This window comes from Clostridium sp. AN503, assembly GCF_040719375.1.
Lineage (GTDB): Bacteria > Bacillota > Clostridia > Lachnospirales > Lachnospiraceae > Brotaphodocola.
In genome coordinates, this window is record NZ_JBFDTP010000002.1 from 2,823,388 (window position 1) to 2,881,058 (window position 57,671).

54 protein-coding genes and 2 pseudogenes (2 of these 56 only partly in view) are annotated in these 57,671 nt (G+C 51.3%); 6 read left to right on the forward strand and 50 right to left on the reverse strand.

Going from position 1 to position 57,671, the window contains the following annotated elements:
- The 3 genes in view from AB1I67_RS20380 to AB1I67_RS20390 are tightly spaced (at most 24 nt apart) and all read right to left on the reverse strand, a layout consistent with a single transcriptional unit that may run on beyond the window.
- On the reverse strand, window positions 1–121 hold the 5' portion of the coding sequence (locus AB1I67_RS20380; RefSeq protein WP_367032042.1) for a tripartite tricarboxylate transporter permease. Its footprint begins 1,394 nt before the window's first position; the window shows 121 of its 1,515 coding nt (coding positions 1–121); the start codon lies at window positions 119–121; its stop codon lies beyond the left edge, outside the window.
- Window positions 122–133: 12 nt separating this feature from the next.
- A complete protein-coding gene (locus AB1I67_RS20385; protein WP_367032043.1) occupies window positions 134–655 on the reverse strand; it encodes a tripartite tricarboxylate transporter TctB family protein in 522 nt (173 codons plus the stop codon).
- A gap of 24 nt (window positions 656–679) precedes the next feature.
- Window positions 680–1,798: a tripartite tricarboxylate transporter substrate binding protein gene (locus AB1I67_RS20390; protein WP_367032045.1), complete on the reverse strand. Its 1,119-nt coding sequence runs from the start codon at window positions 1,796–1,798 to the stop codon at window positions 680–682.
- A gap of 232 nt (window positions 1,799–2,030) precedes the next feature.
- Between AB1I67_RS20390 and AB1I67_RS20395 the strand changes: the two genes are divergently transcribed.
- Window positions 2,031–2,765 (forward strand): response regulator transcription factor, encoded by a 735-nt coding sequence (locus tag AB1I67_RS20395; protein WP_367032047.1) that lies wholly within the window; start codon window positions 2,031–2,033, stop codon window positions 2,763–2,765.
- Window positions 2,766–2,879: 114 nt separating this feature from the next.
- Here the strand turns inward: AB1I67_RS20395 and tkt are convergent.
- The 28 genes and pseudogenes from tkt to AB1I67_RS20535 form a co-directional block, all read right to left on the reverse strand.
- Window positions 2,880–4,857 (reverse strand): annotated as a pseudogene (gene tkt / locus AB1I67_RS20400) (transketolase).
- A gap of 95 nt (window positions 4,858–4,952) precedes the next feature.
- The gene (fsa, locus tag AB1I67_RS20405; RefSeq protein ID WP_367032050.1) at window positions 4,953–5,609 is read right to left on the reverse strand and encodes a fructose-6-phosphate aldolase; all 657 of its coding nucleotides are present in this window, start codon (window positions 5,607–5,609) and stop codon (window positions 4,953–4,955) included.
- A 60-nt stretch (window positions 5,610–5,669) separates the two neighbouring features.
- Window positions 5,670–6,401, reverse strand: a complete 732-nt coding sequence (locus tag AB1I67_RS20410) for an HAD family hydrolase (protein WP_367032052.1) — start codon at window positions 6,399–6,401, stop codon at window positions 5,670–5,672.
- A gap of 5 nt (window positions 6,402–6,406) precedes the next feature.
- Window positions 6,407–7,099: an L-ribulose-5-phosphate 4-epimerase gene (locus AB1I67_RS20415; RefSeq protein ID WP_367032054.1), complete on the reverse strand. Its 693-nt coding sequence runs from the start codon at window positions 7,097–7,099 to the stop codon at window positions 6,407–6,409.
- Window positions 7,100–7,135: 36 nt separating this feature from the next.
- On the reverse strand, window positions 7,136–8,185 hold the full coding sequence (locus tag AB1I67_RS20420) for a hypothetical protein (protein WP_367032056.1): 1,050 nt from the start codon (window positions 8,183–8,185) through the stop codon (window positions 7,136–7,138).
- A 54-nt stretch (window positions 8,186–8,239) separates the two neighbouring features.
- Window positions 8,240–9,085, reverse strand: coding sequence for an L-ribulose-5-phosphate 3-epimerase (locus tag AB1I67_RS20425; RefSeq protein ID WP_367032057.1), 846 nt, complete (start codon window positions 9,083–9,085; stop codon window positions 8,240–8,242).
- 98 nt (window positions 9,086–9,183) lie between these two features.
- Window positions 9,184–9,945 carry a DeoR/GlpR family DNA-binding transcription regulator gene (locus tag AB1I67_RS20430; RefSeq protein WP_367032060.1) on the reverse strand — a complete coding sequence of 254 codons (762 nt, stop codon included), beginning with the start codon at window positions 9,943–9,945 and terminating at the stop codon, window positions 9,184–9,186.
- 40 nt (window positions 9,946–9,985) lie between these two features.
- Window positions 9,986–10,288, reverse strand: a complete 303-nt coding sequence (locus tag AB1I67_RS20435; protein ID WP_367032061.1) for a PTS sugar transporter subunit IIB — start codon at window positions 10,286–10,288, stop codon at window positions 9,986–9,988.
- A 32-nt stretch (window positions 10,289–10,320) separates the two neighbouring features.
- Window positions 10,321–11,799, reverse strand: coding sequence for a PTS ascorbate transporter subunit IIC (locus AB1I67_RS20440; RefSeq protein WP_367032063.1), 1,479 nt, complete (start codon window positions 11,797–11,799; stop codon window positions 10,321–10,323).
- Window positions 11,800–11,852: 53 nt separating this feature from the next.
- Window positions 11,853–12,311: a PTS sugar transporter subunit IIA gene (locus tag AB1I67_RS20445; protein WP_367032066.1), complete on the reverse strand. Its 459-nt coding sequence runs from the start codon at window positions 12,309–12,311 to the stop codon at window positions 11,853–11,855.
- Window positions 12,312–12,366: 55 nt separating this feature from the next.
- Window positions 12,367–13,471, reverse strand: a pseudogene (ulaG, locus tag AB1I67_RS20450) (L-ascorbate 6-phosphate lactonase).
- A gap of 252 nt (window positions 13,472–13,723) precedes the next feature.
- A complete protein-coding gene (locus tag AB1I67_RS20455) occupies window positions 13,724–14,353 on the reverse strand; it encodes a CatA-like O-acetyltransferase (RefSeq protein ID WP_367032067.1) in 630 nt (209 codons plus the stop codon).
- Window positions 14,354–14,465: 112 nt separating this feature from the next.
- A complete protein-coding gene (locus tag AB1I67_RS20460) occupies window positions 14,466–15,629 on the reverse strand; it encodes a PD-(D/E)XK nuclease family transposase (RefSeq protein ID WP_367032069.1) in 1,164 nt (387 codons plus the stop codon).
- A gap of 257 nt (window positions 15,630–15,886) precedes the next feature.
- Window positions 15,887–17,272: an MATE family efflux transporter gene (locus tag AB1I67_RS20465; protein ID WP_367032071.1), complete on the reverse strand. Its 1,386-nt coding sequence runs from the start codon at window positions 17,270–17,272 to the stop codon at window positions 15,887–15,889.
- Window positions 17,273–17,379: 107 nt separating this feature from the next.
- The gene (locus AB1I67_RS20470) at window positions 17,380–18,153 is read right to left on the reverse strand and encodes a hypothetical protein (RefSeq protein ID WP_367032072.1); all 774 of its coding nucleotides are present in this window, start codon (window positions 18,151–18,153) and stop codon (window positions 17,380–17,382) included.
- 45 nt (window positions 18,154–18,198) lie between these two features.
- A complete protein-coding gene (locus tag AB1I67_RS20475) occupies window positions 18,199–18,975 on the reverse strand; it encodes a hypothetical protein (protein WP_367032074.1) in 777 nt (258 codons plus the stop codon).
- Window positions 18,976–19,020: 45 nt separating this feature from the next.
- A complete protein-coding gene (locus tag AB1I67_RS20480) occupies window positions 19,021–19,752 on the reverse strand; it encodes a hypothetical protein (protein ID WP_367032076.1) in 732 nt (243 codons plus the stop codon).
- Between the two features lie 76 nt (window positions 19,753–19,828).
- Window positions 19,829–21,256, reverse strand: coding sequence for a hypothetical protein (locus AB1I67_RS20485; protein ID WP_367032078.1), 1,428 nt, complete (start codon window positions 21,254–21,256; stop codon window positions 19,829–19,831).
- Between the two features lie 87 nt (window positions 21,257–21,343).
- A complete protein-coding gene (locus AB1I67_RS20490; RefSeq protein WP_367032080.1) occupies window positions 21,344–22,174 on the reverse strand; it encodes a carbohydrate ABC transporter permease in 831 nt (276 codons plus the stop codon).
- The gene (locus AB1I67_RS20495) at window positions 22,174–23,073 is read right to left on the reverse strand and encodes a sugar ABC transporter permease (protein ID WP_367032082.1); all 900 of its coding nucleotides are present in this window, start codon (window positions 23,071–23,073) and stop codon (window positions 22,174–22,176) included. The genes AB1I67_RS20490 and AB1I67_RS20495 overlap by 1 nt, the downstream gene beginning before the upstream one ends.
- Window positions 23,074–23,312: 239 nt before the next feature.
- Window positions 23,313–24,218, reverse strand: a complete 906-nt coding sequence (locus tag AB1I67_RS20500) for an AraC family transcriptional regulator (protein ID WP_367032084.1) — start codon at window positions 24,216–24,218, stop codon at window positions 23,313–23,315.
- Window positions 24,178–24,894 (reverse strand): response regulator, encoded by a 717-nt coding sequence (locus tag AB1I67_RS20505; protein ID WP_367032086.1) that lies wholly within the window; start codon window positions 24,892–24,894, stop codon window positions 24,178–24,180. Before AB1I67_RS20505 ends, AB1I67_RS20500 begins: the two co-directional genes overlap by 41 nt.
- On the reverse strand, window positions 24,891–26,801 hold the full coding sequence (locus tag AB1I67_RS20510; protein WP_367032088.1) for a histidine kinase: 1,911 nt from the start codon (window positions 26,799–26,801) through the stop codon (window positions 24,891–24,893). Before AB1I67_RS20510 ends, AB1I67_RS20505 begins: the two co-directional genes overlap by 4 nt.
- Complete coding sequence (locus AB1I67_RS20515; protein WP_367032090.1) at window positions 26,782–27,615, reverse strand: sugar phosphate isomerase/epimerase family protein; 834 nt, start codon at window positions 27,613–27,615, stop codon at window positions 26,782–26,784. Before AB1I67_RS20515 ends, AB1I67_RS20510 begins: the two co-directional genes overlap by 20 nt.
- Before the next feature lie 365 nt (window positions 27,616–27,980).
- Entirely contained in the window at window positions 27,981–28,934 is a 954-nt protein-coding gene (locus tag AB1I67_RS20520; protein ID WP_367032092.1) for an isocitrate lyase/PEP mutase family protein, read from the reverse strand.
- A 26-nt stretch (window positions 28,935–28,960) separates the two neighbouring features.
- Window positions 28,961–29,329, reverse strand: a complete 369-nt coding sequence (locus tag AB1I67_RS20525) for a cupin domain-containing protein (protein ID WP_367032094.1) — start codon at window positions 29,327–29,329, stop codon at window positions 28,961–28,963.
- On the reverse strand, window positions 29,326–30,306 hold the full coding sequence (locus AB1I67_RS20530; protein WP_367032096.1) for an isocitrate lyase/PEP mutase family protein: 981 nt from the start codon (window positions 30,304–30,306) through the stop codon (window positions 29,326–29,328). The genes AB1I67_RS20525 and AB1I67_RS20530 overlap by 4 nt, the downstream gene beginning before the upstream one ends.
- A 54-nt stretch (window positions 30,307–30,360) precedes the next feature.
- Window positions 30,361–31,674 carry a GntP family permease gene (locus AB1I67_RS20535; protein WP_367032098.1) on the reverse strand — a complete coding sequence of 438 codons (1,314 nt, stop codon included), beginning with the start codon at window positions 31,672–31,674 and terminating at the stop codon, window positions 30,361–30,363.
- A 429-nt stretch (window positions 31,675–32,103) separates the two neighbouring features.
- Here AB1I67_RS20535 and AB1I67_RS20540 point away from each other — a divergent pair, with 429 nt between their 5' ends.
- Entirely contained in the window at window positions 32,104–32,802 is a 699-nt protein-coding gene (locus AB1I67_RS20540; protein WP_367032100.1) for a GntR family transcriptional regulator, read from the forward strand.
- Window positions 32,803–32,882: 80 nt separating this feature from the next.
- Here the strand turns inward: AB1I67_RS20540 and AB1I67_RS20545 are convergent, their stop codons facing one another.
- From AB1I67_RS20545 to coaBC, 15 genes are all read right to left on the reverse strand, one after another.
- Window positions 32,883–33,755, reverse strand: a complete 873-nt coding sequence (locus tag AB1I67_RS20545; protein WP_367032102.1) for a YwqG family protein — start codon at window positions 33,753–33,755, stop codon at window positions 32,883–32,885.
- A gap of 50 nt (window positions 33,756–33,805) precedes the next feature.
- Window positions 33,806–34,579: a hypothetical protein gene (locus AB1I67_RS20550; protein ID WP_367032103.1), complete on the reverse strand. Its 774-nt coding sequence runs from the start codon at window positions 34,577–34,579 to the stop codon at window positions 33,806–33,808.
- A 341-nt stretch (window positions 34,580–34,920) separates the two neighbouring features.
- Window positions 34,921–36,792, reverse strand: a complete 1,872-nt coding sequence (locus AB1I67_RS20555; RefSeq protein ID WP_367032104.1) for an aryl-sulfate sulfotransferase — start codon at window positions 36,790–36,792, stop codon at window positions 34,921–34,923.
- A 37-nt stretch (window positions 36,793–36,829) separates the two neighbouring features.
- On the reverse strand, window positions 36,830–37,807 hold the full coding sequence (locus AB1I67_RS20560; protein WP_367032106.1) for a sugar-binding transcriptional regulator: 978 nt from the start codon (window positions 37,805–37,807) through the stop codon (window positions 36,830–36,832).
- 71 nt (window positions 37,808–37,878) lie between these two features.
- The gene (locus AB1I67_RS20565) at window positions 37,879–38,163 is read right to left on the reverse strand and encodes a PTS sugar transporter subunit IIB (RefSeq protein WP_367032108.1); all 285 of its coding nucleotides are present in this window, start codon (window positions 38,161–38,163) and stop codon (window positions 37,879–37,881) included.
- Window positions 38,163–39,605, reverse strand: a complete 1,443-nt coding sequence (locus AB1I67_RS20570) for a PTS ascorbate transporter subunit IIC (RefSeq protein ID WP_367032109.1) — start codon at window positions 39,603–39,605, stop codon at window positions 38,163–38,165. Before AB1I67_RS20570 ends, AB1I67_RS20565 begins: the two co-directional genes overlap by 1 nt.
- Before the next feature lie 558 nt (window positions 39,606–40,163).
- The gene (locus tag AB1I67_RS20575) at window positions 40,164–41,657 is read right to left on the reverse strand and encodes a sulfatase (RefSeq protein WP_367032110.1); all 1,494 of its coding nucleotides are present in this window, start codon (window positions 41,655–41,657) and stop codon (window positions 40,164–40,166) included.
- A 7-nt stretch (window positions 41,658–41,664) separates the two neighbouring features.
- The gene (locus AB1I67_RS20580) at window positions 41,665–41,976 is read right to left on the reverse strand and encodes a PTS sugar transporter subunit IIB (RefSeq protein WP_367032111.1); all 312 of its coding nucleotides are present in this window, start codon (window positions 41,974–41,976) and stop codon (window positions 41,665–41,667) included.
- 53 nt (window positions 41,977–42,029) lie between these two features.
- Complete coding sequence (locus tag AB1I67_RS20585) at window positions 42,030–43,331, reverse strand: PTS sugar transporter subunit IIC (RefSeq protein ID WP_367032112.1); 1,302 nt, start codon at window positions 43,329–43,331, stop codon at window positions 42,030–42,032.
- A gap of 237 nt (window positions 43,332–43,568) precedes the next feature.
- Complete coding sequence (locus AB1I67_RS20590) at window positions 43,569–44,327, reverse strand: DeoR/GlpR family DNA-binding transcription regulator (protein WP_367032113.1); 759 nt, start codon at window positions 44,325–44,327, stop codon at window positions 43,569–43,571.
- A gap of 109 nt (window positions 44,328–44,436) precedes the next feature.
- On the reverse strand, window positions 44,437–45,843 hold the full coding sequence (gene pepV, locus AB1I67_RS20595) for a dipeptidase PepV (protein ID WP_367032115.1): 1,407 nt from the start codon (window positions 45,841–45,843) through the stop codon (window positions 44,437–44,439).
- A gap of 75 nt (window positions 45,844–45,918) precedes the next feature.
- The gene (locus AB1I67_RS20600; protein WP_367032117.1) at window positions 45,919–46,365 is read right to left on the reverse strand and encodes a GatB/YqeY domain-containing protein; all 447 of its coding nucleotides are present in this window, start codon (window positions 46,363–46,365) and stop codon (window positions 45,919–45,921) included.
- 47 nt (window positions 46,366–46,412) lie between these two features.
- Window positions 46,413–48,005 carry a peptide chain release factor 3 gene (locus tag AB1I67_RS20605; protein WP_367032118.1) on the reverse strand — a complete coding sequence of 531 codons (1,593 nt, stop codon included), beginning with the start codon at window positions 48,003–48,005 and terminating at the stop codon, window positions 46,413–46,415.
- A gap of 60 nt (window positions 48,006–48,065) precedes the next feature.
- On the reverse strand, window positions 48,066–48,884 hold the full coding sequence (locus AB1I67_RS20610; protein ID WP_367032120.1) for an alpha/beta hydrolase: 819 nt from the start codon (window positions 48,882–48,884) through the stop codon (window positions 48,066–48,068).
- Window positions 48,881–50,089 (reverse strand): bifunctional phosphopantothenoylcysteine decarboxylase/phosphopantothenate--cysteine ligase CoaBC, encoded by a 1,209-nt coding sequence (gene coaBC / locus AB1I67_RS20615; protein ID WP_367032121.1) that lies wholly within the window; start codon window positions 50,087–50,089, stop codon window positions 48,881–48,883. Before coaBC ends, AB1I67_RS20610 begins: the two co-directional genes overlap by 4 nt.
- A 364-nt stretch (window positions 50,090–50,453) precedes the next feature.
- On the opposite strand from coaBC, the gene AB1I67_RS20620 reads away from it, so the two are divergent.
- The gene (locus AB1I67_RS20620) at window positions 50,454–51,230 is read left to right on the forward strand and encodes a type III pantothenate kinase (protein ID WP_367032122.1); all 777 of its coding nucleotides are present in this window, start codon (window positions 50,454–50,456) and stop codon (window positions 51,228–51,230) included.
- Window positions 51,231–51,309: 79 nt separating this feature from the next.
- On the opposite strand, the gene AB1I67_RS20625 is transcribed toward AB1I67_RS20620, so the two are convergent.
- From AB1I67_RS20625 to AB1I67_RS20640, 4 genes are all read right to left on the reverse strand, one after another.
- Window positions 51,310–52,161: a pyridoxamine kinase gene (locus tag AB1I67_RS20625; RefSeq protein WP_367032124.1), complete on the reverse strand. Its 852-nt coding sequence runs from the start codon at window positions 52,159–52,161 to the stop codon at window positions 51,310–51,312.
- Between the two features lie 132 nt (window positions 52,162–52,293).
- Window positions 52,294–53,436, reverse strand: a complete 1,143-nt coding sequence (locus tag AB1I67_RS20630; protein WP_367032125.1) for a PIN domain-containing protein — start codon at window positions 53,434–53,436, stop codon at window positions 52,294–52,296.
- Window positions 53,437–53,652: 216 nt separating this feature from the next.
- Complete coding sequence (locus AB1I67_RS20635; RefSeq protein WP_367032126.1) at window positions 53,653–54,678, reverse strand: dihydrodipicolinate reductase; 1,026 nt, start codon at window positions 54,676–54,678, stop codon at window positions 53,653–53,655.
- Between the two features lie 124 nt (window positions 54,679–54,802).
- Complete coding sequence (locus AB1I67_RS20640; protein WP_367032128.1) at window positions 54,803–55,642, reverse strand: MerR family transcriptional regulator; 840 nt, start codon at window positions 55,640–55,642, stop codon at window positions 54,803–54,805.
- Between the two features lie 214 nt (window positions 55,643–55,856).
- On the opposite strand from AB1I67_RS20640, the gene sigG reads away from it, so the two are divergent.
- The 3 genes from sigG to AB1I67_RS20655 all read left to right on the forward strand — a co-directional run.
- On the forward strand, window positions 55,857–56,633 hold the full coding sequence (gene sigG / locus AB1I67_RS20645; protein WP_367032129.1) for an RNA polymerase sporulation sigma factor SigG: 777 nt from the start codon (window positions 55,857–55,859) through the stop codon (window positions 56,631–56,633).
- 157 nt (window positions 56,634–56,790) lie between these two features.
- A complete protein-coding gene (locus AB1I67_RS20650) occupies window positions 56,791–57,408 on the forward strand; it encodes a DUF6088 family protein (protein ID WP_367032130.1) in 618 nt (205 codons plus the stop codon).
- Window positions 57,395–57,671, forward strand: partial view of a nucleotidyl transferase AbiEii/AbiGii toxin family protein gene (locus AB1I67_RS20655; protein ID WP_367032132.1) — the start only. 638 nt of this gene lie beyond the right edge of the window; the window shows 277 of its 915 coding nt (coding positions 1–277); the start codon lies at window positions 57,395–57,397; its stop codon lies beyond the right edge, outside the window. The genes AB1I67_RS20650 and AB1I67_RS20655 overlap by 14 nt, the downstream gene beginning before the upstream one ends.

Here is a 57,671-nt window from a genome sequence, read left to right on the forward strand (position 1 = left end):
TCGTCGCTGAAACGCCCGGCAGCGCGCCAAATAAGGTTCCCAAAAATACTGCAAAGATAATCAGCACGAACATCTGCGGCGCAAACACCACCGACAGACCGCTGGTCAACAGATCAAGCATACACTACCTCCTTTACATTGCCGGGACGAGAGACTCCACGAAAAGAGCAAAGTCCCTTAAGAAGGACACCTGGCCTCTCGGAAGCATAACGCCCAGCATCACGGCAAACCCGATGTACAAAATAATGGTGATCACAACCGAAGTCCCGATCAGGATCGGAAACTTCCTCTGCCCCAGCAGATACCCATAGGCGATCAGGAACAAAAGGCAGGTTGCCATAAATCCGACCGGTTCGTACATAAGAGCCATGACGACCACCAGGACCATGCCTACAAAAAGCTTGCTTTTTACAAGCCGCCCAATGGATGGAAAGAAGTCTGCAAATGCAGCAGCGATATCCTCTTTCCTGTTTTTCTTAAAATACTTAAATATATTCCAGCACAATGCCAGGATCAGCAGTGACAAAAGGGCCTGGGGCCATTGTTCGGCCCCCAGCTCATTTGCCGCTGACACAGGCATGGTCGCTCCCACATACCAGAAACAGAATGCGGAAAATCCAAGCAGAAGCAAATTGACGATCAATTCCAGTGCCATACGGTCTAACTCCTTCCTAATGTTTTACTGAATCAGGCCAGCTCCTTTTAAGTAATCCTCAAAGGTCACATACTCTTCATCGATCAAAGTCTGCATCTCAGCCGCATCCGCATAACCCGGGCGGTCCAGATAACCTGCGTTCTTCATGAAGTCCTGATAAGCCGCGCTGTCCCATGCGGTCTTGATCGCTGCTGCCATTGCGTTTACTGCTGCATCCGGAGTATCCTTGCGGCACAGAACGCCTCTCCAGGTTCCCACATAAGAATCAATGTTGTGCTCGCCGGTGCATTCAATATCCGGGAAGGAGGACATCCTTTCCTCAGACATGGAGATCAGCGGAACGATGTCGCCGGACTCGATCAGGCCCTTGATCTCGTCTGCGCCGGTGATGTTGATGTTGATATGGCCGCCAACCATTGCAGAGCTGAGCTCAGCGCCGCTGGAGTAGTTCACGATCTTCACGTACTTCTCAACTTCGGTGATATCACAGCCAAGGCCGCCTGCCAGGGTCTGCTTTAAGGAGACGGAATCCGCGCCGGTTGCCGTCAGCATTCCACAGGTCAGCTCCTGGGGATGTTCCTTCGCATAGGTTACAAATTCGTCAAAATTGGTATATTTGCCTTCCATTGCCTTCTTGGAAGAAGCAATGATGTTGATGGAGTGAACCAGCTTTGCCACCGGACGGAACTCTTCTCTGAAATCCACCGGCAGGATCTTCTGCAGATCCAGCATGATGTGGGACTGTGTTCCCAGCACGTAAGTATAACCGTCAGCCGGCTGCTTGTTGGTAAAGTCGATACCGTTGGCTCCGCCTGCGCCCTCTACGTTGACGATCTCAACCGGAACGCCCAGGACCTTTTCCAGCTCCGGCTGCAAAGGACGAAGTGTACCGTCCGCACCGCCGCCTACGCCCCACGGACAAACAAGAGTTACTTTTCTCTCCCATTTCCAATCTTCAGCGCCCGCTGCCTCTTCTGCTTTAGCCTCACCTTCCTTTGCCGCCTCTGTTTTTGCCGCTTCCTCTTTTGCCGCCGTTTCCTTCGGTGCGGCTGTGCTGCCTGAGCTACATCCAGTCACTGCCATTGCCAACATGGAAAATGCCATCGATACCGCCAAACCCTTTTTCAAACTCTTTCTCATCATAACCTTCCTCTCCTTCCAAAGCCTTTATGAACTTTGTACACTTTTTACTTGTATCTTTATATTACATTAGCAAACTTAACCACACGCATACCTTTTCTTAAATTTTTGTAAGATAAATGTAACTATATGGTAAAGAAGAGAAAGTGTGTTATAATCATGTTAAGATAAATTTACAGACAGCATTTTACAGATGACCAAATATCAGGCTGTCACGAAGAAAGGAGACGATCCCTTGAACCGTAATAAAATCCTTGTAGTAGACGACGATCCATCCGTACGCCGTATGATATGCCGTATCCTGGACAGTGAGGGATTGTCTGCCCAGGAAGCCTCCGGAGGCCTGGAGGCGATCCAGCTGGCGCAGTCACACCCCTATTCCCTGATCATCCTGGACCTGATCATGGACGATATGGATGGTTTTCAGGTGATCAACCACCTGCGGCTCCACGGGGTCCTGACCCCGCTTTTTGTCTTAAGCGGCAGGCAGGCTGAGGTTGACAAGGTTCTGGCTCTGGGAATCGGAGCCGACGACTACATCACAAAACCATTCAGCACCATGGTGCTGTGCGCAAAGGTAAAAGCCTGTCTCCGGAGGGAAAGCCTTTCGGGTCCGGTCAGCACAAACGAGATCCTGGCAGGCCCGTTCCGCTATATTGTAGATGAGATGCGGCTGTTCAAGGACAACATCGAGCTGTTCCTTTCCAGCAAAGAATGTCTGCTCATGAGGTATTTCCTGACCAACCAGAACAAGATCCTCACCAAGGAGCAGATCTATCGTCAGGTGTGGAATGATACCTTCGTCGATGACAATACGATCATGGTACATATAAGACGTCTCCGCATGAAGATCGAGGATGATCCCAACCATCCGGTGTTTTTAAAAAATGTCCGCGGGATCGGATATCAGTTTGTGGTCTGTCCTTCGGGGCAGGATCCCAATCCTTCCGGGGCGTCTGTGTTTCACTGAGCTTGATTCCAACCATCAAAAAGGGAAAGCCGTCACTGCACAATGACTGCTTTCCCTTTTTAACAGACTTTTTGATTCTGTAGATTCTGTATCACGTTCTATGCCAGAACATTCTTACAGCCCTTTCACAACCTCAGCCACATGCTTCGCCGTGAACCCGAACTTCTCAAACAAAGACTCAGCCGGCGCCGACGCGCCAAATCCCTGCATCGTCACATACGCCCCGTCCAGGCCCACATACTCGCCCCAGCCGAACCCGCTTAAGGCTTCCACCGCCACACGCTTCCTCACCGCCTTCGGCAGCACCTTCTCCCGGTACTCTGCATCCTGCTTGGCAAACACATCCATGCTCGGCATGCTCACCACACGCACGTCGATGCCTTCCTCCGCCAGAAGCTTCTTCGCATCCACCGCCAGGGACACCTCCGAGCCGCTTGCCATCAGGATCGCATCCGGCGTCTCCTTCGCACTGTCCTCCAGGATATAACCGCCCTTCAGCGCCTCCCTGCTGCTCCCCAAGCTGCGGCAGGTTCTGCCTTGTCAGTACCAGCGCCGTGGGCGCATCCTTCGCGGTCGCTGCATAATACCAGGCCGCAGCCGTCTCCGTCGCATCCGCCGGGCGGTACACGTGAAAGTCCGGCATCGCACGCAGCATCGCCAGCTGCTCGATCGGCTCATGGGTCGGCCCATCCTCCCCCACTCCGATACTGTCATGGGTGAACACATAAGTCACCGGCAGCTTCATCAGCGCTGCCAGACGCGCCATAGGCTTCGTGTAATCGCTGAACACGAAGAACGTGGACACAAACGGCCTCATCCCGTGCAGCGCCAGGCCGTTCCCTATCGCCGCCATCGCCAGCTCCCGCACGCCAAAGTGCAGGTTCCTTCCTGCGTAGTTATCTTTAGAGAAATCCCCCATATCGCTCATATAGGTCTTGGTGGACGGCGCCAGATCCGCGGCTCCGCCGATCAGCGCAGGAACCTCATTCTTTAAACGGTTCAGCATGATGCCGGACAGATTCCTGGTGGCCTGCGTTTTATCCTCGTATGCCCAGAACGCCTCGTCGTCATAAAGCTTTTCGCCGATCTGCTTATCATGGTAAGCGTCCCACTGCTCCTTAAGCTCCGGGTATGCCTTTGCATACTCTGCAAACAGGGCCTCCCATGCTTCCTGCGCCTTTGTTCCCTGAGCCGCCAGGCTCCGGTAATTCTCATACACATCCTCCGGCACGTAGAACGGCTCCATGCTCTCCCAGCCCAGGTTCTCCTTGAGCGCCGTCACATTCTCTGCTCCCAGGGGTTCCCCGTGGGCGCTGGCCCTGCCCTGTTTGGCGGGGCAGCCGTAGCCGATCTGGGTCTTCACGGTGATGAAGGACGGTCTTACCGTATCCGCTTTTGCTTCTTCGATCGCTTTTCCGATGGCCTCCGGGTCGTTGCCGTCCTCCACGGTGATGGTCTGGAAGCCGAAGGCCTCCATCCTCTTCTGCACATCCTCCGTAAAGGCGATATCCGTGCTCCCCTCGATGGAGATCCTGTTGGAATCATACAGCACGATCAGCTTGTGAAGGCCAAGGGTACCCGCCAGGGAGAATGCCTCCGAGGAGATCCCCTCCATCATGCAGCCGTCGCCGCCCAGCACGTAGGTATAATGGTCCACCACCGGATATTCCGGACGGTTGAACACGGCAGCCAGATGGGCCTCCGCCATAGCCATGCCCACGGCCATGCCCATGCCTGCGCCCAGCGGGCCTGTGGTGGCCTCAACCCCCACCGTATGCCCGTACTCCGGGTGACCCGGGGTCAGGGAGCCGGACTGGCGGAAGTTCTTTAGATCCTCCACGGTCAGACCGTAGCCGAACAGATGCAGCAGGGAATAGAGTAATGTAGAGCCATGACCGCCGGAAAGGATAAACCGGTCCCGGTCCTCCCATTCCGGGTCAGCCGGATTGTGGTTCATATGGTGCGCCCACAGCTCATAAGCCATGGCCGCCGCCCCCAGGGGCAGCCCCGGATGGCCGGAGTTTGCCTTCTGCACGGCGTCCGCCGCCAGGACGCGGATTGCGTTTACAGACTTTGTTTCAATATTATTCATCCTGTTTCTCCCTTTTGATACACGCATATTTCATGCACGTTTATTTCCAGTATCCTAATTCACCACATTATAGTAAACTCGTGATCCCACCAGAATTAATCGCCGAATACCTTCCTGTAGTCTGCCTGGAACTTGGCAATACCCTGATTAGTCAGCGGATGCTTTGTCATCTGCAGGATGACCGGATAAGGCACCGTCGCAATATCGGCGCCAGCTCTTGCACAGTCGATCACATGGATCGGGTTTCGCACGCTGGCAGCAATGATCTCCGTGGTGATATCGTCATACATCTGGAAGATATCCATGATCTCCTCGATCAGCTGGATGCCCGGCATGGAAATATCATCTAAACGGCCCAAAAACGGAGATACATAGGCAGCGCCCGCTCTTGCAGCCAGAAGCGCCTGTGCTGCGGAAAATACCAGGGTGACATTGGTCTTGATCCCCTCGGAGGACAACACCTTGGTCGCCTTTAAGCCCTCTGGTGTCATAGGGATCTTCACAACCATGTTGGGGTGGATCGCTGCGATCGCACGTCCCTCTGCGATCATGCCCTCCGCGTCCACTGTGGTTGCCTTCACCTCACCGCTGATCGGGCCGTCTACAATGCCTGCGATCTCTTTTATCACCTCATTGAAATCCCTGCCCTCTTTTGCGATCAGGGACGGGTTGGTGGTCACTCCACAGATCACTCCCATATCATTCGCTTTTCTAATATCCTCAACATTTGCCGTATCCAAAAAGAATTTCATGATGATTCCTCCTATATTTATGATCCGGGATCCTGGTCTCCGGACATTTTCCTGTTCTGTTTATTGTTCTGATCCTAAAAACCCCACGCCCCGGCAGCCCTCAAAGGATGGGATCACATGATAAATCCTTCCATCCGGCATCGCCGCCTCACAGCAGTCTGCCGCCGTCCTGCCGGTCTCCGGTGCGAACAAAAGCGCCTGCATTCCGCAGGTCAGAGCTGCCGCCACGTCTCCATTTAAGCTGTCGCCCACAAACAGGCACTCCTCCGGATCCATGCCGCTCTTTTCCCTGCACTGGGAAAAGAACTTCGCATCCGGCTTTTCCACGCCCGCCTCCTCGCTGCTCACCAGCCAGTCCACATAGGACGAGACGCCCAGCCGTTCAAGTTTTCTATACTGGATCTCCGCGGTCATGTTGGTCCCGACGCCGATCTGTATCCCCATCTGTTTAAGCGACTCCATCCATACCTTAAGTCCGGGAAACGGCCGCATCTCTTCCATCAGAGTGTCCCAATATATCCGGTGCATTTCCTGTACATGCGGAAACAGAGGGACGCCCCAAAGCTCCATCATGCACTGGTAACGGAGCAGCCGGTTGTGGATGGACGCACATCGGTATCCGATACGCTGACGCACCATCCTGCCCGCTACTGACAGAGACTGATAAAACCGTTCCTCGCTTATGCCAAGCTGCTCCCGGCAGTATTCCTGCACTGCTTTCGTGGACACCTGGTCACAGGCGTCATAATCATACATGGTGCCGTCAATATCAAATATGACTGTACGGATCACCCGACTCACCCTTTCTGTCCGTAATAAGCGTTTGCCCCGTGTTTTCTCAGATAATGCTTATCCTGCAGTTCCTGCGGAGCCGGCTGTACCTGCGGATTGATCATCTCGCACCGGGCCGCCATCTTGGCAACCTCCTCCAGCACAACCGCGTTGTGGACCGCCTCACCGGCATCCTTCCCCCAGGCAAACGGCCCATGGTTCTTGCACAGGCAGGCAGGTACCGCCATGTATTCCTTATCCTTAAAATGATCCACGATCAAAAGGCCGGTATTCTTCTCGTAAGCGCCGTCAATCTCTTCCTTTGTCAGGCAGCGCAGGCATGGGATCTCCCCATACATATAATCCGCGTGGGTAGTGCCGTAACAGGGAATCCCTCGCCCCGCCTGGGCCCAGCTTGTGGCCCACGGAGAATGGGTATGTACGATCCCCCCCATTTTCGGAAACGCCCGGTAAAGCTCCAGATGGGTGGCTGTATCAGACGACGGGTTCATCTCTCCTTCCACCTGATTGCCCTCAAGGTCCATCACCACCATATCCTCCGGCCGCAGCCTGTCATAATCCACGCCGCTGGGCTTGATGACAAACAATCCGCTCTCCCGGTCGATGGCGCTGACATTGCCCCAGGTAAAGGTCACCAGGCCGTATTTGGGAAGCTCCATATTCGCTTCATAGACTTTCTGTTTCAATGCCTCAAGCATATGTTTTCATCCTCCTTCTCATCACTCTCCCGCGTATTACAGCTCCACCGTATACATGGCAACCTCATCGGTCTCCCGGTTTGCAGAGATGATGATCTCTTTGCCGTTATGGCTGTATTTAAGCACGTTGGCCGGCCCGCAGTCTTCATCCAGCACACACACCTCGTAATCCGCTTTATCCGGGTTCCAGGTAAACATGAGCAGGTCCCGCTCCGCCTTCCTGTGCCCGATCACGACCGCAGGTCTCCCGCAGAGCATGCCTCCAAAGATCGCATGGGTGAATTCCGCAGGTTTTCCATAGTCATAGACCTTTTCAAACGCCCCGTCTTTTTTCTTGTAAATGCTGATATTATCCCCGTGGAACGGTGACAGCACAGCCAGTTCCTTCTCGCCGTCCCCATCCATATCCACCAGCACCGCATCGCTGGCCGCCGTGTCCAGCAGTGTTTTGATCTCCCAGCCTTCTTCCGGCGCCTTTGGCGGAATGAACTGGAACACACCACAGTCCGCAGAGATAACCGCGGTCTGCAGGCCTTCGTCCTCCACGCGGTAATACCCGTGGTTCTTTAACATATTGTCTTTGATGACCGTAAGCTCCAACTGATGTCCATCATCAAACCCGCTTAAGTCCTCAGGCAGGACCGCCGCATATACCTTGCCCGGCATGGACCAGTCCTCCTTAAACTCATGGCCTGATTTTAACGCGCAGGCGATCAGATAGCGGACTCCGTTCCGCTCCAGGATATCGAAGCGGTGCACATGAGGCAGATCCACCAGGGTGCGCACCTCCCAGCCGTCTTTCCCTTTCGGGGTGACGATCACGATCTTCGCCTCCTTGGAATCATTAGGCGAATAGAACTTATGGGTTGCAAGGAACTGTCCGTCCGTCCCCGGCACCTGCACCATGGTCATGACGCCGCCCGGCTCGCTCCACACCGTATCCTCCTCATTGCCGTCTAAATCAAACAGGATGCAGCGGTCCACCTTCTCCGCCGCCACCAGGAAATGGTCCTTTCCTGCATAGTGCAGAGGCGCCAGCGAATAACATTTTGTAAGATTGGAAATTACCTTTTTATCGATTTTCATGTTCCTGTCTCTCTTTCTTTTACTTCTTGACAAAAGCCTGCTGCCATACAGTGGTCATCCCTGCGACTTTAGGATCTCCGCCATCCGGCGGTTGGCATCCAGCAGATCTTCCTTCCATGCCGGGTTCCCCGTGTACCAGAATTCCGTCACATACCGCCTGATCCCAAGCTCCCAGGCGGTCCGGATGGCGCTCTCAAAGTCCACATGGCCCTCCCCAAACGGGATCTCCCGGAACAGGCCGGGTTTTGTCTCCTTCAAATGCATCGCTACCAGATGCCCTTTTCCTGTCCGCAGGTCGTCAAGCACATCGGTTCCATAGGTTTTGGCTGCATTGGTTGTATTCCCGATATCGGGATACACATTCAGATACACGGATGATACCATGTCCACATATTTCATGGACTTTTCCACCGTATTCATAAACTCGGTCTCCATGGTCTCAAAGCCCAGGAGCACTCCGGCGCGTGCCGCCATCTCCGTTGCCTTTTTTAAATTCTCCAGGAAATACGCCCTGGTCTCCTCAGTGGATTCCTCATAATACACGTCATATCCCGCCAACTGGATGATCCGGACCCCCAGATCCTCCGCAAGCCCGATGGCCTTCTCCATGATCTCCAGGCTCCTGGCCCGCACCGCCGGATCGCTGCTTCCCAGCGGATATTTGCGGTGGCCGCTCAGGCACATGGAACGGATCGGCACCTGGGTTTCCTTCATCACACCCAGGAGCGCAAGGCGTTCCTCCTTCGTCATCTCCAGGCGCGCTAGCTTCGCGTCTGTCTCGTCAATGCTGATCTCCACAAAGTCAAAGCCCGCCTCTTTTGCCGCCTCAAGCTTTTCCTTCCATGACAGCTCTGCCGGCATGGCCTTCTCATACAGCCCAAGGGTATATGCTCTATCCATTTTATCTCTCCATTCTATCTTCCCTGATTCTCTACAAAACAGCGTTCTTTCAGACTGGCATAAACCTGTCCGCGCGCAGTGCCGCCTGCCATCTCCGGTCAGAAATCCGCTTTCCTCACCTGATACACAATGACGCCTTTGTCCCGGATCAGCTCAAGCGGCTCTTCCGGCGCTTTCTCATCTGTGATCAACACCTTGATCTTCTCGATCGGCCCGCTGATAAAGCTGCTGTTCTTTCCGATCTTCGTGTGATCGGCCAGGACATAGACCCCCTGGGTCGCGTGGTCGATCATCAGTTCATTGATGCTCACTTCGTTAAAGATCTCCGTCGTCATCCCATTCTCAGCGCTGATTCCGGAACATCCAAGAAATGCTTTTTTAACATAGATCGGATTTAAATTGCGCAGTGCAAAATCCCCAACCATCGCGTCCTTTGGATGGCGGAGCTCCCCTCCTGTAAGCACCACATTGACACTGGGCGGATAATTACAGCCGATTGCTTTCCCGTTGTTGGTGATCACCGTTACATTGCTGCACTGGATATATTCCAGCATCTTTAATGCATTCCGGCTGGTGTTGATAAACAGATTGTCATTAGATGAAACCAGAGTCGCCGCATATCTGGCGATCAGCTTCCTGTACGTCCGGACTTCATTTTCCGCGTCCGGGGAAGCGACCGCTCCCCCGTAAACGCGCCTCAACTGCTTCTGATCCTCCAGAAACTGGAGATCCCTGCGTATTGTGATCAGGGATACCCCCAGCTTCTGCGCCAGTTCATCCACCCTTACCGACGGATTGGTCTGCATCATTTCCAGAATTTGATTTCTCCTGCTGTCCACATACTCCCGCTCTCTCTTCAATTCTGTCCCCTCCCGTGTCCTTGATGGATCGTAAATCTGATCAGATGATCCCGTGCTCCCGCATCTTGTCTTCCATCTCCTGGGCAGACATGATATTGCGCAGGCCGATCACCGTCGTTCCCTTTTTCTCCGCATCCTTAAACATGTTTGCAAAGTTCTGGGCGCAGAATACTACGTCAAACTGGTTGGCTGCGGTCTTTCCCTCTGACAGCGCGCAGTGATGCACCTTGGACGGTTTGATGCCCAGCTTCTTGAGCACCTTTTCCATCGTCATCTTCATCATCAGGCTGGAACCTGCCCCATTTGCGCAGCATACCAGAAAACTCATATTGTCCTTTGCCATGATCATAATCCTCCTTCATTTATGTATAGATTTTATTTAATTCCTTTTAACTCTTTATATGCTTCGTAGTCTTCCGTCATCAGGAAATATCCCTTCTTATCCTTGAGGTACTGGATCTGCGGGATCGCAAGCAGGCCAATTACCACCAGCGCCACGCCTGCATAGCTTAAGAACTTCATCAGTGCGGTCATTACCGGCCATACCACTGCCCAGTCCCACATGCCCAAGTATCCGCCGTAAGCCGCCATGCCTACCCAGCCTGCGATGATCGCAGAACCGAATACCTGGCACAGGCCGGAGATGAACGGAAGGATCAGGGCTGCCTTGATACCGCCCTTTTCGTTGGCGAAAATAGCGATCGTTGCATTATCAAAGAATACCGGAACGAATCCACAGATAACCAGTACCGGGCTCTTTAAAACGATCAGTGCGATGATCGCCAGGATCTGCCCGACAAAGCCTGCCAAGAATCCCAGCGGAACCGCATTGGCGGAACCAAATCCAAATACAACTGCGCAGTCCACGCCCGGAAGAGAACCGGGGAGCAGCTTATCCGCGATACCCTGGAAGGATGCGGTCAGCTCTGTAACGAAGGTCCTTACACCAAGCTGCAGGATCGCTAAGTATACAGAGAAGTACAAACAGGTCTGGATCACATAGAACAGCATGCTCGCGCCTTCTTTTAAGAAGCCCTGCGATACCAGATAATCACGTCCCAGGATACACAGGATCGCACCAAAGAACAGGACCATCAGGATGGAAGTACATACCATATTCTCGTTAAAGATAGACATAAAGCCCGGAAGCTCCAGATCATCGATCTTTTTGATCTCTTTGCCGTCTTTCTTTTTGCCAAAGAACTTCTCGGCGATCCAGGTGTTCAGCGCGATGGCGAACATCTGCTGATGGGCCAGGCAGAAGCCTGCGCCGTCAGTCAGCTCCTGGCACGGCTTGATGGTCAAGTTGGAACCAACCGCCCAGTATGCACCCAGGATCAGGGCCATCACTACCAGAAGGCCTGCATTGTTGTCGATCAGGAACGGACAGGCAAACAGGATCAGCCAGTATGCCGTTGCCGCCTGCTGCACCTGTACGTGACCGGTGGTGAACAATGCACGGAGCTTCGTGTATTTGCTGAAACGGACCAGCAGGATGTTTACGATGAACGCGATCAGCAGCAGGATCATCGCATTGCCAAACGCTTTTCCAAATACTTCTTCTACGCCTGCGGTAACCGCATTCTGACCGAAGTACGGGTCGATCACCATGGCGTCCATATTAAAACGGTCCTTTAAACCTACTAACACCGGACGGAAGTTGTTTACCAGTCCGCTAGAGCCTACGCTTAAGATCAGGTAGCCCACGATCGCTTTGATCACACCTGCAAGCACGTCATACCACGGTTTCTTTAACAGAATGTAACCGATCATAACGATCAGACCGATCATAAATGCCGGCTGCTGCAATACGTTTACTGCAAAATATGACCAAATATTCATTAAAAAATTCATATTATTACCCCCATTTTACTCTTTTTCCATTTTCCCGTCAATTTGTATCCGGATTAATTATCCAGATATTTTTCCTGAATCCGCAGCAGGTCTTCCGGGCCTTTTGCCTCTAAAAGCTCCTTTACCACATCTTCGTTCATCAGCACCGCTGACAGCTTCGTCATATTCTCCAGATGCTGGTCGGAGTTGCAGGAAGCCAGCGTAAAGAACAATCTCGCATCCTTTTCCGGATCGCCCTCTTCAAAGCTGACCGGTTTCTCCAACTTCATAAACCCGATCGTCGTCTTGTGCACTCCCCTTGCACCTTCCTGACAATGCGGCATCGCCACGTCCGGCATGATCACTATGTAGGGACCGTACTTTTCCACACAGGAAATGATCTGGTCCTTATAATCTGCTTCCACAGTCCCATCCGCCTCCAGAGACTCACAGCTCATGCGGATGGCTTCCCGCCAGTCGGGCGCCTCCTCGGCAAATTTATAATGCTTTGATTCCACGAATTCTCTTAACATTTATATTATCCCCTTTGATTTAAATTTATTGTATCTGCCTGTTCCCGCAAGGCTCTTACAGGCAGGAGCGGAACGGGATGTTCTGCGGCGCTTCAAAGCAGTCCTCAAAACCTCTTCTGTGGTGATAAGCTCTCTTGTCCTTGTCGGTCGGATATACATATTTGCCGCCAACCTCCCAGAAGAACGGATGAAACTTGTAATCCAGACGGTCTTTCTTCATATCATAGAGCACGCGGATCTCATTTACATCTGCCATAAAGTTGGTCCATACGTCATAGTGGATCGGGATCACAACCTTGCAGCGCAGCGCTTCTGCCATGCGCAGGATATCGCAGGAGGTCATCTTGTCGGCCATGCCCACCGGATTCTCTCCGTAAGAACCGAACGCCACATCCACATCATAATCTTTGCCGTGTTTTGCAAAATAGATGGAGTAATGGGAATCACCGCTGTGGTAAATATTGCCGCCCGGGGTCTTGATCAAATAGTTTACAGCCTTGTCGTCCATATCTGTCGGGCAGACACCGGTCAGCTCCTCACGGTCGGCTCCGGTGGAATCTGTCGTTACCAGGCAGGTCCTGTCAAAGGAATCCAGGGCTACGATCTCTACGTCTTTGATCTTGATGGTATCGCCAGGGCGCACGGTAATGCAGCGGTCCTCCGGAACTCCCCATTTCACCCAGGTCTCCACGGATTTCTTCGGGCCAATAAACGGAACCGGGATCTCCCTGCCGTTCTCATCAACCGTCATCATACCGCTCTGCAAAACATGTGCTGCATACTCGGCGCTCATATGGTCCTGATGGTAATGGGTTGCCAGCACTGCGTCTACCTGCTTGATCGCAAAGGGATCGATCACAAACGGAACCGCTCTTAAGTTGGGTCTGCATTGCCCTGGCACCGCACATGTTCGCCATCTGGTGTCCCACCGCCATCTTGCCGTTGCCATGGGTGCGTTTTCCGTTCCCGCACCACAGATCGATGGTCAGGTTGCAGCCGCCCGGGGTCTTGAACCACATCCCGGTGCATCCCAGCCACCACATAGCCACAGTCCCCGGCTTTACTTCCTCATTCTCGATCTCCTCATTCAGCCAGGTCCCCCACTCCGGGAAGGTGCTCATGATCCAGGACTCGCGGGTCATCTCACTTACTTTGCTCATTCTAATATCCTCCTTATATGATTGATTATATGTTCTTTTTTGTTTCTTATGGATAAATATTATCACTTTTATGAGCGTTTTTCAAGGGCATTATATGAACGATTCGTATTTATATGATTCTTTTGAATGTTTCGTCTAATTGTATAAATCCTGCAGGGTAATTTTGTGCATTTTATAGAATTAAGAAAGAAATGATCAGAATGGGAGAAGGGACGGCAAAATCCCGCCTCCCATCCGGGATGATTCAGAATGTCACTGGTTATTTAAAAAATATTGCAGTTTGTCAACAAATCTGCCGATATGTATGCCGTCAACAAATGAGTGATGGGCTTGTACGGAGACCGGCATTAGGATTCTGCCGTCTTTTTCGTAATATTTCCCCCAGTCGAACAGAGGGGTTGCATTGTCTTTTTTTCCCGAATTCGTATGTGAGATATGAGTGTACGTAACCCATGGCATAGGAGAACATTGAAAAACGTCATTTCCCAAGGGGCCAGTAAAATATTCCTGCTGCTCCCTCGCCGTTTTCAACGCCAGCTCACAGTACGTTTTTAAATCTTCTGCCATGGGGACATTGACCACCTTGAACAGTTCTGTTTCCTGGTTCATGTAAGTGAACGCGGTATCGATCCTGTCAAACAGCACCACCTTGCCATCCACAAACCGGTATCGGAGCGCTTCGATCTCATTTGCACATTTGCAGACCGCGTATACCATTGCCATTGTGAAAGAAAGCCCCTGTTCTTTGATCACCTGTTTATATTTTGTGATGTCGGCTTCAAAGGTCACACAAAATGCCGGTTCAACACTGTTTCGGAATATCATACAGTGCATCGCCCGGTCCCAGCCTGTTTCATCAATTACCGTGTAACGATTCGGCATATTTTTTATCCTCCTTAATACAGCTATTGGTTATCGTCATATAATACAGCGGCGGCAGCCCGAAGACTGCGCCGCCGCTCTCTGTAGTTACGGTTCTGTTGATGTCTCTTTGTTACTTCTTCTGACAGGCTAACTGCTGCCTGAGCCTGTCAGCTTCAGCTTTCTGCCTGTCTGCCTCAGCCTTCAACTTATCCGCCTCAGCTTTCTGCTTATCCATTTCTGCTTTCTGTTTATCCATTTCTGCTTTCTGTTTATCCATTTCTGCTTTCTGTTTATCCATTTCTGCTTTCTGCCAATCCAATTCCGCTCTTTGCTTATCCGTTGCCGCCTTCAGCGTCTCCAGCTCTGCCTTTTGCCGGTCAATCTGCGCCTGCATCTCATCGATCATATACAGCACCGTGTTATGATCCAATTCCTCTAATTCCTTAGAATACATGCTCATCACCTTCTCTGTGTTCCGGCAAAGGTCGCAAATCTGCTGATACAGCTCCGCAAACTCCGGGAATCTGGTGATCAGTTCCTCAATCCGCTCCGGCGCATCAAAACATAAAAATGCGAGCCATGCCTCCAATTCAGTTTCTATACTCTTATTTTGCATGGCTTTTTTATAAATGTCAAGCGGCAGCAGGATATATTCCTGCAAAAAATTCATCTCCAGCCCGCTGTCCGACTGCTGCTTGAACTTATGCATCCAAATATCAGAAAACTCATGGAATTCCTGCGGGGAATTCTCGAAAAACACGATGGTATAGACATTCTTTACGTCCCTGTAAGAAAAATGCTTCCCCCGCTTTCCCCTGACACGTTTGTACTGCCGCAGCAGATGATCCGCTGAGTAGCAGGCACACCGTTCTCCTGGAAACGCATAGCCGATCTTCTGCACTTCAATGTTCCCAATACTGCCATCCTCCATCTGCACGATAATGTCCGTATACAGAAGCGACGTCTCCGCCCCCAGCCGCACAGAATCATTGGGCAGCACCGTTTTAATCGATACCCGCCGGCCCAAAAGCAGATAAAGCAGCCGCTCCAGCCGTTCCGGTGTAGTCTCCGGGTTAAATATCTCCTTAAATACGCCGTCATACAAGACCTTCATCCCTCTGGCGCCGGAGCAGCACCCTAAAAATTCTTCCTGGGTCTCCAGCGGCCACCGGTAAAATGTGTCGCCCAGTCCTGGATCCGCGGCGATCACCGCCAGGATCTCCTTTCTTGTGCGCAGGGACGGGAAATGCTTTCTCAGCCCGCTCAAACTGTCCTTCTTCACCATAGTAGTCATAGGCAAATCCTCCTAAATAAAATAAGATATACAAAATGTAACGTTCATTGTCGGAGTTGTTCCCGTCAGCAGGATGAATCCTTCCGCCACCCGGAAAACCGAAATGAAGATGCCTCTCGGCAAAGACGCATCAACGGGAGTGGTTACCCTGGATACGCTTGGATTCCAGATGTATAGATTTACATCTGAAAAAGATATGGATATCTTAACACGGCAGGTTAAGGCTGTCAATCAAAAAAGCTGGGATTCCGCATGCTTTACCAATGGCGGCAAAAGAACCCTCCCCTCTGTTGCCCCACATACCGGTAATACGGAATCATAACCACTGGCAGCGTTACGGCCCATGCAAGAATCGTGGCTATGTAGTAAGCGTACTCCCCTATAAACGGCGGCAGGACGGTCACCGCAAAGATCCGGGCGGTCAGCTGCAAAAAGCCGGCATACATCGGATACCGGGGATGGCCCAGGGTCTGGATCGCGATCCTGTAGAGATACATCGGCGCCATGATGAACATTCCCAGGGTGATCACTCTCACATCGGTCACGGCCACGTGAAGGGTGCGGACATACAGCGGATCATCCTGCGAGAGAAAGATGCTGACCAGATGGGACGCCAGGGGCTGCACAGCCAGGTTCAGAAACAGGGACAGGCCCAGAGCCAACAGCACAATCTGATGCTGGCCTTTTTTGACCCGGTCCAGCTTTTCCGCGCCCAGATTCTGTCCGATAAATATGGAAAGCCCTGTCTGGACAGCCATGATGATCGATTCCAGCACAGTGAATATCTTTGTGGCGGAGGATATCCCCGCCGTAAAAAACGGGCCTATGGCATTTACATTTCTGGAAACGAAACTGCCGCCGATGGAGATCACCGCGCTGTTTACGAACAGCGGGACCCAGAGGCTTACCACCTGTTTCATAAGCCCCTTATCCGGCTTCCAGTAAGAGAACTTCAGCGTGAACATCCCGCTCTTTATAAAGGGGATCAGGGTGATCATCATAGCCGCGGACTGGGCAATGACCGTGGCGAGCGCACCGCCTTTGACGCCCCAACCAAATCCCACGATAAACAAAAGATCCAGTACCACATTGATGGCAGTGGAAGCCGAGACCGCGCAGAACGTGATCCTGCTGTTGCCCTCCGCCCGCAAAAGCGCCGCGGCCACGTTGTAGATCAGCACCAGCGGGATCCCCCACATGAGGATGGAGAAATAGTCCCTGGTCAGCTGCACAATATTGCTCTGCACTTTAAACAGGACAAAGATGCCGGTCAGATTGCTCTCCACCAAAACCGTCAGAAACGCCGAAAGCCCAAGGGTGACCATGCAGGCGTTGCCGGCGATCCGCTTTTGCTTTTCCCGGTCATTTTCGCCCACACTGTAGGAGGCCAGAATGCACAGGGCATTGGACAGATCCCTGGCAACCGCGTTTAAAAGCCAGGTGATCCAGGAGCAGCTGTTGACCGCAGCCAGGGCCTGGATACCGATATATTTCCCTACAATGACCGCGTCGGTGATGTAGTACAGCTGCTGAAAGATATTGCCGAACACCAGCGGGACGGAAAACAGCATCACCAGCCGGGCCGGGCTTCCCTCCAGCATATTTATATTTTTCTCTCTGAACCGTTTTTTCACGCCCATCATGATCTCCTCCCTCTTTTTTAACGGATCGTTCCCAGACAGAAACGGCGGTTTCCAGACGCGAGGCCTGCACCTCCGTGAAACCGCCGTTTGCCTGTTTTATACTGCTGTTACATCTTTGCCATGGCCTGCTCGTCCGTATAATGCTCGAACCAGATGTAGTAAACCTCCCTGCCCGGATCCGCCACCAGATCGTGGTCGGCTCCGGCCGGGATAAAGCTCCAGTCGCCCGCCTGGTGGGCCACCGTCTCCATGCTGTTCTCCGCTTTATAGCCCACACTCATATGGAAATCCGAATCGCCCAGACAGTAATTCCACTGATGTACCTTCGGATGCCCCTTCTCCACGGTGCCTTCCCCGATGGCTCTGGTGGTGCCGAGGATCACCCTGCCATGCCACTTGGGGCAGAGGATCATCCTGGCCTCCGTGTTGGGTCCCTTGCAGTCCTGGATATACTGGACGCACTCGCTGTGAAGGCGGAAGTAGGGAAGCCGGATATGCCATCTGTCAAAGGCAGCCTTGTCCCACTCATTCATCTCGATCACATTGTACACAAACTCCATATCCTCCACCGCATGGATCTCATAGGCTTCCTTATCCATAAAGGGAACGTAAAACGCCACCTCCGTGATCTGATGTACCCCATCGCAGTCGGTCAGCTCTCCTTCGCCTTTTCCGAAGAAAATGATCACGGACTTGTCGGCGTAAAGCTCGGGAGCGATGCTGCTTCCCGCTTTCAGAAAGCATTTATAGCTCTTGATCCCACCTGTATACACGCCCGGCAGCAGCTCTACCCTAGCAAAACCGTTGTCGTCAAACTGCGCCCGGGCAGCAATGTCCCCGGCCTTTTCCACATAAAAATTCTTGTCATACGCTCGTTCCATCTGAGTGCCTCCTCGTCTTTAATGATCTCATGATGCTTGCATGGCTTAATGTCTCACTTTGTCTTCCAGCCGGTCTCCTTTTGCGAGAGTCAGCATAAAATCCCGTTCCCTGGTGTAGTGCTCATACCACACATAGAATACTTCCTTCCCCGGGTCCGCTTTAAGGCTGTGATCCGGTCCCGCCGGGACGAAGCTGAAGTCCCCGCCTCTCTGTACGATCGGAGCCTGATGATCCACACTCAAGTGAAAGTCAGAATCTCCCACGCTGTAATTCCACTGCGCTACCGCCGGATGACCCTTCTCATCGGTGCCTTCCCCGACCGCACGCACGACCCCCATCAGGATCCTGCCCATCTGTCCCGGGCCGATGATCAGCCAGGAAGTGGTATTCGGGCCTTTGCAGTCCTGGTCATAAACCTGCCCGTCGGTGTATTTGAGGAAGAACGGCAGATGGATGTGGCTGTGGTCATACCTCTCCTTATCCCACTGGTTCATCTCCACCACGCTCAGGATAAATTCCATATCCTCCACCGCATGGATGGTAAAGGGATCCCGGTCAAAGTTAGGCAGATAAAAGGATAATTCCGTGATATTGTGAGCCTCTTTCGTATCCGTCACGTATCCGCGCCCGCTGCCGAACATGTACACTGCCGTCTGATCCTTATAAAGCCCGGGGCTGACCTCGCACCCTGCCTTCAGGAAGCATTTATAATTCCGGATCCCCCCGTCATAGCTCCCCGCCAGCACTTCTGTCATAAAGAAGCCATCCTCATCATAGCGCTCATCGATATCTTCATTCCTTACTATAAAATAACCGTCCATAAACACTCCTTTTACGCCCTTATTCCATTTCACCCTTTGCGAGCTTCACGATATAGTCCCTGGAACCTCTTGTATACTGCTCATACCACACGTAGAACACTTCTTTGCCCGGCTCGCGATCAGGCTGTGGTCCGGTCCCGCCGGAATATAGCTCCAGTCGCCTGCCTTTGTATGGGTGGTCTCGCCGTCTACAGTCATATTAAAATCCGCGTTTCCAAGACAATAATTCCACTGGTGCACCGCCGGATGGCCCTTCTCATCGGTCCCCTCTCCCACAGCCCGCACCACGCCCATGATCACGTGTCCCAGCTGCTTCGGGTTCAGCACATGCCAGGAGGTGGTGTTCGGCCCCTTGCAGTCCTGATCGTAACGGGGACATTTGCTCAACGGCCTGAAGTACGGCAGCCGGACATGGGAGCTTTTGTAATCTTCCCAGTCATAGTCCTCCATGTCCACCACCGATCTGATAAATTCCATGTCCTCAAATGCGTGGATCCTGTATGGGTTCTTGTCAAAATGCGGAAAATAAAAGCTGACCTCCTCCTCAATGCTGTTTACGCCGTTCTGATCCGCCACATAGCCTTTTCCTTTTCCAAACATGTAGATCACTGCCTTATCCTTATAAAGCTCCGGCGTGATCTCCGCGCCTGCCTTCAAAAAGCCCTTATAGTTTTTGACGGTATCGTTGGTGCCGGCTAAAAGCTCCGTCAGCGCAAATCCGTTTTCATCATAATCCTGTTCCATCTCGTCAGCCCTTGCAATGTAATACTTACTCATGTTATCTTACCCTTTCCTGTAACGGTCCGGTATCTTTCCGGGCGCCTGCTCTTATGCCTGTCTGCTGTATTCAGGATCAGCCGTACAGACCGTCATTATAGTCCTTAAAGATCTGCTGGTATCTCGCCAGGAACTCCTCTCTTGTCTGAGCGCCTGCAACGTATCTTGCCCAGTTCTCCTGCATATCTGTGTAAATGGAGGACGGCATATATACAAATATATTCTCAACGCCCCTGCCCGCATTGTTGATATCGATCACGTCCTTTGCGATGGCCGGCAGGTTATCAGATACCTCCAGGCCCTGGAGCGCGGTCGGGCTTCCCATAGTCTCCTGATGCCAGATCCTTGCCGTGTCGGAAGCTACAAGGAAGCTGACAAAATCCTTTGCACAGGCAACCACGTTGGGATCCTCGTTCTTAGTGACACTGACGCTGATGGATGCGATCGCCATCTTATTCTTGGATGCGTCGTTGGAAACCGGAAGGATGTCCTGTTTTACATAGTCCAGCATGGCCGGGTTGGCATTCTGGATATTCGGTGTCTCGTAGGAGCCTTCTCCCACCAGCATCGCGCACTCCTCAGCGAAAAACGCGTTGCGGCAGGTCCATTTATCGGCAGATATGGCGCCTTCCTGTGCATAGGGGATCAGGATCTGCTCGTAAGTATCCAAAAGCTCCGTCATCTCCGGATCTGCCGCCAGGTCCACATCCTCTCCCGCCATCAGTTTGGCCAGAGTCGCCTTGCCTCCGTCCGGCTTGTTGAGCAGCCAGTAATTGCCCACGTTGTTGAACAGATTTAAGTAAGTCTCCGCCCAGGGATGCATAAACGGACGGATCCCTTTTGCCTCCAGGTCCTTGCAGTACTGAAGTAACTCATCCCTGGTCTGAGGTGTGTGATCCCAGCCCGCTTCTTCCAGGATCCGGGTATTGTAAAGGATTCCGGTACCTTCCAGGACCATCGGCATTACCAGCATACCGTACTCGCCGTCCGTACCGTTGGCAACCTGCTCCTTGGTCAGCATATCGTAAGCCGCGCAGCCTGTACTTAGATCCTCGCAGTACTGCCACCAGTCCTGTCTGCGGATGCCGTAGCCCAGATTGATAATGTTGGGAAGCTCCCCCGCGGAAAGAGCGGATACCAGCAAGTCGTCGTACTTATCGGAGCTTGGGAAGGTGGCTGTGATCTCTCCGATCTCCGGATGCTCCGCCTTGTATGCGTCGATCAGGATGTTAAAGTTGTCGGTCCACTGCCCCAGAGGAAGCATAATGGAAAGGTCGATGGAACCGGCCGGAAGGCTCTTTACATCGACGGCCCCGGCTGCTGCCCCTTCCGTTGCCGCCGCAGTTGTGTCTGCCGCCGCTTTCGTGTCCGCATTCCCGGCCGGTGCCTCCGTCTTCTCCGCCGCCGGCGTTGCCGCTGCATCGCCTGAGGAGGAACAGCCCGCCAGCCCCGTTACTGCCATGGCCGCTGCCATAAATAACGCCATCATTCTTCTTTTCTTCATAATACAGTCTCCTTTCGTGTTGAATCCATGGTTTATCAGATAAATCTGCGCGCACAAATTTATTTTCCGAACTTACAGGCTGATCCGTCAGCCTTTTACCGCACCCACCGTCGCACTGCTGAGCACCTGCTTCTGAGCGATCACGAAGAAGATGAACAGCGGCAGGATGGACAGGGTAACTGCCGCCACCGCCACATCCCATGAGAACAGAGCCTCGTTGAACAGGGACATCATGGCGATCTGGATGGTCCGCATCTGCTGCCTTGTCAAAATGAACTGGGTCATCAAGTAGTTGTTCCAGTATTTTAATACCTCCAGGGACACGATGGTGAACATGGTCCCCTTGGTGAGCGGAAAGACGATCCTCCAGTAAAGGCTCAGGGGCGTGCACCCGTCGATCACTGCCGACTCCTCGATCTCAATGGGCAGGGACTTGACCGCCCCCGTCACCAGAAATACCGACATGGGTAGCGAGAAGGTCCAGTTGCTTATGATAACCCCCATGTATTTATTGCCCAGGTTCATCAGGCCGATCATCTTGGCAAAAGTGATCATAATGCACTGGAACGGCACGCTCATACCGCAGAGGATCAACACAAAGCAGAGTCTCGTCAGCCGGTTCTGGTGCCTTGCCAGCCAGTACCCGGTCATCCCGCTTAAGATCACCGTCCCCACCGCCGAGAACACGGTGATGATCAGGGTGTTAAACAGCACCAGCGGGAAATGAAGCCGTTTCCATGCCTCCTTAAAGTTAGCCAGTGTAGCATTATTTGGAAAAGCCGCGATATTGGCCGCGATCTCCGGGTAGGGCTTAAAGGAGTTTAAAACCGTAAAGTACAGGGGGATCAGCACCAGGGAACAGCTGAATATAACAAAAGCCAGCGTCAGGGCTGTCCTGATCGTTCTATTTCGTTTCATTACATGGTCACCTCATTTCTCGATGTCAATTTCATCTGCCCGAAGGAAACCACCAGCAGCACAAGGATGAACAGTACCGATTTGGCCGCGCCGTATGCGATCTGATTGCTCCGGAACGCGGTGGCGTAGATATTCATCATCACGCCTTCCGACGTCCTGTAGGGGTTGCCGTTGGTCAGGGAGATGTTGGTATCATAGAGGAGCATCGCCCAGTTGATGGCGATAAACAGGCATCTTGTGGTCGTGCCTTTTAAAAGGGGCAGGGTGATGGATTTTAGCATCCTCCATTTGGAGGCCCCGTCCACCGTCGCAGCCTCGTAGTAGTCCTTCGAAATAGCTGCCAGGCCGGAATTGTATATGATCATCAAGTATCCCGAAAGAGACCATGTCATCACGATGACCAGCGCCCAGAAGGAGGATTCCGGTGTGGTGAACCACTGCTGGGAGAACCATTTGATCCCGCTCCACTCACCGAACTGGACAAACACATTCTGGAAAATGAACCGCCACAGAAAGCCCAGCACTACGCCTCCGATGATCCTCGGCGCATAGATGAGCGCCCTCCAGAAGTTCTTGTAGGGGATATCTCCGGAGAGGAGATAGGCCCAGGTAAAGCCGATCAGATTGGCGATGACCACCACAAACACGGAGAATTTGATCGTGAACCAGAAGGAAGTCCAGTAGGTCCCGTCCCGGACCGCCCTGATGTAATTCTTGATCCCCATGAATTTGAAGGTAGGGTCTATGCCGTTCCAGTTGGTAAAGGAATAGAATATCTCGCTCACCAGGGGGATCAGAAACAGTAAGGTAAACAGTATCATGGTGGGCCCTATAAACAATGCATAGTTGCACACATCCCCCGCTTTGACGCGCCGTTTTTCAGGCTTTTTATGTTTCATAACAAAAATATCCCCCTTCTTACCAGTCATCTTATATAACGAATACGTTTATGCTTGTCATAGTGGTATCTTACCACCTGTGTATTTATATTCGTACATACAATTTTGACTTGAAGGGGGACTATTTTGACCTTTTGCAGATCCGTGTACTTTTTGTCATCTCTGGCGGGAAATCTTGCAGATTCTGACCGCATCCGGCCGTCTGCACGCCTGTGAACCCTGGTGGCGTCTGGCCGGCGTCATGCCTGCGCATCCTGGCGATAGCTGGCCGGCGTCATGCCTGTTGCCAGTTTGAACTGGCGTGAGAAATACTTTGCGTCAAAATATCCCACCTGGTCAGCGATCTCCTGGATCTGCAGCTCCGTCGACCGCAAAAGCTCCTTCGCCTTTCTGATCCGGATATTATTGAGGTATTTTGCCATGCCAATCCCCGTGTGCTTCTTAAAGGCCCGGCTCAAATAATCCTTGTTGATGTGGAAATAATCGGCGCACTCCTGCTGGGAGATCCGTTTCATATAGTTGAGCTCAAGAAAATCCACCACCTTGGGCATCATGCCGGACGCATTCTGGATCTGCCGCCTGTTTTCAATAAGCTCCGCCGTGACCTCCAGAAAATACCGGTACATCCGGTTTAGGGTATCCTCCCACGGCCCCGACAGCACATCCCCGAAATTCCTGACTATCCCTTTAAGGAGCAGCCCCTCATCCAGTCCTTCCACAGACTGCTCCCATTTCCCGTACATCAGAAAAAAGCTGTCCCATAGACTGCGCAGAAGCCCGACGGTCACAGGCCGGCCGCTTATGGCCGTCTCGCCCCAGGCGCTCAGCCCGTCCTCAACGGAGACAATATTTCCCAGGATCACCGAAGACCGCAGGGCATTTTCCATCTGGAGATTTTCCTTCAGATAGATCCGGTTCATGCCCGGTTCGTACTCTTTTATGGCAAAGATCCCGGTACCGGTCAAATGATCCGCCGCCAACCGCGCCTCCGTCCACGCGCTCTCCAACTCCTCCGGGAACTTATGGATCCGGCTGCCGCCCAGATTCAGCACACAGTTCTCACTGACCGCCAGCTTTTTGAGGGCAAGGACTTCTTTTTCAAAGTTAATGTCCCCGGTCCCATAGATCAGCACCACGATATCCATGGAGGGCTCGCATATTCTGAAACACGGTCCCCTTGCCCTCCGTCTCAAGCTTCTCCTGCATCCGGTTGACCAGGCGGCTCAGCTTCAGCATATACCCTTCCTCGTGAACAGGCAGGGTACTTCCCGTACAGTGGAGGATCCTGCACCAGCCCACATCCTTCAGCCGCGGGGAGATCCTGACCAGCTCCTCATAGGCCCTGCCGGACAGTTCCGGACGGAACAGCTTGCGCAAAAGCCCGTGCTGGTAGTCAGGGGAAATGCTCTTAAACTGTTTGTCAACCGCAAACTCCTCCGTCGCCTGCTTTACGTCCATCTGGGACAGAGCCTTATGTACCGCATCCAAAAGCCTGTCCTGTTCAATTGGCTTTAACAGGTATTCCAGCGCTCCCAGAATAAACATGGCGCGCACATACTGGAAATCATCGTGACCGGATATGACCACCACCTTTGTACTGAGTTTCTGGTCATTGATATAGTTCATGATCTCCATACCAAGGACATTTCCGATCACCACATCCACAATGGCAAGCTCCGGACGCTCTGTCTGGATAGACAAAACCGCCTCCGCCACGCTTTCCGCCGTCAGGATCCTGTCAAATCCCAGCTCCTGCCAGGGAAGCAGAAGCTGGATGGCTTCTCTCACATGACTCTCATCATCCACGATCAATACCTTCATTCTTCCACCTCCCGGAAAGGCTCTGCCTTCAGCGGAACCATGAATTCCACTGTCGTCCCGTTAATATTATTTGCACAGATTTTGAAATCACAGCCTCCAAAGCTCAAAAGAAGCCGTGAAAACACATTCTCTATCCCGATGAAATGATTGTGATTCTCATCCTCCCTGACCGTATAGTTTAAAGCCGCAGTCTGTTTTTTCGCAGCGGTACCGTCCTGATAGAACAGCTTTTCCCGGATCTGCTCCACTTTATGGCAGACCTGCCCGACGGTCTCCTCCGAGACAGGAATTCCGTTGTCCTCCACCAACAGATGGAACCGGTCATCCCTTATCTCCGTTTTCAGCTTGATGACGCTCCCGTCCTTCCGCATCAAATTGCCGTGAGTGATGGAATTTTCGATCAGCGGCTGAATGGACATCTTCGGGATCTTAAAATCCACACTGGCCGGATCGATCTCACATACCATGGCAAGCTGTTTTTCAAAACGCATCTGCTGCAGTGCGATATAGCGCCTGCTGTACTCGATCTCTTTATCCACCGACACCATGGACGGCTCTAAGACCATGGCATAGTGAAGCATCTGCCCGAAGGAGGAGATCATCTGGTACTGCTTTAAGTTGTTGTTTTTCAGCGCGTTGGTGGCAAAGCACTGGATCACGTTGTAGATGAAGTGGGGATTGATCTGAGCCTGCATTGTCTTAAGCTCAGATCTTGTGTAGGCCAGCTTCAGCTCATACTTCTGTATAGAATGCTCCTTTAAGGAATCCATCAGCCTCTGGAACGAGTCGATCAGAGAGCTGATCTCATCCTTTTCACAGTAAATGATATAATCCTTAAGTTTTTTTTCATGATCCCAACTCTTTCTCTCCCGCTCCTTCTCCATATACCGGGTGATCTCCCGGAGGGACTTGACATATTTAAGGATCCTTAAGGAGGTCATGGTCAGAAACGCAAACGCCAGCACCCCAAACAGCACCAGCATGGAAACCATCTGCCCGGTGGTCAGTGCATACACGCTCCGAGCCGGGGCAGCCTTTATAATGCTCCAGTCAAAATATCTGGAGTCGATTCTGGTCTCCGCCAACAGCTGCTGCCTGTATTTTATCAAAATATTATCTTCACCGGCCCGCTGATACCGGGGATAGTATTCCAGAAAATTCTTCATCTGTGCTTCCGGGTCGCTGGAGGCGATGATCATATTGTCCTCATCCACCACGTAGATTGTTTCTTCCGCTTCATTGATCACGCTGCAGTTCTCCGTGATAAAGGAGATCGGCAGATCGATGGCCATGTATGCGATGGGCCTGGGATCCGCCGGCAGGTCTGAAATCGGCAGCCAGACCGTGATCACCAGCTCATCCGCCGGATACCGCTCCAGCGCAGGGATATGGTGTCCGTAATCCGTTTTTACATGGGTCGGCTCCACGTAAACATCGCTGAAGCTCTGCATGTTGGGAATATTTACCTTATCCGATATACCGGAGCTGGTAAACTTAAGCTGCCTCGGCTCATACAGAATGGAAAAGTTTTCATTAGGCAGCACCAGATAGATCTGGGATGCAACGGTGGACGCGTAATAGATGGATTTAAAATACCCGGTAATACGGGCCTCGTTCTCCTCCAATTCCTTCCGGCTGTGATGGTCCTTCAAAAATTCCATCAGAGGATGGTTGATATAGACAGATTTGGTCGCCGTGATCATGCTGCTGATATAATGATTTATATTGCCGCCTGAGACCTCCGTATTGATCAGCACCTGCTGTTCATACCGGTTCAGCGCATTCTTCTGCATGGAAGAATAGATATAAAGCGAAAACACAATGATAAACAGCACCATGAGCAGGGTAACATCCATCACGATTTTCCGGCCAATGCTGATGAACTTTTCACTTCTGTACGTTTCCATAAACCTCCTCCATCACAAAATCCAGAAAGGCCAGGGACTTTCTGGCGCAGACCCTGCTCTCCGGCTTACAGAAGGTCTCCAGAGCCATCGCCCCGTCATACCCGATATCCTTAAGCCCCTGCAGGATCTCCCTGAAATTCATATGTCCATGTCCCGGATAATACCGGTCATTGTCCGCAAGGTGGACATGCTTCACCAAACTCCCTGCCTCCCGGACCGCATGGCCCAGATCGCTCTCATCAATATTCATATGGACCGAATCGATATGAAGTCCGATCCGCTCAAAGGAATGCTCCTCCATAAACCGCACCCCGTCCCTTATGCGGTACAGAAAATCACTCTCATAATGGTTCATGATCTCATAGCCCACCGTGACGTCATATTCCTTTGCCAGCCGGTCCAGAATATACAGGCTCTCCTCCACATTTCCTACAAACTCCTCCGGCGACCCGGCATCCCGAAACCGCCCCTGCATGGATCCAATGATGATAAGCCCGTGATAAGGCGCGGCTGTGATCATATGCTCCTTCAAACATGCAATAGCCTTTTTCCGTATCTCCCGGTCCCGGTCCCCGATGTTTAAATGCCAGGCCCCATAAGCCGCCCCTGTCCCGATGGAAGTCAGGGTCAGACGGTTCCTTTCCAGCTCCTTGAAAAGCTTTTCCCGGTCAATCTCCCGTGAATCCTGTATATGCAGCTCCACCCCCCGGTATCCGTCCTCCGCCATCATGGGAAATATATCTTCAAACTCCCCCCGGTAAACGATCGGCGCATTCGGCCCCGCCTGCAAACTCCCTGTCGTCGCAATGATCATCACAATCTCCCTTCCGCCCCTGTCACATCCGGCATTCTCCTGTTTTTCACAGCATTCCCGCGGTCTTCCCGCAAAGACGCCCTAATTTTATTATCCGGCATTTCCATCCCAAGGTTAACCGAAAATACCGGGGCAAAGGTGGATTTTATTGACATTTTACAGTACAGCCTCAGAGCTGATCCGGGCTGATCCGCTCCAAAGATCCGCATAGGTTCATTATACTATATTTCATGGTACCTAAGGTGAATTAGTTGCGTATCTGGTATTTATTCCCAGTCGTGGAAATGGGTAAAAAACAGAGCTGCTGCTCCGGTAACACTCTACCATTGCAACAGCTCTGTATACACAAAAGATATGATCTGTTATTATAAGCGGTCTTCGATATCCACCTTTTTAAAGCCCTCCGGATAGCCATCCACATGGTGTCCAACGATCGTATACTCCTTATCGTTTCCAGTAAACCTGTTTTCCAGCTCCAGATAATCCTGCGGCACAAACAACGGGCTGGCACTGAAATCCGGCTGCCCGGTTCCGGATGCGTGCGTAAAGGTATACTCTACGCTCTGATTCTTAAAGTTCTCCATGCCGTGCTCCAACATGCCTTCCATGGCTGCTTTCATTGTATAATGCGTGGAACACAGCTTGAAGCCTAACTCTGTCATCTGCTCCATCGTCACATTCGGAACGCCGTTGTCCGCTCTGACATCTGCAAATATTTTCCATCCAGGTACCTTTTCCGCCATGATCTTCGCGTGCTCATAGTCCGTGATGAGTACCATCATCGCCATGTCGGCGCCCAGTTCCATTGCCTCTCTTAATCTGGCACACCCTTCTTCCATTTCATCCGGGTCATAGGGATTCGCATTGGTCCTTGCGATCAACAGGCAGTCCGTACCTTTTAATGCTGCAACCGCAGCCTTGACCTTCGCTAGGTATTTCTCTCTCGGAAGAATGGATGTTGATTCCTCCATATCAGAAGAATCCTCCAGCTGAAGTGCTGCCGCCCCGGCATTTGACAAGATTTTTGCTGATCTGTAAACAGCAAGCGGTCCGCCGAATCCATCTTCAATATCTGCGATCAGCGGGATCGAGCTGGTCTGGGAAACGCGTGCCACAACCCCCTCAAGGTCCGTAAGATTTGTAAATCCATAATCGATCACACCGTTCAAACTGATCGAAACTTCACCTCCGCTCAATAAGCTGACCGGGAACCCGCACATTTCTACAGCTCTCTGGGACATGCAGTCAAATACACATGGAACTAAAAAGCACTTGTCACTTTCCTCCAGAATCTGTCTTAATGTTTTTTTGCTTGCCATGATAAATCCTCCTCATTATTTATAGTTTAATTTTTTGCTTCCCTCTTGTCATACAGGATCAGCGCGATCATCTCAACCGGCTCATTCCCGACAGCCTCAATCCCATGCCCTTCTCCGGTTCCGCAGAATGCCACATCCCCCGCTGTAACAATGGATTCGCTCCCGTTGTCATTATATTTTGCAGTTCCGCTTAAAATATAGTAAGTCTCCGACTCATTCTGATGTACATGATATCCGATGGCAGATCCGGGGTAAACGGTCGTATGCCCAAATACACGCCCGGTCTGATACATCTCATCCGGTCCATCTAAGAGGCTCCTCACGCAGATTTCGCCTGTTCCGTTAAATGGGGCCGGTTTTCTGTCATAGATCTTCTCATCTCTTTTTCTTATCATTTCATTTCCCTCTTGTTATATTTTTCTGCCATTTTGTTGAAGTCGTCCTCAATCCCAATATAATAGTTTAAATCCATATCACTCCACCGGCCCTGCTCCTCCGCACTCATTCCGCCCATATCATGGGTATCGTGGAACACCGTATTGCGGGCGACAAGCGTCTCTTTCCCATAAAGGTACATGCCAAACATAGACGCTTTTTCAAAGATATGGGTCGTGACAAAATTAAAACCGTAGGGGATCACATCATCCAGGTTGATATCCGGTTTTCCGTTCTTGCTCATAACGTCCGGCCACATTTTCCATCCAGTCACTTCCCTGCTCACTTTTTCAGCTTCCTCGATGGTCTTTAAGCCAATGATCAGGGTCATGACCGGCACGCCCATCTCCTTTGCCATGGCTTCAGCCGCTTTACAGCGGGTGATCGCCTCGTCAAGCCCATACTCCAGCTTACATTCTGTGCGGGCGATCACAAGGAAATCCTTTCCCTTAGCTGCCTCAAGCGCCGCCGCAATCTTGGCCAGCCAGTTCTCTCTCGATACTACCTCATGCTTGATATCGCCGTCCTTATAGCCATTCATCATGGCAAAGCCCCAACGGTTCCACCCTCTGATGCCTGTGGTGTCATCGATGGTAGCTCCCTTGGCTCCCGCATTGATCAGTCGGTTCACAAGGCGGTATGTACATAAAGGAGTCTCGCCGAATCCATCATCCGCGTCAATGATCAGGGGAAGAGATGAGTAATTGCAGATTCTCTCCGTACACTGCACCAGATCGTCTGCTGTGATCAATCCGATATCCGGAAGGCCGGCAATACTTTCAGCCAGCTGTCCGCCAGAAAGCATCAGCGCGTCAAAGCCTGACAGCTCCGCAGCTCTTGAAGTGCGGCAGTCCCATACGCACGGCGCAAATACCTGCTCTTTTTGGATCAGCTCAATAAAGGAAGGGGTTGGTTTTTTTGTATATTCCGGTTTCATTTTTATTATCTCCTGTCGTCGTTTTATTTTTTTAATGAGGCCCTGGCTAGCGGATCAGATTGCAAGCGGGTACATGATATTTCCCAGGATCAATGCTAATGCAAGCGCCATCAAGGTGATCACCACAGTTACTATGAATAAATATTTATAGCCATCCTTATAAGAAACCCCGGAAATCGCAAGGACTGCAACGATACCGCCGCTGTGGGGCAGGCTGTCAAGGCCTACGGATGCGATCACACCGATCCTGTGCATGATCGCCGGATTGACGCCCATTGCCATAAAGGGCTCCGCCAGTACAGAAAGTGTTGTCGATAATCCACCCATACCGGACGCATTCAGTCCGCAGAGAAGCGTTGTAGCGATACCAAAAATGATCAGTGGATTTCCGCCGGATACGGAGAACTCCAAAATCCCGTCTACCATCTGTGAAAAACCCGGTGAAGCCTTAATAACAGAGCCGATCGCAACAATCGCAGAAGCATTTACCGCTGTGACGGCGGCGCTGCTGACGGAATCTGTCAAAATCTGCTGTACACCTGTAATATTTTTGAAAAACAGGATGCAGCATAAAGCGATGCCCGATAATAACGCAACCGATATGTCCTGCTTCAATGCGTTCAGCACAACTGCTACACATACGATCGGGAGGATCGCAAGAAAAACGTTTGGCAGGGTGCCGTTTTTCTCCATCGCGTCAGTCTTTTCCAGCACCTTCGCCGTCTCCTCGTCAACCACGAAACCGATACTCTTTTTCTGCGCTTTTTTCGCTTCATATGACAGGTAGATCAGGATCAACACTAAAGCAAATACACCGCAGACCACGCCCACAACCGGAGCCGCCATAGCGTCTGTCGGAAGATAGGTTGACGGGATAATGTTCTGGATCTGCGGATTGCCCGGCAGCATCGTCACCCAGGTAAAGATACCCGCGCCAATCGTGGCCGGAATCAAATACCTCGGAAGATTGGCCTGTCTGAATACGGCCAGTGTGATGGGGTACAATGCGAAGCAGGATACCATGGCAGATACTCCGCCGTATGTAAGAAGCCCGCCAGCGATCACAATGGCCGGAATCGCAAACCGGACGCCTAATTTCCCGATGATAAAGGAAGCGATTGATCTTGCCGCTCCTGTTACATCCATCACTTTAGAAAGGATTGCTCCCAGCAAAAGCATCAGCCATGATGATTTAACGAAGCCTGCAAAACCTTCCATATAGGTGCCGGTCATGGTCGATACTACCGGTAACCTGCTAAACAGTGCGATAAAGATAACGCTGATTGCCGCCGCGTAGATGACCGGCACCTTCTTCAGTGTGAGAATCAGCAAAATCGCAAGACCCAAAAGAATAACAAGCATATCCATGTGACTTTCCTCCTGATAACGAAATTCGTTTTTCTGTTTTGACTGTAATCTTTCTTTATAACGTTTATGACCAAAACCTGTCTTGTGCAAATTTTATATGATTTCCATCCCCCTTTTTTGACTTGCATTCTTGTAATGTACTTCTAGTATACAACAGTTATTTATTGCATTCAATCGACGTTTTATATAAATTTCCCTTTCTTTTTTGTACAAATATCACAAATGCCCGGCGCTTTCATAAGTTTTTTTACATCACATCCTATTCCGCCGGAAAGTTCATCTGAAATTATCTCAGTATTAGATGCATATTTTACGCAGAGATCAAAACTAAGCTTGCCTTAAATATAAAAAAGAGGTATATTAAATCCAAGAGGTATCACTGTTTTTGAATCTTGTATACATCACGCAAAGGAGATAAAAAGAATTTATATGAATAGAAACGTGACTCCAAAACCAGGGCTGAAGCAACAGACCTATCAGCTTTTAAAAGACCGGCTGGTAGATTGTATCTATCCCCCAGGAACAATTTTAAATGAAGCTCAGCTTGCTGCCGAGCTGAACTTGAGCAGAACCCCGATCAGAGAGGCTGTCAGCAAGTTAGAGATGGAAGGATTTATTAAGGTTCTTCCCAAAAAAGGAATCTATGTGACTGATATTACCTTAAATGACGTGATCCAGGTTTTTCAGACCCGCATTGAAATCGAACCAATTGCCGTAAGACTGGCTGCATCCAGACTGCCGATCGAAGGCCTGATCAGCTTTTGTCAAAAATTCCAGGAACCGGCGAAGGATATCCAGAACAGCTTTCGTTTGGACACCGCCATGCATTTATTTATTATTGAGCACTGTGGGAATCATTATATTATCGATATGATGAGAAGTGTTTTCGATCAGAATACGAGGATCATCATTTCAAGCAAACAAAACCAGGCGCAGATCCATGATGCCAAGCATGAGCACCTTACGATCCTGAACCTTCTGATTGATGGAAAATATGAAGAAGCAGAAAAAAGCATGCGCATCCATATAGAAGCCTGCCGCAAGGCTGCCCTGGACTTTTTCTACAACGGACAGACTTATACCTCTATGAACAACAGCTCCTACATCAGGGAATTGAATAAACTTTGATTCTTATGGGATGAGAAATGCATAAAACCGGCCGGAAAAGGGCCGGTTTTATGCAAAAGCGTCAAGTCAGACAGGATAGCTCACCCGCACTGCAGAATCAGCCAAACCTTTTCAAAATCCTTCTTCTCCAAATCCTGTTTCCGTATCCAGTAATATATATGTCCGCAGTCTCCAAACATAAACTCCTGATCGTCACATTCCACGGTTCCCATCTGAAACAGCAGAATCCAGTCCTTGCTTTTCTCCTCAATCTCCTCTATGATATCCTTCGGAATAGCCTCATAATCTTCCGGGCATCCCCGGCGATAACCTCGGGCCAGCGACTCACACTCCTCCTCCATGGACGACTGGATCGTGTCAGGATATCCAAGAAGCTTCGTCACCTCTCCCCATTCATCACAGACATAACCGCATTCCGCACGGCATTCATCATAGTCTTCCCACTCTATGTCCATATCCGCAGACTCAGCCGGAAAATCCTCAAACTCAGGAATACTGATATGTTTTTCAAATGTCACAGCAAGTTCCGGCATAACTGCATCCGGATCCATATCTCCCGGTATATCCATAGCAATCAGACTCTCTTTTTCCGGAAAATAATATACTCTAGCTGATCCCTTGTCTTCCGGCGCGAACCCCCATCGCATGCTCATCTGCTCATAAAAGAAACTCAGAATACCAGTCCTGGGTAACAAATTTTCCGTATCAAAATCCTCCACATCCTCCAGATTAATCTGCGCCATGAAAGATAACGGCCGTTCTTTCATAACGTTATCATACGCTTCCCCCAAATATCTTGGCCACTCAAAATCATGCGGAACTGCCGGCTTACCGCCAATTTTGCTGCTGCAGACAGAAAGCCCCCCGCTTGTCCTGGCATATGAAAGCCTGATCTCATTTTTAGCCAGTTCCATCAGTATCTCTTTCAGTTCATCCCTATTATATTCGCTCATACTAACCTCCTCCGTTTCAAATTAACATTCCGTCACATCCGCTCCAAAATTCACCATTCGTTGATGGCATACAATATAGCAAGCCTTATGTTTCGCAGTAATTCATCGGAAAGGGTTTCATATTCCCTGTCCAATCCCTTTTCGTGCGCCATATAAGGTGGGCTGTCATTCCACGACCCCATTGCGCCAAATACATCTGCGCAGCTTGCAGCTTCAAAAATCCGCATATGATCGCTCGGAATCTGAGGCAGCTCCAGGCCAAATTTCAAATCTGGATATTCACCGCTGCCGTCCAAAATATTTTGTGCAGAGCTAAAAATATGCGCAAAATTTTCACATCCGATCTGAACCGCAAAGTTTTGGATATCCGATAACACCTTCTTAAAACTAATTATATTATTTTCAAAACGGGGCTTTTCCGATGGTGGATTCGGCCATTTATGCTCTGAATAACAAATATTCCATTGCCTTTTTTCAGAATCAAATTGCCAATCCGCCACAAAACAGGTCACGATTCCCCCCTTAAAAAAACAGAGAATAGAGCTCTCCGTTGTGTTTGAAAATCCTATAAGTTGCTTATCCTTTACATGAACCGGACAAATTAACTTTATATCCTGCAAGCCCTTCTTTTTTATATACCGAAACCATTCCGCAACATTTGACGCCGTATATCTTTTCACTCCAAAGAGTTTCTGTTCAGGCAGAAATGTAAACGTAATTGTATTTTCATATTTTGCATATGAATATTTAATCTCCCCGCCAGATTGAACTGCTTTCTTCCCCGCCGCAACGATTAAACAAATCTGGTACAATTGTCCATTCATACAGATATCCCTCCTCTTAAATTATAACAGACACCATCCCCCCTTACAATCATCACTTACCACATGCCCCTAACAATCTCTCCCCACCCCGTGAAAAGTCCCCCCTCCCCAACTCCCGCCAATACCCTCAGCAGGATAAGAATCTCCCCGGCCCGGCAGAAAAAAGATTTCTAAGTGTTTTCCGTTCGCAGACATAGAAAGGCGGAAGTCGTTTGGATAGCGGACTGCACGCCTTTAAGTGCTGTCCGATAGCCACATGACTTCCACCTTTCTATGTCGAAGACAGGAAAACACAGAAACTTTTTTCTGCCGGGCCGGGGAGATTCTTATCCCGCGACATTTTAACAGGTAATCCGCACCCCCGTCTCAAACTTCTTATCATCCACGATCACCCGCAGATGATACGTCCCCTTCAATCCTTCCTTATTGACGCTCAGCGTCACATTCCGCGGGTCCTTCTCAATAAACGTCCCGCAGCAGAGCGCCGTAAACTTATTCCTGGAGGTAGAGATAAAATACCCATGCTCCTCCTCATTCTCCAGCATCAGCATCACTAGCTGTCCGCCCTCAAACACCGCCTTAAAGGTGAACCGGTCGTCTTCCTCCATCACCCGCGCCTCATAGCGGTACGGCAGCATTTCCCCGCAGGAATCCATAGGGATCAGCGTGTCAAATTCCGGCGTCACGCCCATCCGCCCCACAGCCCTGCCTTCTCCCAGAGGAAGATTGTCCTGATCATGATACAGCCGCAGTTTCTCCGCCCGGAAGAAATTGCCCTTGACCTTTAATTCCATCATCTTTTTATCATTGAGGATCTCCACCGTGATGCTCTCCGCATTCACATCCGGGTCGCCCTGCATCAGGGCTGCCGGGTGCTCCGAAGCTTCGCCCTTATAATACTGGATGCCACCGGAATGGACCATATAATGGCCCTCCTGGTAGTATTCCACATTGCCTATGTAGGAAGAAAAGAACTCCTGTCCCCGCTCTTTTCCGTACTGCCAGACCTGCCGGACGGTCATATCCTCTTTGTTCAGATGATACCGGACACCTCTGGAGAAATTATCCTTATTGAGCCGGAACTCCTCCCGGAGTTTGGAACGGTAATGTCCGTTGTCAAAACACATCATATCCCCATTTTCCGTGATCAGGCAAGCGTGCTGCTCATAGTGCCAGTCAAAATCCCCGCCTTCCTCGATACACGGTTTAAAGAAATATTTCTGCTTCTCCTCCGGCCAGGTCCGCGGATCGCCCATGATCCAGTTCAGCTTTCCGGTCTCATAGTCGATATTGATGATCCCGTCCACATGCCGTCCGCTCAGGGTAATGGTGTGGTTGTTCTTATCATACCAGAGCGCATTGTTGTGGAACCAGTCCCGGTCCGTATAACCGCCGGACGGCCCCTCCCCCGGAGTCAGGATATCCTTTAAATCCCAGCGTTTCCGGATCTCCCCGGTCTCCCGGTCGATCAGCACCACCACATCCTCCACGGTCTTAAAGTCCTCGTCCTCACTTAAGATCAGCAGGTTTCCATCCTCCATCTCCCAGACATCATGATGATACCCGCCCGGAATCTTGTACTCCCTCACGATCTTTCCGGTCAGGGACATCTCATAAAGCCCTGACATATAATAAGGCATCTGCAGCACCCGCTCGGTACCGATCAGCACATTGCCATTTTGCAACCGTTTTAAGTCAAATACCATCGGCACATTGAAATGCCACCGGATGTCCCCCCGGTAATCAAAGGCCGTAGCCAGTGCATTTAAAGAAGGGGTCACAAATATCATCTGGTCCCGCAGATACTCCGCCGTAGTGTCCATATAGCACAGCTCCGGCGCGTCGTCGCTCAATTCCTCCGTCTCGATCTCAAGCCGGACCGTTTTCCCCTCGTAAATACTTAGATCCACCCGGTTCTTTCTTCCGGGATAAAGCCCCAGCACCGGAAGCACATGAGTCTTTGCCGGCGGAAATGTATGCATGATATCTCCTGCTGCCTCCAGCCCGTGCACCCGCACCGTAACCGCCGTCTCCCGGTCCGTCTTAAACAGCACAACCGCTGCTAACGGATTGATCAGGTAGGGATTTATTTTCACCAGAGGGCTGTCTATGGTGTAGTCCCCCTGCTCCAGCTCAAGGAGCATAGCCCGCTCCGCTTCCGTCTGCTTCTCGATCAGGCTCCTTTCATATGTATACTGTATACCTTCTTTCATAATAGCTTTCCCCTCCAAATAATATCTTTATCTCGGTTTACCTGCCGGAATCCTCCATGGACAGCAGCTTCTCCGCGATCCGGCTGTCCGTGATCAGACGGTTGACCAGCTTTCCCTTGATCGCCGCATGGATCGCAAGCGTCTTGTCGATCCCACCGGCAACTGCGATCACATTGGGAACTCTCATGATCTCATCAAACTGGATTCCGATGATCCGGTCGTTGATCCGGTCATTCAGCTTCTGTCCGTCTTTATCAAAAAAATATCCGCACATATAGCCGACCGCGCCTTTTCTGATCAGATCCTGTTTCTTATTCTCCGACAGAAATCCCATCCACGTAACGGCCCGTTCATGAGTCGCCACATCCGCGATCCCCGTCACAATATAATTGACGGAACGGATTTTCTCCAGAGTACTCTGGATGACCCGCTCCTTCATCAGTTCCTTCCGGACAATATCATTTTCAATATACATAGGCGCATAGAGCAGGGCATACGCCCCCTGGTATGCCTTTGCCATCTCCTGCACCAAAGTGGGCGTCTCCAGCTCCGTCGCGTAGCCTTCCGTGGAACTCCCCACGAGCTGGACCACCTGGATCTTCTTTGGACGTTCCGGTTTCATCTGGCTGACCAGCTGGTGCATGGTGCGCCCCCAGGAAAGTCCCACCCGGTCCCCGTCCTGCAAAATACGGTCCAGATACGCAGCTCCCATCTCGCCGATCCGCTTGATGGAAACCGCCGCGTTCTGGTTGTTGTAGAGGTCCGTTACCACCACCGCATCCACCAGGCCAAACTTCCGTTTCAGTTCCACTTCCAGAAGCGTGGACTGCTTCAGCGGATAATTGATATGGAATTCCACAATATTCTGCTCGCGGGCGATCTTTAAGGCTCTGGAAACCTTCGCTTTGGAAAAGAACAATAATTCCGCGATCTCAAGCTGGGACATACCCTCCACGTAGTACATCCTTGCAATCTCCGCTATGACAGACAGTTCGTCCTCCTCAAATTGTCTCATCGAAACCTCCGTTTTCCAGAGTCTTTGTGTACCGCACACGCCTAACTCATCCTGATCTGCCGGCTGCGCCGTTACTTCGCGATCCCGCACTCCTGCAGCTTGCTTTCCAGTTCCTTTTTATTCATCAGGTTCTTAAGCCCCAGGACGATGGTCCCCTCCTTCGGCTTAAAGCTCTTGACAAAATTCTCGCCCACCACGATCAGGTCATAATCATGGGCAATGGTCTTCGCCTCATCAATGCTGGTATGATACACCGTATTCTCAATACCCATTTTCTTTAAAACCGCTGCACAGTTAGACTTAATAAGCTGTGAGCTGCCCATTCCACATCCGCATGCCACTAATACTTTTAACATTATTCATCGTCCTCCATTCCTAAATCAAAATAAGTTTCTTTGTTATTCCGATACTGGAGCTGCGGGATACACAGCATACCCAGGATACACAAGATCATGCCCGGCACGGACAAATACTTGATCACAGCTCCCATGACCGGCCACAGGGTCGCCCAGTCCAAGTTCCCCACATATCCGCCAAATGGAGCCATCTGGAACAATATGATCGCAACCGCGCTTCCCAGCACCTGCAGAACACCCGAACCGATACAGCATGCGATCAGCGCCTTGATACCGCCCTTCAAGTTAGCATACAGCCCGATGGTCGCATTATCATAAAACAGCGGTACAAATCCCGGAATGATCATCAGCGGCGACTTAAAGATCAGAAGCCCAGCAATGGCGATCACCTGACCAACCGCGCCAAATAAGAAACCAAGCGTAACTGCATTCGGATCACCAAAAGAGTAGGTTGCAGCACAATCCACTGCCGGCAGACAGCCCTTTAAGATAGAATTGGAGATACCGTTGAAGGACTCCACCATCTCGCCCACGAACATACGGATACCGGTCCTCAAGATCACCAGGTCCACCGCAAAGGATGCACACCGCTGGAAAATATACACCGGGAAAGACAAGCCCTTCGCAAAGTTCGCCGCATCCAGCTCCCGCAGAAGATCCGGTCCCAGGATCACCATGATCACGCCAAAGAACAGAAGCATCAAAAGCGTCGTAGACACCACATAATCATCAAGGATCTTCAGTGCGCCGCTCAAGTTCAGCTCCTTTTTCTCCTCTTTTTCTTTCCCCTTAGAAAACAGCTTTCCAAAATGATAAGCAAACCACACGCCCAGCATCTGCTGGTGCCCCACTGCAAATCCGGAACCTTCCGTCAGCTCCTGCGTCGCCTCCACTGTCAGGTTGGAGAACACCGACCAGTAAGTGCCGATCAAAATCCCGATCAAAACGATCCCGCCAAAATTCCTCAGCCCCGGGATCAGCAGAAATACGATCCAGGTAGCAACTGCCGACTGCTTCACCATAATATGACCAGTCGTAAACAAAGTCCTGACCTTAGTATACTTCCTAAAGAACACAAGTGCAATATTCCAGATAAAAGCGATCAGCAAAGTGATCATTGCAAACGAGGTCGTGATCCCAATACTCTCCAGCGCATTATTCGCCGCCGTAAAGCCAAAATTCGGATCGATCACCACCGCGTCGATGGACCATTTCTTCGACACACCGTCCAGCAGCGGAGAAACCGTCCCCTTCAAAAGCCCCGCACCGGCCTGCAGTATCATATACCCAACCACAGTCCTTATAAATCCCGCAACCACCTCATACCATTTCCGTTTCAACAAAATATATCCCGTAACAACAATAAGCCCGATAAAAATAGCCGGCTGGGACAAAATATTATTGAACAGCAAATTCCATACATATGTAACTCCCGCTAACATCACCATTTCCTCCTTCTAATCATCAGATCCATCATCATCAGATACCATCCATAATAACAATTCCGATTCAAATCACGCGCGCTATGATTCCATTATAGTTTCCCATGAAATTAAGTCAATAATATATACATTTTTTGCAATTAATTTCACTCGCCATCCAACTTTTGTGAAACATTATTCATATATAAAAAATCCCCGTAATTTTTTGTTAAATATGCCCATACCTTTCTTAACCCACACCAACACCCGCTAACCATCCTCCACACTCTCAACAATTTTCCCTTCCTGCTCCCGCCAGTACCCTCAGCAGGATAAGAATCTCCCCGGACCGGCAGAAAAAAGATTTCTAAGTGTTTTCCGTTCGGAGACAGAGAAAGGCGGGAGTCGTGTGGATAGCGGACTGCACGTTTTAAGTGCTGTCCGAAAGCCACATGACTTCCGCCTTTCCATGTCGAAGACAGGAAAACACAGAAACTTTTTTCTGCCGGTCCGGGGAGATTCTTATCCCTCAACATTTTTCTGCCGATCCAGGGATCTTCTTATCCCGCGACACATCGTCTACACACGTACCGCTTCCAGCCCCAATCTATAAAACTGCTCCTCCGGACTGTCATTCTCCTCCATCAAATGTACCATCGCCCCAATCAGCCGATCTTCCACTTCCTGGTCCTGAATCGGATTCAGCTGTCCTGGGTCTTCGGTCACATCATAAAGCCTGGTTCCAAACCCGCTGACCGGATACTTCTCCTTACTCTTAACCTTCAGGACCGGGCAGCCCTTCGTAAACGTAAACGGCTTTTGCAAAATTGCTCCGGTCAGTTCATCAGGACTAAACCGGCTGTTCATATGGGTTGTCATCAGCGTATAATTATAGACCTCATCCGCCCGCTCCGGCTCCGCCGCCCTCATGTAGGTGTAACGCCCGTCCGTAATATTCACATGCCCGCTGAACACGCCATACAGCGCATAATCCCTCACCGGGCAATCCTCCCGGATCGTCGCCTCCAGATCGTGTCCCTGCATATCCCCCGGCACATCTGCCTGGAAATACCGAAGCAGCGTCGGCGCCCAGTCGATCATCTGCACCAGGGACTTCCTCTTTTCCCCCTTCACCTGGCTTCGCGGGTCCCAGATAAAGAGCGGAGTATTGGCAATCTCATTAAAGTACGGCATCTGGTTCTTCCCCCAGTACCCATGCTCTGAGAGCAGGAAACCGTGGTCCGTCCCCACGATCAGCATCGTATCCTCCCACAGTCCATAATGGTCCATCAGATCCAGGACCCGTCCCAGGTTATAGTCGCACATACTGACTAGCGCCTTGTACTGCCGGACACAGTGGGCGATCTCCGAATCCTCTTCCTCCACCTGCCCTCTCGGCCAGTCAAAATGCTTCCCGCTGTAATCCTCAGGATACAGATCCAGATATTTCTGCGGCACATAGAACGGCTCGTGAGGGTCAAAGGTTTCCAGATGCAGCAGCCAATTGTCTGAATCATGGTTCTTTTCAATGAATTCACAGCCCAGATCAAAGCACTTCGTCTGCGGGAAATCCTCCTCCTCCACGATATATTTCCGGTTCACCCAGTCATATTTCCAGAGCCCGGACTCCCCTTTGCCAGTCTGCTTCTGCGGAACCTTTACCACCGGCGGGATAAACGGACGGTCCTTCTCCCCTTTCCAGTGATCCCCCTCCTGCCCCCGCACGATCTCCCAGGAAGAATAGCGGGAATGATAGGTACACCCGCCATCCTCCCAGTAATGCAGATGGTCGCTGATCAGATGGGTATAGGTTCCATTTTTCTTCAAAAGCTCCGGCATGGAATCGTCAAAGGGTTCCAGCGGCCCCCATTCCCGGTGAAGGAAATTATACCTTCCCGTATGTAACTCCCTGCGGGCCGGGATGCATGGCATACTGCCCACATAGCTGTTGTCAAATACCGCCGCATGTTCCGCCAGCCTGGTAAAATTGGGAGCTATGGTATCACACTCCGGGTTATACGTCGGGAGGAACCGTTTATTCAAGGTATCATAAAATACTACAATCGCCTTCATGCTTTTCTCACCTTCTTGCGTCCGGGAAATACTCCTCCACGATCTCGCTGATTTTTTGGGAAATACCGGGGCCGTCCATAATATTCACCAGTTGGATCACATGCTCCTCCGGCTTGAACTCCACGCCCTCAGCCAGCTTTTTTAAAATGCAGATGATATCCGCCCAATCCCGCAGAGTCGCCATCTCGCCCAGGGAGGTGTGCTTTACATCCGCATTGACGCCCAGCGCTTTCAGCCCTTTATTCACCATCAGCTCAGCCATGGTGCTGGTTCCCATCCCGTAACCGCATACAAACAATACATTTACTGAGTCTTTCATTTTCTCAAACCCTCTCTTTCAATCAAAATTCATTAAAAACTTCATCCGGTCACCTAGTGAAGGATACCGCCGATCCACTTCATGACCTGGGTCACTGCCGGCCAGAAGGTCGCAAAGTCAAACATACCGGACCAGCCTGTCCCCGCCGGGTACTGCATCAGATTGATCGCCCACACCGTACCGAAGGACTGGATCACACCCAACAATAGACAGCAGATCATTACAGCCCGGATACCGCCCTTTTTGTTGGCTACCACACCGATCGGGCCGCCGGAGAAAAGGAGCGGCGTAGACCCCGGAAGGACCAGGATCGGGCTTCCCATGAGAAGCAGGATGCCAATGCTGATCGCCGTGCCGATCGTACAGAACACAAACCCCAGTGTTGCTGCATTCGGGGAAAACGGAAGCAGGGCCGCTACATCGATAGCCGGGACTGCATTCGGAACGATCTTCTCCTGGATCCCTTTGAAGGCTGCCGTCATCTCAGAACACATCATCCGGACACCGGTCAGCAGGATCACCATATCCATGGAGAAATTGATGCCCACCATGATGACATAATTCAGCCAGTTGGAACCACCCGCCAGCTCTTTGATCCCCTCCACTCCCAGAGGGATCATAAATGCACCTGCAAAGATCCACATGATGATACAGACCGCCGCAGTGCTGTTGTTAAAAACAGCAAGAATACCGGGAAGCTTCAGATCCTCCGCATCCTGCTTTTTGTCGCCGAAAAGATGTGCGATCTTCCCGAAAAACCAGATACCGAGCTGTTGGTTATGCCCGACGGTAAATCCCGCGCCGCCTGTCACATCATCGATCACGCCAGCCGCCAATGTGGTGGAAAATGCCCAGTAGATACCAACCAGGATACCGGAAATAACAACTGCAGCAGTACTGCGGATCATCAGGTTGGCAATCACCAGCCACAGCACCGCCTGTGCGTGCGCCGTACCTGCATTTCCCGTTAAAAATACGCCCTTGCATTTGGTCCATTTTCCAAAATAGACCAGAATGATATTGACCGCAAATGCGATCAGGAATACATAGCCCATGTAAGCGAAGGCCTCCCCCAGCGCTTCCTGGCTGGTTGCCTTCATTGCATAGGAATCCATGATATAGCCCTGGATTCCAGTGGCCTCGCTCACAGCGGTCGCGATCGGCTTAAATGTATTGGTAAACTGGGTTCCCCCAAACAGCACCATCTGGATTCCGACCATTGCGCTGATGGTCCCCGTGATTACCTTTGTCGCCTTTTCTTTTTGAAGGATATAGCCAATACAGATCAGCAGGCCGATCAGAATAACCGGCTGTGTCAAAAAATCCTTCAGGATAATGTTAGCAAAACTACCCATATTCCTTTCCCTCCTATTGTTTTGCAGGTTAAAAAATAAGGATATCCTTTTTTCATAACCGCTTTTGTGCGGTACGCTCAAATTTGATATCCCCATTATGGTAGTTCCGCTTAAATATGTCAATGATTTTGATTGATTTGATCGATTATTGAGCAAATTAACGGTATTAACTCTTATTGCTACGATTGGTAAAGCAAAATGACCGGATCAGCCCCGGCCATGATCCATATACACGGATCACCGCTCTATCCTCGCCGTATATCCCCGGAGTACCTTCTTCCAGTTTTTATCCGGGCTCATGGGCTTGTTGGTGATAAGGGTCAAATGCCGCGCACTGGCCGCCGGAATTGTATATTTTGCAGTCCGGTTGAACTTCCGCTCCGAAGCAAGGATATAGCTCTGCCTGGAATTCCGGATGACAGCCCGCTTGATATTATGCTCGAACTCATCCGCCGACAAAAGCCCATAGTCTTCATCCAGCCCGTTGATCCCCAGAAATGCCTTGTCAAACCGGTACTTCAAAAGCATCTCGATCGTCTGCTGCCCAACCACCGCCCTGGAATATTCTTTTAAGTAACCACAGAGCAGCAGAGCGCTGATCCCCTTTTCCTTCAGGCTTTCAAGCTGTGGGATCCCATTGGTCACCACTGTGATGTCCGTTGCCGTAATATTGTCTATCATGGTCAGGGTTGTGAGCCCCGAGCCGATAAAGATCACTTCCCGATCCTGCACCATCCCGCCCGCGATCTCCCCGATGATCCGCAGATTCTCCGTGATCACGCCATCCATGATGCTGCGGGTCCTGACCGTCACATTGCGGGTTCGCTTGGCGCCGCCCCAGTACCGCTCAATGGCATGCTCCTTTTCCAGAAATACCAGGTCACGCCGGATGGTTGCCTGGGAAACATCCAGGGATTCTGCAAGCTGGGTGTATGACATTTTCTCATTGATATCCAGAAGTTCCAGGATCTTTGTTCTTCTTTTGTTGTATTTCATCGTATACCTCCAGAAAACAGAACAGGCAGCATAGTTATCGTTCAAATATCCGACAACGATGCCGCCTGCTCTCCTGCTATTGCCTGCAAAATCCGCAGACACAATTATTTTAGCTGCACAGCTCCACGATCACCTGCGCAAAGATCTTGGCGCTCACCAGCAGCTCATCCACCACGGCAAACTCATCCGCGCCATGCATACGGTTATCCGTTCCCGGCAGTGCAGCGCCAAACGCCACTCCGTTCTCAATGTGATGCACATAAGTGCCGCCGCCCGTGGACTGGCATTCGCCCTTCAGGCCGGTATATGCCTCGTAAACACGGAGCAGTGTTTTTATGAATTCAGAATCACCCGGCACGTAATGCGGTGCGATCATAGAATCTGTCAATACCGTAAAGCCTTTTGCAGTCAGATTCTCACGGACCACCTTCAGCACATTATCTTCATTTCCGCAAACCGGCACGCGGGTATCAAATTCTGCATCCAGTCCTGCTGCATCTACAGTCAGCATATCGAATGCCAGAGTCAGTTTGCCTGAAATCTCATCCTCCATCTCCACACCCAAAGTCTTTCCATTCACATCTCCGTGAGGAATCAGATCAATGGCTTTTTTTACATAATCCATCTGAGCGCACGGTGCAAACGGCAGTCTGACAAGCAGCGTCAGCAGTCCGGTCAGAGCATTATTGCCATCCTCCGGCCTGGACGCATGGGCGCCTGCTCCCACTGCGGTGATGGTTGTAAACGGAGCTTCATACTCAAACAGGTAATGGATTCCGGTCTCTGCTTCTACAGTCTTCGCAGTCTCTTCCAGAACGCGGCTCTCCATGCCTTCTACAGTTGCCTTCGCTTTGCCCGGAACCACATTGAGCTTGGTGCCTGCTTTGATGCTCACCAGTCTCGGAAGCGCATCTGACGCCTCGAACTGCGCTGTGAAATGCCCGCTCATGCGGCCTTTCTCCACGTTGGTCACCGGATATTCCGCATCCGGGGAGAAGGTCATCGGCGCTTCTTTTTCTACACTGTAATAGTGGTCGATATCGGAGCTTCCGCACTCCTCGTCGGTCCCCAGGATCAGGCGTACATTCTTTTTTAAGGGAATGCCCAGTTCTTTCACGGCGCGCATGGCGTACAGGGCGGCCACTGCCGGTCCTTTGTCGTCCGCGGTGCCGCGGCCGTAAAGTTTCCCGTCTTTTACAACCGGTTTGAATGGTTCTGTCACTTCCCATCCCTCGCCAGCCGGCACTACGTCTAAGTGGGCCAGGATATCCAGCTGTCTGGGCAGCTCGTTTAAGTCCACACAGCCCACATAGCCGTCATAATCCGTTGTCTCAAATCCATAACCCTCCGCCATATCAAGGGCCGTGTCCAGGCATTCGGCAGCGCCCGGGCCAAAGGGCATATCTTCTTCTGCGGGCATCTTCTCACTGTTGATGCGGCAAAGCTCACAGATATCCTCCAGCATTTCCTGCTTGTGGGCCTCGATGTATGATTCGATCTTTTCTTTGTACTGCATGATCATTTCCCTCCTCTATTTGGTTTGGCAATACTGTCATTTATATCGCAATGCGGCTGCACAGACATGGCCTGTTTACTTGAACATCCCTGCCAGCGTTTCATTGACCAGCTTGCCGTCTGCTTTGCCTTTTACTCTTGGCATCAGGACTTTCATGATTCTTCCTTTGTCCGCCATGGTCGGGGTGTCGATGGAAAGCTCTGCAAGGACTTCCCTGATGACCGCGGTGATCTGCTCTACGTTCATATCTTCCGGAGCAAATTCTTTATAGACGGCCAGTCTTGCAGCCGCTTCGTCTCGGATATCGGTGCGGTCCTCCGGGGCTGTGTCGTAGGTCTCCTTCGTCTGGCGGATCTCTTTTTTGACAATGGCGTTCTCCTCTTCCTCCGTCAGCGGGGAGCGCTTGTCGATCTCTGCATTTTTTAATGCGGAGAGAAGCATGGACAGGGAATCTTTCCTGGCCTTGTCTTTTGCCTTCATGGCTTCTACCATGGCTGCTCTGACTGTATCGATTTTGCTCATTGGAATTGACCTCCTTATTTTCTTCTATTTCGCTGGCATTTATCGCGTTATCCGCGGCCAAACTCACTAAGCTTCAACCCCGGGTTGCGGTCTTCTACCATTTTAACACTCCAGCTATTAATAAACAATAACAGTGGATTATCTTTTAGATCTTTGATCCGCTTCATGTCGGACGTGCCCTGGATATGGGCTATATCCAGCTCGTCTTTGTTCTCGATCCAGCGGATATGCTCAAAGGGCAGCTTCTCTAGTCTCACTTCTACGTTGTACTCGTTCTCCAGGCGGTAGGTCAGCACTTCAAACTGCAGCTCGCCTACTACGCCCACGATGATCTCTTCCATACCGGTGTTGAACTCCTGGAAGATCTGGATCGCGCCCTCCTGGGCGATCTGGCTGACGCCTTTTAAAAACTGCTTCCGTTTCATGGTATCCATCTGCCGCACTCTGGCGAAATGCTCCGGGGCAAAGGTCGGGATGCCCTCAAATTCAAACTTCTCGCTGGACGCGCAGAGCGTGTCTCCGATGGAGAAGATCCCCGGATCGAACACACCGATGATATCCCCCGCATAGGCTTCCTCCACGATCTTCCGGTCCTGGGCCATCATCTGCTGGGGCTGGGAAAGACGGATCTTCTTGCCTCCCTGCACATGATTGACTTCCATGCCCGCTTCGAACTTGCCGGACACGATCCGCATGAACGCGATACGGTCCCGGTGAGCCTTGTTCATGTTCGCCTGGATCTTGAACACAAAAGCGGAAAAATCCTTCTCAAACGGGTCGATCACCCGCTCGATCGCTTTTCTCGGAAGCGGTGAGGAAGTCATCGTAAGGAAATGCTGTAAAAAGGTCTCCACGCCGAAGTTGGTCAGCGCCGAACCGAAAAATACCGGCGATAAGTTACCGCGGCTGACCCGCTCTAAGTCAAATTCATCCGCAGCGCCGTCTAACAGCTCGATCTCATCTAAAAGCTGTCCATGATAATCTGCCCCGATCACGGACTCCACATCCGCGCTGTCCAGATCAAAGGTCTGGGAAGCCACCTCCTTCTGCCCGCCCATGGCAGCCGTAAAGGTTGTGATCTGCCTGGAATGGCGGTCATACACGCCCTTAAAATTCTTGCCGCAGCCGATCGGCCAGTTGATCGGACAGGTACGGATGCCCAGCACATTTTCAATCTCGTCCATCAGCTCAAATGGGTCTCTTGCCTCCCGGTCCATCTTGTTGATAAAGGTAAAGATCGGAATGCCGCGCATGACACAGACTTTAAACAGCTTGATGGTCTGCGCCTCAACACCCTTAGAGCCGTCGATGACCATGACCGCGCTGTCCGCCGCCATCAGGGTGCGGTAGGTATCCTCCGAGAAATCCTGATGCCCCGGCGTATCCAGGATATTAATGCAATAGCCGTCGTACTCAAACTGCATGACCGAGGAGGTGACGGAAATACCTCTCTCCTTCTCAATCTCCATCCAGTCGGAAACAGCGTGCTTGGCTGCCTTCCGCCCCTTTACCGTACCTGCCAGGTTGATGGCTCCGCCATACAGCAGGAATTTCTCCGTCAGGGTAGTCTTACCTGCATCCGGGTGGGAAATGATGGCAAAGGTTCTTCGTTTCTTGATTTCTTCTGTTATATTTGACAAAGGTCTGTCCTCCGAATTCTACTTTTGTTTCGTTCCTGCGACCAAACTGGCTGGCAGTGTTCACCGCCCGCTTGGATATCTGGTCTCAATCCATGATTTTACCAGAGAAATCCAGCTTTGACAACAAGGTTCTGTATATCTTTCCTGATCTCCCCCAGTCTCCTCGTTCGCCAGCGACAGCCCGTGGCAGCCGGACGGGAAGATATGAAGCTCAAAGCTCACGCCGCTGCGTCTCATAGCCGCTGCCAGGAGCAGGCTGTTCTCCACCGGAACCGTCCCATCCGTCAGGGTGTGCCACAAAAAGACCGGCGGCATGGACGAAGTCACATGACGCTCCAGGGAAACTTTATCCACCGCAGCTTCCCCTGCCAGCATCTCTATGGACCCCGGGTGTTTAAACTCCCCGGAGGTAATGACCGGATAACAGAGGATCAGCCCGTCCGGCCTCACCTGTCCCGCTGTCCTACCGATCCCCTCATAGGAGACCGGATCATTCCAGAAGGTCCCCAGGCTGCACGCCAGATGCCCGCCCGCCGAGAACCCGCATATCAGAATGCCTGCCGGGTCCACGTGCCACTCCTTCGCATGGTCACGGATAACCGCCACCGCCAGGGCAAGCTCCGTCAGGGCCACAGGGAACCGGTGGGGTGCCACGCTGTAATCCAGCACAAATGCATGGTATCCCATGGCTAAAAACTGCATGGCGACCGGTTCTTTCTCCCGGTCGGAGCGCCTTTGGTATCCGCCTCCCGGCACCACGATCACCGCCGGGCGCTGTTTTTTTGGCGCAACACTGATGACGTCCAGCAGATAAGCGGTCAGCTTCGCCGGGCCTTCCTGCTGCCCCGGCACATCCAGAGTGTGTACTTCGTATCTCATGCTCCTGTCTCTCCCTGATCCATATGGAATATCCGGTCCAGCAGCCTGTGTGCCACCTGGTCCTTCGACATCTTAGGGAACTCCTCTGCGCCTTCTCCTGTGATCAATGTCACAATGTTGGTGTCGGTGCCGAACCCGGCGCCCTCCACCTTGAGATTATTGGCGACGATCATGTCAATATTCTTTCTCTCCAGCTTCGCCTTTGAATTCTCCAGCATATTCTGGGTCTCCATGGAAAACCCGCACAATACCTGTCCTGCTCTCCGGTGTGCCCCCAGCCAGGCGAGGATATCATCGGTCCGCTCCAGCTCGATCTCCATGTCCCCGTCCGTCTTCTTTGTCTTCTCCGTTCCCACGTGCACCGGACGGTAATCCGCCACAGCCGCCGCCTTCACGATTGCATCCTGACCGCCGCTCACAGCCGTCACAGCCTCAAACATCTCCCTTGCGCTGACCACAGGCACCAGTTTAACCCCCAGAGGCGCCTCTAAGTTCACCGGCCCGGAAACCAGCGTCACCTCCGCGCCTCTTAAGGCTGCCGCCCGCGCAATGGCATATCCCATCTTGCCGGTGGAATGGTTGGTGATGTAACGCACCGGATCTATGGCCTCTCTGGTCGGCCCCGCCGTCACAAGGATCTTCTTTCCGCTTAAATCCTTCGGAAAAGCAAGCTCCTGCACAATATATTCAAACAATACCCCAGGCTCCGGCATCTTTCCCGCCCCAGTATCCCCGCAGGCTAAGTATCCGCAGGCCGGGTCGATCACATGCATCCCATACCTCCGGCAGATATCCAGATTGTCCTGGGTGATCGGGTTCTCGTACATCTGGGTATTCATGGCCGGCACAATATACTTCGGCTTCTTACACGCCAGAAATGTGGTCGTCAGCATATCGTCCGCAATGCCGTGGGCCACCTTTGCGATCACATTGGCCGTGGCCGGGGCGATCATGAAAATATCGGCCTTCTTCGCCAAGGCCACATGCTCCACCTGGAACTCAAAATTCCGGTCAAAGGTATCCACCAGGCATCGATTCCCGGTCAGGGACTCAAAGGTGACCGGCGTAATAAAGTTGGTGGCATGCTCCGTCATGATCACTTCCACATCGGCATGCTGTTTTTTAAGCATACTTGCAAGGCTTGCTATCTTATAGGCGGCGATCCCGCCTGAGACTCCAAGCACTACAGTTTTTCCTTGTAACATATTGTCCTCCTGCTCCCATAGCTTGCCGGGTCCGCAAGACCCGCCGCAATGAACATAGTATAGCACAGTTTAAGCTTGTTTGAAAGGGATTCCGATTGTGTTTCCCCGTAAAATATGATAGGATTGTAACAGTTCAGCGCGAAGTTTGTTGGCGGGGGAGAAGGCGGATCAGGGGATACGTTCAAAGGACGCTCTCGCTCTGTGGAGCGCATAGCGGTACGTAAGGCGCGAGGGACTGCGCCTAAGTACCGATGGGCTCCAACGCCTTTGAACGTATCCCCTGATCCGCCTTCTCCCTTCGGGCAGCAAATTGTGCTGAACTGTTACATCGGATTACAGTACAAAATGAAAAGGAGTTTTTCTGATGATTTTAGCGATAGATATGGGCAATACCAACATTGTCATTGGATGCATCGACTCAGAACAGACTTATTTCGTGGAGCGGGTCACTACCAACCACGACAAGACCGGCACAGAATATGCGATCAATATTAAAAATATCCTGGAGATCCACCAGATCGACCCGGCACAGATCGATGGAGCTATCCTCTCCTCCGTAGTGCCGCCCCTCAACGCCGCCATCTCCTCGGCTGTTAAAAAGATCCTGGGCTACCATCCCATGCTGGTCGGCTCCGGCATCAAGACCGGTATGAACATCCAGATGGACAACCCCAAGACCGTAGGAAGCGACCTGATCGTGGACGCGGTAGCCGCGCTCCGGGACTATCCCTGCCCGATCATCATCATCGATATGGGGACCGCTACCACCGTCTGCGTGGTGGATCACTCCGGCAATTATATCGGCGGCGCGATCCTTCCGGGACTTCGTGTCTCCTTAAATTCACTGAGCAGCAAGACCGCACAGCTCCCGTCCATCAGCCTGGACATCCCAAAGAATGTGATCGGCAAGAACACCATCGACTGCATGCGCAGCGGCATCATGTACGGCAATGCCGGCATGCTGGACGGCATCATCGAACGGATGGAGGAGGAGCTTGGGGAGCCGGCTACCGTCGTCGCCACCGGAGGCCTGGCCCGCTTTGTGACTCCGCTGTGCAGACACAAGATCATCTATGACGAGGCCCTGCTCTTAAAAGGCCTGCTGATCTTATACGAGAAAAATAAAGCTGCCGGTAAATGATCTTACCGGCAGTTTTTTACAAACTATCTGCACGAAGCATCTGCGCTTCCCTGCTTCCTGTCATCTGGTCCCGCACCGCTTAATCCTGCACCTCCGGCAGACGATCCGCCAGCATGGTGCACAGCTTCGGGATCTGGGACTCAAACTCTACCCCGTACCAGCGCGCGCTCTTTGAGGAAGCGGTCGCTTCGATACATTCCACCACAAAATCCGCCGCAATGGAGAGCGAATCATCCAGGCTCATCCCACGCATCAGGCCTCCCATCACCACAGACGAATAGAGATCTCCAGTTCCATGGAAGCTCTGTGGGCATTTCCGGGTGAAATAAGAAAAGCTCTTTCCCTCTTTGGTCAGATAAGCGATCCCCAGCTTATCCGGCTCATAGCTCACTCCGGTCAGGGCTGCCGCACCGCATCCCAGCTCAAGCAGTTTCTCCAGCAACGTCCGGATATAAGCTTCATCATAGCTGGTCTTATAAGGCATCCCGGTCAGCAGGCACGCCTCCGTGATATTCGGCAGGATCACATCCGCCTTCCCGCAGACCTCCGCCATGGCTGCCGGAAATGAAGCGTCAAACGCCGGATACAGTTTCCCATTATCCGCCATAGCCGGATCCACCAGGATCAGGTTGTCCGGAGTCCCAAAGCGGTCAAAAAATTCACACACCTGGCGGCACTGCCCCTTCGAAGCCAGATACCCGGTATAAATGCCGTCAAAGGTAACCTGCTCCTTCTCCCACGCATCCGAGATCGGTTCAATCTGGTCGGAAAGATCCTTACAGGTAAAGGTCTTAAACATCGTGTGAGTGGAAAGCACCGCCGTCGGCAGGATCCCGCACTCCACTCCCATCGCTGAGATCACAGGAAGCGCTACGGTGATCGAACAGCGGCCAACACAGGAAATATCCTGAAGAGTAATGATCCGTTTCATCTTACATCCTCCTTTAGTCATTCATCTGGCAAGAGTATATCATGCTCTGGACTGGTTAAAAATATCCAGAATCAAAACTTTTCACCATGCCAGTTGTGCTGTGCCGCTCCTTTTATGTCCTCCCGCCGGATATTACAGCCCCCGAATGATCTTCACATGGTTGCGCAGGACTGCGTAGCAGTTGCCGCCCTCCTCCTGGCCAAACTTCTTGACCAGCGCCGTATGAATGGAATTTAAGTTCTTCCGGGGGATTCCGCCAAGGATCTTTAAGATCGCCTCCTCATCTCCCTCTTCCGGCACAATATGGTTGCGTCTTAAGATCAGAGACAGATACTGACGTTCCCTCTGTTTTTTATTGTTGCTGTAACCTGCGGATAACTCGCCGCGGCATCCCGGATTCTCCTTGATAAAATGGTAAATGGCATTGCCCGCAGTCTGTCCGAAATGGTACTCCAGCACATTGTGCATCAGAGACATGTTGGACAGCTTCACCGTCTTGCAAAGCTCCTGCAAAAATGCCATATCCGCCTGCGGGTCATGACTCCCGTTCTCCTGGAAAATATGAATCAGCTCATCCCGCCAGGAATCGGTCTTCGCAGCCGCGGCTGTATCCGATGAGGTTGTCTCTGATGATATCCCGCCTGTTTTCTGCCCCTTCACGGCTGCATGATCGTTCTGCCACTCCTGGAACTCCTGATGATCTGCCTGGCTGTCATGCAGATCATCCTTTTCAGACTCCTCGTCCAACGCTGTTTCCACGGCGTGCTTTTCTGCCGCCTTCGCCGTGCTCTCATCTTTGAGAGCTTCCGCCCCTGCCGCACTTTCTTTGTGGTCATTTTCCGCAGTGTCATTTGGCACACTGCTCTTCTTAACAGCGTCCTTCCTGTCCGGCTCCGGCTCCGCGCCCACCAGGGTCTCGCACTCCACGCCCTTCATCCTCCGGACCCGGTACTCCTTCTGCTGCCAGTAACGGACCACCGCGTCATATCCGGTATCGTTAGAGACGATGATATACTCCCGCTTCGGCTCCTGGCTGATGCGGCTGCCAAGCTCCGTCACAAGCTGGAAATCCAGCGCGTTCTGTCCCTCAAAACAGCGGATCCACCGGACCGTCCCCCGCTTCAGTTCCATCAGACGGATGATCCGGTCATATCCCATATGGGCGCTTTTGTCTGTATAAAATACAAGGATCTCATCCTTCTCCTCCAGGCTGTTCAAGATTTCCACCCATATGTCGTTGATATTCTCACTGTCAATCAGATACGTTCTTTTCATGTTTTCTTCCACCATTCTTCTATTCGTCCACGCAAAATGCCTGTCATCTCCTTATTATACACAATTTCCGGAAAATTGTAAAATATGTTCCGAAAATGAAATTCTTTCTGTACTTTTTTCAAAGGGCTTTGCCCAAATCCGATAGCCATAGTAAAATAAGCCGCCCCCCGAAGGAAGCGGCTTGCATATTGCATCATTTATACAGACTGTACTTTATCAGCAGTAGAACTCCATCGGATAGGTCAGATGCTCGATCTCATCCAGTTCATCCAGGGACACTACGCCTGCCGGTGCTCTAAGGACACTGGGGATCCGGTTCACGATCGTTGCGCAGGTGTGCTCCACGGTGGCAGGTTTTACCACATGGTATTCCACGTTCGGTTCCCCTGTGATCTTCCAGTCGCACATATCCCCGTCATCCGGCCCATAGACCTTACCGATACACTGGGTCTCGATCACCGGCCCCTGGAAGGTCTCGGTAGTCACAACCGCCGCCATGCCGATGCAGTTGCCCTTCGGGATATCCTTGCCAAGTGTGGAGGAATACAGGGTGTCATCATGGAAATACGGAACACATTTCTGGGTCTGGCTCTTGATGGTCCAGCCCATCTTGGCTGCCAGGGCTTCGTTGGAATTCCACACATAGGCAGGCTCAAGGACTTCCGGATGTGCGATCTGGGCCTCAAACTCCTCCGGGGTCAGTCCCACGCCGTGGGCATTAGCCAGAGCCAGTCCGTAATCCTCCACGTTGTAGCTCACCGCTCCCTCGATCTTCTGGATCGAATTGCAGCTTCCGGCCACCATGCCAACCATGTTCACCCAGAAGGTGTCCTCCATACCGCTGCCTACGAAGGTACAATTGTTCTCCTTTGCCAGCACATCCAGTTGATTGGTGCGTACCGGATCGGTAGTCCAGCAGTAGGTCGCCTCCTCGCAGGTGGTGATCACGCTGATCCCGCGGCTCAAGCATTTCACATAATGGTCGTAGCAGTCGCTTACCAGACTGAACAGGGTCACAACCGCGATATCCGGGTCCGTATTGTCCAGCACTTCGTCCGCATTGTCGCTGATCAGCACGCCGGTCTTTACGCCAAGCCCGGCATAATCACCGATGTCCATCCCCACGATCTCCGGGTTCACATCGATAGCGCCCACGATCTGCGCGCCATGCTCATACAGATAACGCATGGTGTAGATACTCATTTTTCCGCAACCATATTGTACCACTTTGATCTTGCCCATAATAAAAAACCTCCTTTTTCTGAGACATCACGTTTAGTCGGCCTCTGTTTTCGGGGCCATCTTTTTGATACATTCATTGTACAGCCTCACCCCGGATGAGAGTCAAGGAGAGATTGAAAAAAATTTAACGAAATCTCAGCGGTACCTGAAGCCTGAGAAACATGGACCGTTTCTCGCTGTCAAACACATTGAATTCCGTCAGCACCTCACAGATATAGTCTCCGCACACCTGATAGTTATTATCCCTGCAATATTTTAATAGCCGCCCGGCGTACTCCGGCTCATCGTCGAAGCTGTCTAAATAGATACAGGCGTACATGCCGCTTTCAATCCGCCGCACCGACTCGCTGGGTGGGAAATTATCATCCACAAACACAAATATCTCACTGGACACCAGCTTCTGCGCCAGGAAGTTCTCCTTCGGCAGGATCGTTCCCGCGTTGCAGTAATAGATCTGCGGCAGGTTGTGGGCTATAATATCATCCTTTAGCTGCCCCAAAATATGTTCGTAGACAGAGATATCATACTCGTAAAAATTAATATCCGTATGCATGGCATAGATCATCCGGTGAGGGATATATTCCACCGTGATCATGCCGCAGGTCGGGGCCTTCCGAAACCGCTCCACACTCTCAATGGTCCGGGTGATGGCGCCCAGCCGCAATTCCAGTTGGCTGATCTGCTCCTTCACCTGTTTTTTCTTGCTGATCAGGGTGGACTCTATCATCTGTAAGTCTCCCCGCTCCAGAATCTGTTTGATCTCTCCCAGGCTCATTCCCAGCTCCTTCATATACTGGATCATGTCCAGCCGCGCTTTTTGGTTGATGCTGTAGTAGCGGTAGTTGGTTTCCGGGTCTGTATAACAGGGTTTTAAGATCCCGACCTTATCATACAGACGAAGCGTAGGGATGGATACCTGGTTAAACTGCGCCATTTCCCCGATTTTCATTCTCTTATCATTCATAGATCCACCTCATAAAACTCTCACTCACTGTCAGACTTTTCCTGCTCTCATCATAGGAAAATCCCCGACAAAAGTCAAACAGAATCCCTCATTTGAAGAAATTGGAAGTATAAACCATCCCGAATCCGTGAATCATTTTCATTGTACCGTGGACACGGAAAGCTTGTGTCCATTCGACATGCGGCAATGAATCTGATTTGCGGAGGTAAGGAACATGGCAGGATACAAGGTTGAAATCTGCGGAGTGAATACGGCGAAACTGCCCCTGCTTACGAATGAGGAGAAGGACGTCCTGTTCAAGCGGATCTTAGAAGGCGACATGGAAGCCAGGGAGCAGTACATCAAGGGAAACTTACGCCTGGTGCTCAGTGTGATCCAGCGTTTTTCTAACAGCAATGAAAATGTGGACGATCTGTTCCAGATCGGATGTATCGGCCTTATTAAGGCAATCGACAATTTTGACATTACCCAGAATGTCCGGTTCTCTACTTATGCGGTACCCATGATCCTCGGCGAAGTGCGCCGGTATCTGCGGGACAACAACTCCATCCGGGTCAGCCGTTCCCTGCGGGATACGGCCTATAAGGCGATTTACGCCAAAGAGGGTCTGACCCGCAAAAACTCCCGGGAACCTACCCTTATGGAGATCGCCCAGGAGATCGGCGTCAGCAAAGAGGACATCACTTATGCCTTAGACGCCATCCAGAGCCCCGTCAGCCTCTATGAGCCGATCTACACCGACGGCGGCGACCCGCTCTATGTGATGGACCAGATCAGCGACAAGAAAAACCACGAGGAAAACTGGGTGGAGGAGATCTCCCTGCGGGAAGCCATGGACCGGCTCCCCAAACGGGAACGCCACATCATCGACATGCGCTTTTTTGAGGGCAAGACCCAGACCGAGGTGGCTGAGGAGATCCACATCAGCCAGGCCCAGGTGTCCAGGCTGGAAAAGAGCGCGCTGAAGGCGATGCGGAATTATCTGAACTAAGAAGGAAAACGCAGCAGCGGTAGAGATTGCTGCGTTGTACATAGCATATCTTTTATTTTCCCACTTTCCAGCATGATAAAAACAAAAAATTATGTCACAAATATTGACATTCTATATCAAATTATGTATGCTATAGAAAAGAAAGAAGGTGACTCACATGGATTTCTATCAGGAGCTCAAAACCATTTATGGCTATGATACGCCCATTTTTTCAAGCGAGTTAAACATTGAGGGCATGAGTAGCGACAATGTCCGTCAGACCCTCTCACGTCTGGCCAGGCAGGGCAAAATAGAACGGTTTGCACAGGGTATCTATTATATCCCCAGCTATACCATTCTCGGCAAATCCTGTCTGAATCCTCAAAAGGTATATGAAAAAAAGTACATTACAAACGGCAGCGAGATTTACGGGTATTACAGCGGACTTATTCTTGAGAATTCAATCGGACTGACGACGCAGATGCCCAATGTTGTCGAGATCACAACAAACAACGAAAGTTCCAGACTCCGGGAGATAAAGGTAGGGAACCAGGAGATTCATCTGAGAAAAGGGCGCGCAGAAATTACCGCAGCAAACGCAGGCACCCTCCAGTTTCTCGATTTGATCAATCAGATCGATATAACGGCACTGACAGGGACCTCAAGGAGATATCTTTTATATTACATAGGCCTGCTGGAACTAACGCGGTCTGATATCTATCATTATATCTCCCTCTATCCCTCCCGCGTTGCACAAAAGCTGATGGAAAGCAGGATAACAGATGAACTTATGTGATGATAAAACCATATTTCAACAGGCTATTCTACAGGCCTCCCAGAAACTTAATATCCATCCGGCAATTATAGAAAAGGATTATTATGTTACTCAGATGCTTCAACGGCTGGTGAGTAAAGATCCTGATATCATTTTCAAAGGCGGTACATCGCTTTCTAAATGCTATAAAGTGATTGACCGTTTTTCCGAGGATATTGACTTAAACTATGACAGCCATAACACACATTTGAGCCAGGGCCTCCGGCGGCGTTTCTCCAAACTGA

Bases quoted from the DNA above. Each gene is read 5' to 3' on its own strand.
- AB1I67_RS20385 (WP_367032043.1), bottom strand. From the start codon at position 655: ATGGCACTGGAATTGATCGTCAATTTGCTTCTGCTTGGATTTTCCGCA.
- AB1I67_RS20390 (WP_367032045.1), bottom strand. From the start codon at position 1,798: ATGATGAGAAAGAGTTTGAAAAAGGGTTTGGCGGTATCGATGGCATTT.
- fsa (WP_367032050.1), bottom strand. From the start codon at position 5,609: ATGAAATTCTTTTTGGATACGGCAAATGTTGAGGATATTAGAAAAGCG.
- AB1I67_RS20415 (WP_367032054.1), bottom strand. From the start codon at position 7,099: ATGCTTGAGGCATTGAAACAGAAAGTCTATGAAGCGAATATGGAGCTT.
- AB1I67_RS20420 (WP_367032056.1), bottom strand. From the start codon at position 8,185: ATGAAAATCGATAAAAAGGTAATTTCCAATCTTACAAAATGTTATTCG.
- AB1I67_RS20425 (WP_367032057.1), bottom strand. From the start codon at position 9,085: ATGGATAGAGCATATACCCTTGGGCTGTATGAGAAGGCCATGCCGGCA.
- AB1I67_RS20435 (WP_367032061.1), bottom strand. From the start codon at position 10,288: ATGGCAAAGGACAATATGAGTTTTCTGGTATGCTGCGCAAATGGGGCA.
- AB1I67_RS20440 (WP_367032063.1), bottom strand. From the start codon at position 11,799: ATGAATTTTTTAATGAATATTTGGTCATATTTTGCAGTAAACGTATTG.
- AB1I67_RS20445 (WP_367032066.1), bottom strand. From the start codon at position 12,311: ATGTTAAGAGAATTCGTGGAATCAAAGCATTATAAATTTGCCGAGGAG.
- AB1I67_RS20455 (WP_367032067.1), bottom strand. From the start codon at position 14,353: ATGCCGAATCGTTACACGGTAATTGATGAAACAGGCTGGGACCGGGCG.
- AB1I67_RS20460 (WP_367032069.1), bottom strand. From the start codon at position 15,629: ATGACTACTATGGTGAAGAAGGACAGTTTGAGCGGGCTGAGAAAGCAT.
- AB1I67_RS20465 (WP_367032071.1), bottom strand. From the start codon at position 17,272: ATGATGGGCGTGAAAAAACGGTTCAGAGAGAAAAATATAAATATGCTG.
- AB1I67_RS20470 (WP_367032072.1), bottom strand. From the start codon at position 18,153: ATGGAACGAGCGTATGACAAGAATTTTTATGTGGAAAAGGCCGGGGAC.
- AB1I67_RS20475 (WP_367032074.1), bottom strand. From the start codon at position 18,975: ATGGACGGTTATTTTATAGTAAGGAATGAAGATATCGATGAGCGCTAT.
- AB1I67_RS20480 (WP_367032076.1), bottom strand. From the start codon at position 19,752: ATGAGTAAGTATTACATTGCAAGGGCTGACGAGATGGAACAGGATTAT.
- AB1I67_RS20485 (WP_367032078.1), bottom strand. From the start codon at position 21,256: ATGAAGAAAAGAAGAATGATGGCGTTATTTATGGCAGCGGCCATGGCA.
- AB1I67_RS20490 (WP_367032080.1), bottom strand. From the start codon at position 22,174: ATGAAACGAAATAGAACGATCAGGACAGCCCTGACGCTGGCTTTTGTT.
- AB1I67_RS20495 (WP_367032082.1), bottom strand. From the start codon at position 23,073: ATGAAACATAAAAAGCCTGAAAAACGGCGCGTCAAAGCGGGGGATGTG.
- AB1I67_RS20500 (WP_367032084.1), bottom strand. From the start codon at position 24,218: ATGGATATCGTGGTGCTGATCTATGGGACCGGGGACATTAACTTTGAA.
- AB1I67_RS20505 (WP_367032086.1), bottom strand. From the start codon at position 24,894: ATGAAGGTATTGATCGTGGATGATGAGAGTCATGTGAGAGAAGCCATC.
- AB1I67_RS20510 (WP_367032088.1), bottom strand. From the start codon at position 26,801: ATGGAAACGTACAGAAGTGAAAAGTTCATCAGCATTGGCCGGAAAATC.
- AB1I67_RS20515 (WP_367032090.1), bottom strand. From the start codon at position 27,615: ATGATCATTGCGACGACAGGGAGTTTGCAGGCGGGGCCGAATGCGCCG.
- AB1I67_RS20520 (WP_367032092.1), bottom strand. From the start codon at position 28,934: ATGGCAAGCAAAAAAACATTAAGACAGATTCTGGAGGAAAGTGACAAG.
- AB1I67_RS20525 (WP_367032094.1), bottom strand. From the start codon at position 29,329: ATGATAAGAAAAAGAGATGAGAAGATCTATGACAGAAAACCGGCCCCA.
- AB1I67_RS20530 (WP_367032096.1), bottom strand. From the start codon at position 30,306: ATGAAACCGGAATATACAAAAAAACCAACCCCTTCCTTTATTGAGCTG.
- AB1I67_RS20535 (WP_367032098.1), bottom strand. From the start codon at position 31,674: ATGGATATGCTTGTTATTCTTTTGGGTCTTGCGATTTTGCTGATTCTC.
- AB1I67_RS20540 (WP_367032100.1), top strand. From the start codon at position 32,104: ATGAATAGAAACGTGACTCCAAAACCAGGGCTGAAGCAACAGACCTAT.
- AB1I67_RS20545 (WP_367032102.1), bottom strand. From the start codon at position 33,755: ATGAGCGAATATAATAGGGATGAACTGAAAGAGATACTGATGGAACTG.
- AB1I67_RS20550 (WP_367032103.1), bottom strand. From the start codon at position 34,579: ATGAATGGACAATTGTACCAGATTTGTTTAATCGTTGCGGCGGGGAAG.
- AB1I67_RS20555 (WP_367032104.1), bottom strand. From the start codon at position 36,792: ATGAAAGAAGGTATACAGTATACATATGAAAGGAGCCTGATCGAGAAG.
- AB1I67_RS20560 (WP_367032106.1), bottom strand. From the start codon at position 37,807: ATGAGACAATTTGAGGAGGACGAACTGTCTGTCATAGCGGAGATTGCA.
- AB1I67_RS20565 (WP_367032108.1), bottom strand. From the start codon at position 38,163: ATGTTAAAAGTATTAGTGGCATGCGGATGTGGAATGGGCAGCTCACAG.
- AB1I67_RS20570 (WP_367032109.1), bottom strand. From the start codon at position 39,605: ATGTTAGCGGGAGTTACATATGTATGGAATTTGCTGTTCAATAATATT.
- AB1I67_RS20575 (WP_367032110.1), bottom strand. From the start codon at position 41,657: ATGAAGGCGATTGTAGTATTTTATGATACCTTGAATAAACGGTTCCTC.
- AB1I67_RS20580 (WP_367032111.1), bottom strand. From the start codon at position 41,976: ATGAAAGACTCAGTAAATGTATTGTTTGTATGCGGTTACGGGATGGGA.
- AB1I67_RS20585 (WP_367032112.1), bottom strand. From the start codon at position 43,331: ATGGGTAGTTTTGCTAACATTATCCTGAAGGATTTTTTGACACAGCCG.
- AB1I67_RS20590 (WP_367032113.1), bottom strand. From the start codon at position 44,327: ATGAAATACAACAAAAGAAGAACAAAGATCCTGGAACTTCTGGATATC.
- pepV (WP_367032115.1), bottom strand. From the start codon at position 45,843: ATGCAGTACAAAGAAAAGATCGAATCATACATCGAGGCCCACAAGCAG.
- AB1I67_RS20600 (WP_367032117.1), bottom strand. From the start codon at position 46,365: ATGAGCAAAATCGATACAGTCAGAGCAGCCATGGTAGAAGCCATGAAG.
- AB1I67_RS20610 (WP_367032120.1), bottom strand. From the start codon at position 48,884: ATGAGATACGAAGTACACACTCTGGATGTGCCGGGGCAGCAGGAAGGC.
- coaBC (WP_367032121.1), bottom strand. From the start codon at position 50,089: ATGTTACAAGGAAAAACTGTAGTGCTTGGAGTCTCAGGCGGGATCGCC.
- AB1I67_RS20620 (WP_367032122.1), top strand. From the start codon at position 50,454: ATGATTTTAGCGATAGATATGGGCAATACCAACATTGTCATTGGATGC.
- AB1I67_RS20625 (WP_367032124.1), bottom strand. From the start codon at position 52,161: ATGAAACGGATCATTACTCTTCAGGATATTTCCTGTGTTGGCCGCTGT.
- AB1I67_RS20630 (WP_367032125.1), bottom strand. From the start codon at position 53,436: ATGAAAAGAACGTATCTGATTGACAGTGAGAATATCAACGACATATGG.
- AB1I67_RS20635 (WP_367032126.1), bottom strand. From the start codon at position 54,678: ATGGGCAAGATCAAAGTGGTACAATATGGTTGCGGAAAAATGAGTATC.
- AB1I67_RS20640 (WP_367032128.1), bottom strand. From the start codon at position 55,642: ATGAATGATAAGAGAATGAAAATCGGGGAAATGGCGCAGTTTAACCAG.
- sigG (WP_367032129.1), top strand. From the start codon at position 55,857: ATGGCAGGATACAAGGTTGAAATCTGCGGAGTGAATACGGCGAAACTG.
- AB1I67_RS20650 (WP_367032130.1), top strand. From the start codon at position 56,791: ATGGATTTCTATCAGGAGCTCAAAACCATTTATGGCTATGATACGCCC.